Here is a 57,671-nt window from a genome sequence, read left to right as displayed (position 1 = left end):
CCCGGATTTGCCGAGGCTGTGCCGTATCTGTTGGAGGAGATTCCTGCCGGCCATACCGTCCGGATTGATGACCTGAAACTAAAACTGTCGACCAACTTTTTTATCCAACTCACCGAACGGATAGCGGGGAATATCTCGTTGACAATTACAGTGGAAGACGAGATGGCCTTTAAAGAGGACTATCCTGTCGACGTCCTGGCTTTTGACCAGTGGGGCGGGGTTTCCATCCTCCCGGAGATGTTGTCTGCTTTTGTTACGCCCAACCATCCGGCTATTATTCCCATACAGCGGCGGGCGGCCGATATCTTGGAAAAGATGACGGGCAATCCGGCACTTGACGAATACCAGAGTAGAAATCCCAACCGGGTGAAGAATCAGATGGCGGCTGTCTATACTGCCATCGTGGCGCAGGAAATCATATACAGCTCCGTTCCGGCAAGCTTTGAAAAATATGGGCAGCGCATTAGAATGGCCGATAGTGTGACATCGCAGAAACTGGGTACATGCCTGGATATGGCCTTGTTGTATGCTTCTTGCCTGGAAGCGGTCGGTATCCACCCCTTGATTGTGGTTACCCAAGGACATGCCTTCGCGGGTGCTTGGCTTGTGCCGGACACTTTCCCCGACAGCGTGATCGATGACAACTCGTTTCTGACTAAACGGACTGCCGAAGGGGTTAATGAGATTATCCTGGTGGAAACTAGCTGTATGAATAAGGGGAATGATACCCCGTTCGACCAGGCGGTAAGGCGGGCGCACGATGCCGTTGCACGGGCCGGAGAATTTGTCCTGGCGTTGGACGTGAAACGTTCCCGCTATTCGGGGGTGCGGCCCCTGCCGCAACGTGTGTTGAATGGTGAGCATTGGCAGATAGAGGAGAGCGGGGAGCCATTCATCGAAAAGGAGATCGTGAATCCGGAAGCGATCAACCCCTATGACCTGTCCAACCTGTCTACCGATATCCAGGTTACCAGGCAGCTGATGTGGGAACGCAAACTGTTGGATCTGAGTTTGCGGAACAACCTGCTGAACACCCGGATAACGAGGAATACCCTTCAATTGATTTCAGCCGATCTGGATAAGTTTGAAGATGCCTTGACCGATGGAAGCGAGTTCAGGATTCTGCCGAAACCTACCGACTGGGACAATCCGCTGTATGATTTCGGAATATACCACTCGCCGGCCTCTTCCGATCCTGTCATCGATCTGGTTAAATCGGAAATGGAGCAAAAGCGGTTAAGGAGTTACCTGGCCGATATGGAGTTGGATAAATCGTTGAAACATTTGTACCGTTCTTCCAGGTTGTCGATCGAGGAAAATGGCGCCAATACGCTTTATATGGCTCTCGGCCTGCTCCGCTGGTACGAAACCCCCACCAGCGAACGCCCGCGTTATGCCCCGATCCTGTTATTCCCCGTGGAGATGATCCGCAAATCGGCTGCCAAAGGATATGTCATTCGTTCCCGGGAAGAAGATATCATGTTGAACATCACTTTGCTTGAGATGCTCCGGCAGAATTTCGGGATCAATGTACCCGGCCTGGAGTCACTTCCGCGGGATGAAAGCGGTGTGAGTGTGAGGTTTATCTATTCCATCATCAGGAACAGCATCAAAAATCTGCCCAAATGGGATGTGGAAGAGCAGGCCATACTGGGTATATTCTCGTTCAATAAATTTATCATGTGGAATGATATCCATAACAACTCCGATACGTTGATACAGAATAAACTGGTGCGGAGCCTCGTGAACGGGAAAATTGAATTTGAGGTGGATGACACGGTGACGGATGCTGCTGACTTGGACAAGATAGTAAGCCCTGCCGATATCGTACTCCCTATCAGTGCCGATTCATCCCAACTGGAAGCGGTGTATGAAGCGGTCAATGACAAGACCTACATCTTGCACGGCCCTCCCGGCACAGGGAAGTCGCAAACCATTACCAATATCATAGCGAATGCTTTATACCGGAAGAAAAGGGTGTTGTTTGTCGCCGAGAAAATGGCCGCGTTGTCAGTCGTGCAAAGCCGGCTGGAAGCAATCGGGTTAGCGCCTTTCTGTTTAGAGCTTCATTCCAACAAAGCGAAGAAAACAGATGTCCTGTCGCAGTTGGGAAGGACTACTGAAATTGTGAAGGAGCGTTCGCCCGAGCATTTCGACCGGGATGCCAAACGCTTATTCGAACTGCGTAAAGATCTGAATGTGTACGTGGAAGCGTTGCACAAAGTGTATCCGTTCGGGTTTTCGTTATACCGGGCTATCACACACTATTTACATATAGAGACGGACTACGAGGTGAAATTCCCGTCGCAACTGCTATCCGGTCTTACGGAAGAAAAACTGCTGGAATGGCAGGATATGGTCGATCGGCTGGTAAGCGTGGGCAATGCCTGCGGACATCCCCATGGGCATCCTCTCACCGGCATCCATGTTACCATGTATTCTCCTGAGGTAAAGGAGAAGGCGGTTGCCGTGACGCTTGAAGCCATCCAGACATTGTCGGAATTGAAAAAACAAACGCCAGCCCTGCATGCCATCACCGGCGATCTGCCGGAGACCCAATATACACGCGCGCAATTTGACCAGGCGGATGCGATTTTTTCCCTCCTCCTCCAAATCCCCGAATTGTCCCCTGCCTTGCTTCACGAACAGATACCGGCGCAGGTGGTGAAAAAATACAGGGAGGTGGTGCAACGGGGAAAAGAGCGTGACCGCTGCAAAAAAGAAATCGAGCTGCATTTCAGTGAGGATGTGTTAGAGCTTGAATGCCGCTCCCTCTTGTACGACTGGAATAGGGCCGGTGGCAAGTGGTTGCTTCCCCGCTACCTCGGACAGAAAAAAGTGCGTCGCCAATTGGAACCCTATTATCTGGGGAGTTCTTTCAAAGACGTTGATGTAAAGGGCACCTTGACAACCATTATACAATATCAACAGGAAAAGCAATACATAAGCGACCATTCTTATGAGTTGAAGTTGTTTTTCAGGAAGTTGGCCAAATCCGGAGAAGAGCAGTGGGACGCGATCCTTCAAACCCTCGACGGGTTTTCCGTATTGGGAGACAGGTTGCTTGCCTTCGCGGGCGACGCTTCAAAAGCCGGTCAATTCAACCGCCATCTCGCCAAGTTGATGGTGAGGGGCATCGACCCGGTCAGGGAAGTGCATGGCCCAGCTTTCCACGCATATCATGCGCTGTTATCGAAATGGAAAGACGCGCAGTCTGGGTTATCCGGCGTGCTGGATGTGGATCCTGCTCTCTTTCCCGACAACGACGCGTTATGGCTGGACAAGGCGCTGTCCCGGTTACATGGTTGGATTTCTCATATCGACAAGTTGAAAGACTGGTGTCAATGGCTTATCTCGAAAGAGAGGGCGGACAGGCTTCAGATTGGATTTGTCGCCGATGAATATGCCACACGGAATATTCCTACAAACCAATTGAAAAATAGTTTTTTAAAGGGATTTTACCGTACCACTATTGATTATATCATCGCACAGGAATCAGGGTTGGGACTATTTAAAGGGGAGTTGTTCAATGACGTGATTGTAAAGTACAAGGAGTTGAATGACCATTTTGGGGAAATAACCAAAAAGGAGTTGTACGCCCGGTTAGCTGCCAATATCCCCTCCTTTACCATCGAGGCTACCCACAATTCGGAGGTAGGGATCTTGCAGCGCAGTATCAGGAATAATGCCCGTGGCATGTCCATCCGCAACCTGTTCGACCAAATTCCTACCTTGTTGTCGCGCATGTGCCCCTGCATGCTGATGAGCCCGATTTCTGTCGCCCAATATATCCATCCCGATGCCGACAAGTTCGACCTGATCATCTTTGACGAAGCTTCGCAGATGCCGACGTATGAGGCGGTGGGCGCCATTGCCCGGGGAAAGAACATGATCATCGTGGGGGATCCCAAGCAAATGCCCCCGACAAACTTTTTCTCTGTCAATAACGTGGATGAAGATAACTTAGATAAAGAAGACCTGGAGAGTATCCTGGACGACAGCCTGGCGCTGTCCATCCCTTCCCGTTATTTGCTGTGGCACTACCGCAGTAAACACGAGAGCCTGATCGCGTTCAGCAATTCGGAGTATTATGATAATAAGCTGCTTACTTTCCCTTCCCCGGATAATATCGAGTCGAAAGTCCGGATGGTGCCTATAAAGGGGTTTTATGACAAAGGGAAGAGCCGGCAGAATAGATATGAAGCCAAAGCCGTTGTCAAAGAGATAGAACGCCGCCTGTCGGATGGGGAGTTGAGGAAAAAGAGCATTGGCGTAGTTACCTTTAGCGCGGTGCAGCAGAATCTTATCGAGGACCTGTTGTCGGATTTATTTGTCTTTAGGCCCGATTTGGAGACGATTGCCCTGGAATGTGAAGAACCCCTGTTTATTAAGAATCTGGAAAATGTGCAGGGAGATGAGCGTGATGTGATCCTCTTCTCCGTGGGATATGGTCCCGACTCGGCAGGCCGGGTGAGTATGAACTTCGGGCCATTGAACCGTAATGGAGGGGAGAGGCGGCTGAATGTAGCTGTCTCCCGTGCAAGGTATGAAATGATCATTTTCTCCTCATTGCGTTCCGACCAGATCGATTTGAACCGCACTTCTGCCACAGGGGTCAAAAGCCTGAAGCGTTTTCTCGATTTTGCGGAGAAGGGAGAGCGACTGAACAGGCAGAAACAGCTGTCTATGGCCAAAGAGGCTTCCATTGAACATCTTGTCGCGGAAAGATTGAGGGAGATGGGATATGAGGTGCACACCCATATCGGCACGTCCGGGTATAAGATTGATGTGGGCGTTGTAGATGAGAAAAATCCCGCCAATTATATATTAGGCATCATTTGTGACGGTGAAAATTATAAACGGACAAAAACCATAAGAGACAGGGAAATAGTGCAGAGCAGTGTGTTGCGTATGTTGGGATGGAATATATGCCGCGTATGGACGCTTGATTGGTGGGAGAATCCCGAGAAAGTACTGATTGCGATAGAAGCTGCCATTGAAAATGCTAAAAGGGGAATCCCCGCGCCGGCCGTAGCCAAAAGGGTTGAAGAAAAAGAATGGGGTGTGCCGGCTGGAGACGGGCTGATCAAACATCGCTTTGGAGATAGTGGGGTAATATCGGGAAAACCAGCCATGGTTGATAAAAAGCCCATTATAATGCCGGAAGAATCTGTGAAGACAGCAGAGTCGGGTGGTATGAAGGATACCTATGTGTATGCGAATCTCCCGAAAGCGCCGTTTCCTCCGGAGTCTTTCCTTTTTCCTGAGCATGAAGCCTATATTATAAGGCAGATACAAATGGTACTTGAAGCAGAAGCGCCCATAAGCCGTTCGCTGTTGTGTAAGCGTGTATTGGGTGCCTGGGGGATTTCCCGTTTAGGGTCTCGTTTGGATGCTTATTTTGATGAGTTAATCAAAAGAATCGAACACTATCAGAAAACAAATGACCAATCTATCTTCTTTTGGAAAAGTGAAGGACAGATGGCTTCATACGACAGTTTCAGGCCGGTATCTGAACGTGGCGCGCTTGATTTGGCACCGGATGAAGTGGCGAATGCGATAAGATATTTATTGGGGTCGCAGATCAGTCTTCCGACCAAGGATCTGTCGCGTCTCACCGCCCAACTCTTCGGTTTTGCCAGGACGGGCAGTAACGTTGATTATGCCATGTATCAGGGGATACACGAAGCGGCAAGGCGGGGGTATGTAAAAGTGGACAACGGACGGGCTGTTATTTTGTGAAATAGCTGTATCCCGAACAGGCATTGTGTTTTGCGGTATGGATGATGTTTTATCTATCTATTCGTTTGAAATTGTTATCTTTCTTCTATAAATTTGTTTGTCAATTTTTATGGGTCTGTGTATATGTTGAAACTTTTATGTACGTTTGTTGAACGTTTGACAACTATAACGCTTAACGAAATACGATGGCAAAGACAAGCATAATAACCGTTCAGGATGTTCAAATATCCGTAACAACGGAAAACGAAGCCGACTATATCAGCCTGACCGATATGGTAAAAGGGAAAGAAGGAGAGGATCATATCCGCAATTGGATGCGTAACCGTAATACGCTCGAATTTCTGGGAGTATGGGAACTGATGCATAACACAGCATTTAAAGGTGTCGAATTCGACACCTTTTTGCACGAAGCTGGCGCCAACCGCTTTAATATGACGCCACGTAAGTGGATAGAAGCGACCAATGCCATTGGAATTGTTTCAAAAGCGGGACGAAAAGGCGGCACCTATGCCCATCGCGATATTGCTTTCGAGTTCGGTTCGTGGATAAGTCAGGTTTTTAAACTCTATCTAATTACAGAATACCAACGTCTGAAAGCAGCGGAATCCGACCCCATGCTTGGCGAATGGAATGTGAAGCGTGTACTTAGCAAAGTCAATTATACTATTCATACCGATGCTGTGCGTGATTTCGTGATACCTGTCCTGGATGTGGAACGGGAGAAACTCTATGCGTATGCAGACGAAGCCGACTTGTTGAATCTGGCTTTGTGGCCCTCATCGTAAATAATCTGGCCTTAATCGTAAATAATGGCTGTCGGATTCTATACCTCCATTATAATTACAAAATACAAAGTTATAGGATTTGACACTGTTTGTCAATCCTCATTTTTGATGATTTTTTTCAAGAAAATCATTATAAATAGGGATGGTGGTTGGAAAATGGAACCTGTTACCGAGTGAGATGACGGGGGTGTTTTGGGGAGATATCGCATCCTGTGCAGCCGCCACAGATGGAGTGGTCTCTTCCGGTGAAAAAGAAGCGATAAATGGCCCGCGCGAGGATGATCCCCACAACGATACCGATAATAATCACAATGAAAAGCTGTATATTCATATCATTAAAACAGATTAGCGATAGGAAAAGTTTTTAAATCAATAAGTTTCCGACCTGATAAACCAGAAATGCCACCACCCAGGCGAGACCGGTAGAATAGAACACGCTGAATAGGGCCCACTTCCAGGAGTGGGATTCCTCCTTGATGGCTACCACTGTGGCCACACAAGGAAAATAAATCAGCACGAACAGTAAAAATCCTGCCACCACGAGAGGGGTGAAGACAGGTGATCCGTCGGGATAAGACTCCGCTTTCAGCCGGTATTGCAATGATTGCTGGTCTTCACTGTCGCCGGTATAAAGCACCCCCATGGTGCTGATGACGATCTCTTTGGCGGCCATTCCCGAGAGGAGGCTTACCGATATCTTCCAGTCGAATCCCAAGGGGCGCATTACCGGCTCAATGAACTTGCCGATATTCCCGATATAGGAGTTCTCCTGATGGGTTGTATTGCGGAGATGCTCTATTTCGGTCACCATCTCCTCCCGCTCTTCGCTGCTTATCTCGTCTTGACTGTGCTGCGTATCGATCAGGGCGATTTCATTGTCGAATGCGGCATCCCGCTCCGCATTCCGGGGGAAATACCCCAGGAACCATATCACGATAGAGGCAATCAGGATGGGGCCTCCCATCTTCCGTAAGTACTGGCTCGAACGGTCCCACATGTGGATAATGATAGACTTGCCGGTGGGCATGCGGTAAGGAGGCAGTTCCATGACAAATGGGGTTTCCTCTTCCTTGAAGGCGGTCTTACGGAGTATCCTGGCCGTAACAGCCGCAATCACAATGCCGAAAGCATATAAGCCCAACATTACCAGGCTTCCGTATTTGGGTATAAATGCGCTGACGAAAAGGAGATAGACCGGCAAACGGGCGCTGCACGACATGAACGGCACGATGAACATGGTGATCATTCGGCTGCTCCTGCTCTCGATGGTGCGTGTAGCCATGATGGCCGGCACGTTACAGCCGAATCCCATGATAAGGGGGATGAATGATTTTCCGTGCAATCCGATCCGGTGCATCAGCTTGTCCATGATAAAGGCGGCGCGCGCCATGTAGCCCGAATCTTCCATAAAGGCGATGAAAAGATACAATATCACAATGTTGGGAAGGAAGACGATGACGCCTCCCACACCTCCGATGATACCGTCAACGATCAGCGCTTTCAGGGGGCCCTCCTGCATGTTGTTCCTTACCAGATTTCCCAACTGCTCTACCATCCACTCTATCCATTCCATCGGGTAGCCGCCCAGGCGGAAAGTGGCCTCGAACATAACCCATAAAAACAGGAAAAAGAGGGGGAATCCGATGTACTTATTGGTTACTATGGCATCCAGCAATTTTGTTTTTTCGGAGAACTGGGTCTTTTCTGTAAGTGTTTCTTTCAATCCACCGGCGATAAAACCATACCGGGCATTGGTGAAAACCGATTCAGGGTCTTCCCGGAGCAATTTCTCAATGTACACCCGCTCCTTGTCCCTGCGGGATAATATCTGTTCACGTTGGGGCAATGTGCGAATCCGGGTTTCAATGTCTTTGTCCCCTTCAAGCAATTTGACGCAGATGTACCGCAGTGGCATATTCCATGCGGCATACAGGGCGGGTTCCACGTTTTTGAATTCCCTTTCCATGATACTGATCGATTTCTCAAGTACACGGCCATAGGGAATCTGCACGTAATCATACGCTGGCTGTTGGTAGACTTCAATCACTTTCCCAAGCAATTGGGGGATACCTTCACCCCTCTTGCCTATGGTGGGGACAATAGGAGTATTGATCAATGTACCGAATGTTTCGTAATCGAACGTGCGGCCGCTCTCTTCCAGTTCGTCGTACATATTCAACGCGATCACCATCGGCACCTGTAAGTTGATCAGCTCTGTGGTGAGATAGAGGTTTCGCTCCGCTGCCGAGGCCGATACTACATTCACAATCACATCCGGTTCTTCTTCCAGGATATGCTTCCGCACGTATAATTCTTCAGGGGTGTATGCCGACAGCGAGTAGGTGCCGGGCAGGTCGACCAGCGTGAATTCATATCCGTTGTGCCGCAAGGTTCCTTCTTTCGAATTGACCGTCACACCACCGTAGTTGCCCACATGTTCGTGTGCTCCCGATGCCAGGTTAAAGAGAGTGGTCTTTCCGGAATTGGGATTGCCCAGGAGTGCCACTTTTATTTTTTTATCGGTATGATGCCCTCCATTTTTGTGGTGCAGCATTTTAGGTTCTGTACCGTTGTCCTGCGCGGTTTCCTCGTCTTGCTGAATACCTGTTTCAGCCACCTGTCCTTTCCTGTATAGGGCACCGTTCCGGGTATCTCCTTCCAGCATCGAAATTTCAATCATCACCGCTTCACTCCGGCGTAACGATACCTCGTACTCCATGATCTCATATTTAATGGGATCCTTCAAAGGGGCGTTCAGGATTGACTTCACTTCCTCTCCGCGCACGAATCCCATTTCGAGGATGCGTTTCCTGAAAGCTCCGCTACCATTTACTTTTACGATGTATGCTTTTTGTCCCGTTTGTAGTTCTGAAAGGCGCATTAATGATTGAATTTTTTTATTTGGGATTGCAAAGATAGTCCTTTTCGGTGGTTTATTTATAATGTTTCTAAATAATAAATTATGGTTGATGACTTGGGTGCATATTTCCGGGAACGGAGGCATATGTCTTTTTAGAAAGGTCTCAACCAACAAGAATTATATACAAGAAGGGAATGAACAGTCCGATAAGCAGGTACCATTTTCCTCTTTTCGCGATACCATGTTTTCCCTTTACCATAAACAGCCCCGATACGGCCAGGAAGATCAGCGAGCCGGCGAATATATCGGCCATGGGCAACCATCCTTTGACACGGTTGTAATGAAGCCGGTTCACCCAGTAGGCAACCGGTTTTTTTCTGCTTGTCTGGTATTGGACCATACCTGTCTGCGGATCATACTCCCCAATGCCGCCCTGCAGCATCAGGCGGTATTTCCCCGCCGCTTCGCCGATATTGTTCAGTTTGGGCCTGGCGGGTTCGGATTGCCATGTTTGCGTAAACTCTCCGGGGGTCAATCCTTGCGCAAAAGTAAGGTATATATTTTCTACTTTATAGGAAGGATCTTTGCCGTTCATGTGATTGAGCAGGATACCCGAAATCCCGTACACAAGGGATAGGCCCACCATTACGAATCCGATGTCGCGATGGAGGACCCGGATCCACTTCCTTACCCTGGGGCTAATTGTGAACTTTTTCATAGTTCAACCCGTCGATATAATATATCGAATAATAGTCTTTGCCCTGGGCTTTCATCCACTCCCTCATTTCGTTGATGTTGGCCAATTCAGTCTCACAGGTTTCTGTGGAAGCCTCTTCTTTTGCCAGTTTTTCATTGACACTCCCTTCCATCTCTGCTATTTCGACTTCGGTAAGGCGGCTTTCCCGTAATATGCCGTTCACTTCCAACTGTGAGCCTACCAGTTCCTTGTCGAACGACCCTATTTCTCCCTTGGCTTCCACACGGATGGAATGTTGCTGTCCTTCACCGGTAAGGAAACAGCGTTTGCCTGAATGTTTACAGGTATGGGTCACATACCCCCTGATTACGACCGGTGCATCGACCAGCGATTCGGCGACGGAGAAGAGGGAATCGACATCGACGACAACTGCTCCGGCTTCCGACACAGCTTGCTCGTGACCACTGTTGTTCTGTTTTTGTCCCGCATTGTTGCAAGAGACAGCAAAAAGGGCAAATGCCACTAAAATAAAAGTTAACCGTTTCATACAATTATCTGATAATTAATTAAATTCCAAAATTACTATTTTTTTATTGATTCCCAATGAGATATTGTGAGATAATTGAAACTTCAAAATAACAAAACTTTTCATTGCAAAACTATCCCCTAAAATAGGTATATTTTTATGACGGTATAGCATAAAATGGGAGTATTCCTTTTATGTTTTTCAATGCCGTTTTTTCTTTGTATTTTTGCACTGTGCAGAATGATGAAGAACCATACAACAAAATAATATAAACAATAAATTCAAGGATCTATGAGTTTCAGAATTGAGAAGGATACGTTGGGCGAGGTACAGGTGCCTGCCGACAAGCTGTGGGGAGCGCAGACCGAGCGGTCGCGCAACAATTTCAAGATTGGGAATCCCGCTTCCATGCCGAAAGAAATCATTTACGGGTTTGCTTACCTGAAGAAAGGAGCGGCTTATGCCAATCATGAGCTGGGTGTGTTGTCGCAGGAAAAACGCGATTATATTGCACAGGTATGTGATGAAATCCTGGAAGGCAAACTCGACGACCAATTTCCTTTGGTGATCTGGCAGACCGGATCGGGTACGCAGAGCAATATGAACGTGAACGAGGTGATTGCCCATCGCGCGCACCAGCTGGCCGGAAAAACAATCGGGGAAGGAGAGAAAACATTGCAACCCAACGACGATGTGAATAAGTCACAGTCGTCGAACGACACCTTTCCTACCGGAATGCATATCGCTTGCTACAAGAAAGTAGTAGAAGTCACTCTGCCCGGATTGCGCCAACTGCAGAAAGTATTGGCTGCCAAATCGAAAGAGATGGAGGATGTGGTGAAGATAGGCCGTACACACCTTATGGATGCTACTCCCCTCACGTTGGGACAGGAATTCAGCGGGTATGCCGCGCAAGTGGAATATGGCATCAAGGCCATTGAACATACCTTGCCGCACCTGGCAGAACTTGCCCTTGGAGGAACAGCCGTGGGAACGGGATTGAATACTCCCAAGAACTACGATGTAACAGTGGCACGTTATATCGCCGAATTTACGGGTCTTCCGTTTGTGACGGCGCCGAATAAATTTGAAGCGCTTGCCTCTCATGACGCGGTGGTTGAAACCCACGGAGCATTGAAACAGGTGGCCGTATCACTCAACAAGATCGCCAACGATATCCGCCTGCTGGCTTCAGGCCCGAGGAGCGGTATCGGTGAGATCATTATTCCCGCCAACGAACCCGGCTCTTCCATTATGCCCGGAAAAGTGAATCCTACCCAGTGTGAGGCGCTCACCATGGTCTGCGCCCAGGTGATAGGCAACGACATGGCAATCGCCGTAGGAGGCATGCAAGGCCATTTCGAGCTGAACGTCTTCAAGCCGGTAATGGCTGCCAACTTCCTGGAAAGTGCACAATTACTGGGCGATGCCGCCGTATCGTTCGATATCCATTGTGTATCTGGCATCGAACCGAACAAACCGCGCATTAAGGAATTGCTCAACAACTCGTTGATGCTGGTGACCGCTTTGAATACCAGGATCGGTTACTATAAAGCTGCCGAAATTGCCAATGCGGCCCATAAGAACGGCACTACACTCAAAGAAGAAGCCGTGCGTTTGGGATATGTCTCCGCGGAAGATTTCGACAAGTGGGTACGTCCAGAAGATATGATCAAATCGCTGGATTGATGTAACGATCATCCTTGATCAGACAAAAAAGAGAGCGTGTTGTGAGCTTATTGCTTATGACACGCTCTCTTGCTATCAGGCTATCCCATCCGGGATTCCGGTTTGACGCGGCTGTATTATTCCTGTGTGCACCCTGTGCTTTGTCTGATCCCGGTTTAACTGAGTACCTTTCCGGTTTCGTCTACTTTTACTTTGCTTTCAGAATTGCCTTTTTCAAGTTCCAGGAGGTAGTAGTTGCCGTTGGGAGTTTCTACAAAGTCGGCATCATCGATGTGGTATCCTGCATAGTCGGGATCATTGAGGATAGCGCTTACAGCCTGCGGCAGTTCGGAAATCCTCACATCCCATGAAGTGTAGAGCCATTTGCTGCTCAGGTCGAAAGCCACTTCCTTGTTTAGATTATCATGGATAATATCCGCTTCAATGATTTTGTTGTCTTCCCTCTCAATCTTCACGACCTGGGCCCCCGGATATTTGGTTTCAATGAAAGTTTGGATATCCTTAGTCGTCGTGTCGGATACATTGTCATCATCACAGCTCAGAAATGGCAGCGTTATAACAGCCAGAGCCAACATTATCAAGTTCGTTTGCAGTTTCATTTTTTTGTTTGTTTAATTGTTAAATCATTAAATTATTGAATTATTGAATTATTGAATATCAAATTTTAAGTCTTGGTTCCTGGTTCTAATAGTCTTGGTTCCGAAAATCTTTGCTCTTTATTCTTTACTCTTTACTCTATTTAATCATCAATATCGATCACATTGAATTTGGCGTCGAATTTCAGTTCCAGTCCATTGATCAACTCAATCTCATGCCGGTTTCTACTCTTTTTTTCTATTTTGGTGATTCTTACATCACGATAATTTGTTCTCACATAATTCGTTATTTGCGGTGGCACCAGTTCCGAAGGAAGTTCCGTGTATTTGCAATCGATCTCTTTCCAGATACCTTTCTTGTCGAATTCCGCTTTATTGCCATTGGTGAAAATGACTTCATAGCTTTTTCCCACAAATTCACGTTCCATTTTAACCAAGGCCACGGATTGGCCAGGAAAATATTTTTTGATCATCTGTTGAGACTGGGCCGGCAATTGATCAAAATTGATCGGCCTGTCGTTCCCGGCTTTGGCTGTTATCAGAACAGTTGCTGCGCATAAAAATAAAAGAATGATTCTTTTCATCTGTAACCTTTTTCAATGAATATACTGCAAAGCTAACGCGTGATTCTGAAAAGAATATGAAATTTTACCGCGATATCTCAAAACGATGAAAATTATTTTCAAAAGCATATTTTATATGCAATTTCTCCTGCTCACAAATCGACTTGATCAGCGCCAGCCCGAGACCTGAGGACTCCGGTTTTTTGTTCCCCTGGTAAAACCGCTTGAAAATCAGTTGGGGATCGAGTGGATAATCCTGGCCACTGTTTTTGAAAACAAGTTTAGAGGGAGAGATCTCAATCACGATCTTCCCGTTTTTGGCGTTATGGACAAAAGCGTTTTTAATGAGGTTATTGACCAGTATGTCGGCAAGGGTTTCATTCATCACTACCTTGAATATGCCGGTTTCCCTGATCCCTACATCTATATTCTTATGGGAGTATACCTCTTCGTAATCCCGGATATTCTTTTTTAGGATGGAATTCAGTTCAATCTCATCCGTGGCGGAGAACTGCCTGTTATCTATCTTTGAGAGTAGCAGCAATGTTTTATTCAGCCGGGTAATTTGTTCGAGAGTCTGAAGTGTTTTTGATAACTCTTCCAGTTGTGTTTCGGTAAGGGACTCATCTTCCATAAGGTTTTCCAGTCGGTTACGGCATACTGCCAGCGGGGTCTGTATTTCGTGCGAGGCATTCCCTATAAATTGTTTCTGATCTTCGAAAACCTCTTCGCTGCGCTGCATGCTCATGACGGCAGCTTCGTTCAGTTTCTGGAATTCAGTGATGGAGGTATCATTTTTTAAGGGGACGTTTTCGCTGCCAATCTTATATTTATTGAGCCATGCAAGCAATTTATGCAGGGGGCGGTTACTTTGGTAGTACACCCATACATTGATGAGCAGGATGCAAAATAGAAGTCCGAAATAGAGGAAGACCACCCAGTAGAGGATGGCCTCCTTGAGGTCTCTCTTCTCGATGGTGGGAATGGCGACCACCAATTCGTAATAGTTCCCGTCCCCGTCCCTGTAGATGGTGGTAAGTATGCGTGCCGGTTCTTCTTCCCTTTTCATCGGTATATATACCATAGAATCCATGTAGTGGATATGGGGTTTACTCTGTGCCTCTTCGTAGGTTATTTCCCTCAGGTAATATTGATTGTTGGAGTTGCTGTTCTCTGAAGGTAACTCTTCTCCGGCAAGTTGACGGATAATAATCTGTTCCGAGTAGTCTTCCAGTGAGTCGTCGGTCTCGTCGTTTATTTCATCGATCATCCTCATGTAAAAGAAAACGGCCCATATAGCCAATATAGCAGTAAGTACAATGCTCAACCGGATGATGATATGGTAGATCAGTTTCATATGCGGTTTATTCGATGATCAATTTGTACCCGATGCCGTACACCGCTTTTATTTCGATACTTGCGAGGGATTTTTTCAGTTTCTTTCGCAGGTTTTTGATTTGTGCATAGATGAAATCGAAGCTGTCGACCTGGTCTATATGGTCGCCCCATACCGCCTCTGCCAGCGTGTGCTTGTTGATCAACCGGTTGCTGCGGTTGGCGAAATAGAAGAGTATGTCGTACTCTTTCCGGGTAAGGTCTATATCCTTGTCGTTTACCGTAACTTTAAATACTTCGGGATAGATTTTCACATTGCCTATTTCTATGGCCATGTTACCGTCTTGTTGTTTTCGCCGTATTACGCTTCTGATCCGGGCGACCAGTTCGGCCAGATGGAAGGGTTTCGCCAGATAGTCATCGGCCCCCAGTTCCAGCCCTGCAATCTTGTCTTCCAGTGCATCCTTGGCAGAAATAATGATCACGCTGTCCTGTTTCTGCATTTTCTTGAGCGCTTCCAACAGTGACAACCCGTTTCCATCGGGGAGCATGATATCCAGGAGGATACAATCGTATTCATAATCTTCTATCTTCCGGAGAGCCGATTGATAGGTGGAAGCACATTCTGCCACATACCGTTCCCTCTCCAGAGTCCGTTTGATCAACTCCTGTAAGGAGGGCTCGTCTTCTATGATGAGTATTTTCATTTTTTTTATTTAGAGCCAAGACTGTAGTTATTCGCTTCGCTGTTATTCGCTTCGCTGTTATTTCCCGCTTTACGGGATAACTCAATTGCAATCGAATACCTACCAAACTACCACCAAACTACCACTGAATAACAATCGAATAACAATCGAATAACAATCGAATAACAATCGAATAACAATCGAACCACTTTCCAAGGAACAAATAACGGAATTATTTCTGAATTAAAACTGAAAAATCTTTTTGAGTCGTATCGGTAAATTTTCAATATTATGGTAATAGATAGTATATCAATCTTTTAATATAACAAGACAAGCGAACAGTCCGATCAGTATGATTACCAAAAGGAAACAAATAATGATCTCGAACCCCTTGTCACTGGTTTGATTCTTCTTTTTCATGCGATTGGTTTACCTTTTTCATCCTCACTTTATTGCCCCCAAACATCCTTAATCCCATATTCAGCGAAGATAGATTCTATTAATTCCTTTTCGTGTGCTTTCAGAGCATATACCCCCCGGATACGATAACCGAGTCCCTGTGATGTTCGGATACCAAGAGCCTGCATTAATTTAGCTTTCACTTCAGCCAAATCTTTTACCTGTACTTGTCCTAAGCCCTTCTTAAACGAATTTCTTTCCATTTTTTGTGTATTAGTTAAGGAAATAGCGTTTTCTTGCTATTTCAAAAGTGAAATAAAAACGTTTACTTTGTAGTAATTTATTTCGTTTTGCAAATATCAATAATATTATTGGCATAAGCAAATAAAATGATTGCTTTTTTCTATGAAAAATGAAACTATTTTTGACAGGATTGCTCAAATTATTGAAATTGAGTGTAATGGGATACCGGCGCAATTTGCAAGAAAAATCGGATCAAAAGATCAAACTGTCAGAAATATTGTTGTAAATAGGAGAAGTTATCCCGGTTATGAGATGATATTGAAAATTATTCAATCAATTGATTGGTTAAATCCGGATTGGTTGATCACCGGCAGGGGAGAAATGAGAAAGGGAAATGCGGAAAACGATCAAATAATCACGGAGCCGGAGTCTCATTATGAAACAGATATCAACAGGCAACTCATCAATATTATCGATTCACAGCAACGTACCATTGAAAATTTAACCACATATAAAAAGGCTGACAAATAATTTTCCTATTGTCAATAAAAAGCTAACTTTACAAAAAAAAGCATTATGAAGAAATCTGTTGTTTTCTTATTCGCTTTCGTTCTGGCTTTTATCTCATGCGAACATGAAGGTCCGGCAGAAACGGAGTCGGAGTCCGGAAAATCCGGATTAGATACGGTGCGCACTATTACCTACGACTGGGAATTCAAATTAACTCCTTTGAGTGACGATGAATTTTTATTGAGTACAAAAGAGGATCTGTTCGATCCAATAGCGGAGTTGTTGTTATTGAATTCATGGCAACCTAAGGACACGATTGTGTTTAAGGCGGAACCCGAAAAGAATTACTGGGGTGGAAACGACTTCAAAGTACATCATCTTTTTCATGAAAAAGACCACTATTCCCTGATAATCAGGCATACAGAAGTAGACGGAGACAAAGTCCATTTTCGGGATTATTTCATGCCGGATGGTTATAGGCATAGTTATGCCAATAAGTTCATTTCTGAAAAGATAGCTTCAGCCGGGCATATGCTTGCTTTTGACATAACGCCATCCCGTGATTTCATCTACTTCATCGATTATGTGAACAATGTACCGATCCTGCACCGGTTATCATTGGCAGACGGGAAGACTGAAGAAATTGAACGCGGGTTCCACATTGATTTAAGAGCTGCTTCCGATAATGACTTGATCGTCTTCAGCAGAACGGGACCCGATGGCCGTTTTCTTGGCCTGGATAGCTGTGCTATCTTAAGTTATAATCTACAATCAAAAGAAAAAACATTTCTTTCCTGGGGATCGGATGATTATGGTCGCTTCTCCCGTGTGATTGATAATTCAATATTAGTCACAAATCCAATGGCTGATGATGGTAAATCAACGCTGATCAATCTTTCGGATGGGACGTCAAAGTCCTATTCCATAAATTTTAGATCTATTGCAGAAAATAGTTTTGATCATATTTATTATGGCAGGAGTATAATGAACAATGAGACCAGGGAGTTTGAGACGCCGCTCCCGTTTCTAAACGGACAGTCAGGTATTGTCTATTTCGATGAGAAATCGGGTTATTACATTGTTCAGGAGGTTTTTATGGATAACGCGGGAACGCCGGATTATGCTTCCTACTCAAGGTTATTAATCTATAAAGACCAGAAAGTGGTTTTTGAATTGCCTTTTGTAAAGAACAGGCAGGTCAATGTCCCTAAACTCATCAACCTGGCAGATGGAAAGCTGGTCATACATCAACAATTTGATTTCTCGAATAAAATAAATTACGACGGATATTATCTTGTCGATATAGAGAAAGGGGATATCTCATTGATAAAGAATGATTCCTATTCCTATAATCACGATGATTTCTTCCTCAGTGATGACAAAAAGACATTTTATTCAGTCAGGCCAAAATATTCCGATGGGGGAATTTATAAGATGACCCTCGTAGAGTAATTCTGAATTATCACATTCATTCATGACAAGAAAAAGGAAACAACTTCCCTTGCTGGAAAATATACTGGTCACCGGTGTGGCGGCCGAGGGTAAGGCGATTGCCAAAGTGGACGGCAGGGCCATTTTTATCCCTTTGGCAGTGCCCGGGGATGTGGTGGATGTCCAACTGACCCGGAAAAAGAACAGTTTTGCCGAAGGGAGGGTAGTACGCTTCGAGAAATATTCCGAAACCAGGACCGAGCCGTTTTGTGTTCATTTCGGGGTGTGCGGCGGATGCAAGTGGCAGATGCTTCCTTACGTGGAGCAGTTGAAACATAAACAACAGCAGGTTGCCGATAACCTGGAGAGGATAGGAAAAGTCGATCTGCCCGCTATCACTCCTATTATGGGAGCACCCCAAACAACTTTTTACCGGAATAAGCTGGAATTCACCTTTTCCAATAAGAAGTGGCTGACCGAAGCACAGATCGCCAGCAATGAAACCTTCTATAATATGAATGCATTGGGTTTTCATATCCCCGGTATGTTCGACAAGGTGTTGGATATCAACAAATGCTGGCTGCAGGACGACCTCTCCAACCAGATCAGGAACGCAGTCCGGGAGTTTTGTCTGGAAAACAGTTATCCTTTTTTCGACCTGCGTAACCAGGAGGGACTGATGCGTACGCTTATTATCCGTAACAGTTCCATTGGCGAATGGATGGTGATCGTGGTCTTTTATGAAGACGATCCGGAAAGAAGGGAGAAGCTGATGGAGTTTATCGCCGGGAAATTTCCGCAAATCACGTCACTGCTTTATATCGTCAACCAAAAAGCCAATGATACAATTACCGATCAGGAAGTGATTACCTGGCGTGGCCGTGATCATATCTATGAAGAGATGGAAGGGCTGAGATTCAAGATCGGGCCTAAATCGTTCTTCCAGACCAACAGCGAACAGGCATATAATCTTTATAAGGTGGCACGTGATTTTGCACAATTGTCGGGAGAGGAGACGGTCTACGACCTTTATACCGGTACCGGCAGCATCGCCAACTTCGTGGCTCGTAACGCTAAAAAAGTGGTGGGGATTGAATATGTGCCTGAAGCCATTCAGGACGCACAGGAGAATTCCCGCCTGAACGGTATCGACAACACGGTTTTCTTCGCCGGTGATATGAAAGATATACTTACCGCCGGTTTTATAACCGAACACGGTCGTCCCGATGTAATCATCACCGATCCGCCCCGTGCCGGCATGCACAACGGTGTGATTGACACGATCCTCCTGGCGGAACCAGAGCGCATCGTATATGTCAGTTGTAATCCCGCTACACAGGCGCGCGACCTCAGCCTGCTCGACAGCAACTACAGGGTCACCCGTGTGCAACCCGTCGATATGTTTCCCCACACCCATCATGTGGAAAATGTGGTGTTGCTGGAGAAAAGATGATATGTTTCGAATGATAATTGGCTTCGCCGATATGAACTACTATACAGGTTTTGGCTTCGCATTCTTAAAAAGAAATTTTGTATAAATTGACCATATAAGGCAATAATTTGTAGAATTTTATTAATTTTACAGCCGTTATTGTGCTAATCAACATCTTTTATGATTGACTTTCAGTTGAATGATTGTCTTTTCTAAATAGAAGAGTTGTGGCAAATTATGTGTTCGTGCACGGAAAAACTGTGGCCTTGATAAAGTGTTTTAATTTTACGGCCTAAAATCACATAATTTTTTAATGAGGGATGAAAAAATACATATACGGGGATTAGTGGATGATTCATACAAAGATTTCACTGTTTTGTATGAATACTGGACACCCCATTTGTACCAATTTGTTTTTTCACTCGTGAAATCACAGCTGATAACAAAAGATATTGTACAGGAGACATTTGTCAAGATATGGATAAAACGTAAACAAATCAATCCGGATCAATCATTTAAATCTTATCTTTTTACCATAGCATACCGCATTGTCCTGAAAGAATTCCGACGGCAAATCAATCATCCGCTGATGGGAGATTATCTGGCATATAATAATGAGGTAGCCTTGTCGGAAAACACTACCGAACAGAAGCTTGATCTGGATGAGTTCCTTATTCAATATGAGAAAGCAAAGACTAAATTAACCCCTCGTCAACGCGAAGTTTTTGAAATGAATAAGGAAATGCAAGTCTCTGTTTCTGAAATAGCAGACAAACTATCCTTGACAAAACAGTCCGTTCGAAATCAACTCTCCGCTTCACTCAAATCCCTTCGAAAAGAATTGGTAAAGTTTACCGGTTTCTTGTTTTATGTTTTATAACATATAATCTGATATGTTATATTTCCCGTGCTTGAGGATATAATATAAACAAGCACGAAAAAGGATCTTTATGGATGATCATATAATAGATTTATTACAGAGATATATTTCTGGTGAAATTCGTTCGGATGAATTTTCCGAACTACAGGGATATATCAATCATACTCCGGACAAAGATCTGATTTTTCTATTGCAGCAACAATGGGAAAATCAAAATCCTCATGCATCTCTTTACAATAAGAATATCAAGAAGATAATCAGATATATCAAGCAGGAAACGGCACCTCGTAAAACCTCTGTAATACTTCGATTCAAATGGTTCCAGGCAGGTGTGGCAGCTTTGTTTCTTCTCCTGATCGGCTTGTCGATTCATTTATATGTGGGGAAACAAGCGTATGTACGTTTAGGGGAACGGGACTTTGTGATGCGTACCGGCAAAGGGGAGCGGGTGAGTATGGTGTTGCCCGATGGTACCCAGGTGCGTTTAAACTCGGAATCGGTTTTATCCTATCAACAAAATTTTGGACATTCTGACAGATGCATCTCCTTTACCGGTGAAGGTTATTTTGAAGTGGCAAAAGATGCTGAAAAGCAATTCCAAATCCAGACTCAATATCTTCATGTGAAAGTATTGGGTACCACATTTAATTTATCTGTTTATGAAGAGGATAAAATATTGGAGTTGGCATTGATTTCAGGAACGGTAGAAGTATCCACCAACCATGAGCCTGTTCAGACAGCTCAATTGTATCCCAACGAAAAGGCCCTGTTCGATACGCAGACAAAACAATTGACAATCGCAAAATCCGTTAACCAGAATGAAACGGCATGGTTAGAAAACAAATTGGTATTCCGTTCTGAGCCATTGAAAGAAGTCCTTCGGCAGATAGGCCGCCAATATGGTGTGGCTGTTGAAATGGAAATGGCAGAATTGGAAGAAGACCGGTATACAGGTGTGTTCGATGAGGATCTTTATGGGGTACTCAATATTTTAAAAGCGCACTATGATTTTGAATATAAGGTAGATAAAGATACGCTATATGTTACAAAACAAAAATGATTAAATTATTAATACCCTAAATTTTTCAGCCTATGAGAATATAACCGAATATGATACAAAAAACCGGAGAATTTGGGACATTCTCCGGCTTGACCGTCGACATCAGTTCATGATAAGTACAAAGTAAGTAAATTTAACTAATATCAACTAATCTATTGATTTATATGAATGTAAAAATAAATACCAAGAGTTATGTGGGTAAAGTTAAGGAAAAAAATTATCGAAGCATATTTTTTCTGGTTTTTTTTCTTATGCTACCCGCCATATTATCTGCACAGACTACAATCAGCTTGTCTTTGCAGGATGTGACTCTGAAAGAGTTCTTCGATGTAATCGAAAAAAAGAGTACCTATCGCTTTTCCTATCGGGATGTGGATATACAGGAAAAGGAGAAGGTCACTATATCTGCGCAGGACCAGTCTTTAGAAACTATCTTACAACAAATATTTGTTCCCCGTAATTTGCAATACCAAATCCGCGGGAATAGAATTTTAGTCACTACTGCTGTGGCACAAAAAGTAGGGCAGGAGAATAGGAGAATAACAGGGAGAGTCATCGATGAACAGGGGGAAGCATTGATCGGTGTGAATATACTGGAAGTGGGAACAACCAACGGAACGATCACCGATGTGGATGGCAACTTTTCCTTGATGACAGCCGGGGATGCTACTATAAAAGTTACCTATATCGGCTTCCTGGAACAGGAGATCAAAACAGCAGGAGTGAGTTCTTTTGCCATTACATTGGTGGAAGATACCCAGACGTTGGAAGAGGTAGTTGTGATCGGCTATGGAACCCAACGGAAGGTCAATTTGACCGGTTCGGTAGCAGCGGTCTCCGTGGACGAGAAGATTACCGGGCGCTCCTTGTCGAACGTATCTACCGGATTGCAGGGGCTGATTCCCGGTCTACAGGTCACCCAGACCACCAGTATGGCGGGAAAGGATGGCGCTTCCCTGATGATCAGAGGGTTGGGTACTGTGAATAATGCTGCTCCATTGGTCGTGGTGGACGGGATGCCTGACGTGGACATTAACCGTATCAATTTTGCGGACGTGGAAAATATCTCCGTACTGAAAGATGCCTCTTCAGCCGCCGTTTACGGTTCCCGTGCAGCAAATGGAGTTATATTAATTACGACCAGGACAGGGAAAAGAGCCTCCAAAGCACAGATTAATTTCAACATTTCGATGGCTTTGGAAAAACCTACCCGTGCTTATGAATTCATGGCCGATTATCCCCGCGCCTTGACGCTCCATCAATACAGGGCGGCATCCGGTACTTTGCGGGATCAATATATCTTTAAGGACGGAACCATCGACCAGTGGATGGCAATGGGAATGATCGACCCGTTACGATACCCCAGCACAGACTGGTATGATGCTGTTTTCAGGGATGGCACTTTGAAAAATTATACGGTATCCGCCTCGGGTGGAGGTGAAAAATCGAATTACTATATTTCGATCGGGATGCTCGATAAGGAAGGGATACAGATCCATAACGATTATTCACGTTACAATGCCCGGTTCAACTATGACTCGGACCTGTCGGATAAATTTACGGTAGGGGCACGTTTCGACGGGAACTGGAGCGATTTCACATTTAGTGGCTGGGCGGATGGATTGACCAATAATGACTCTTCAGACTCCAGCGGGGGTGATTTCCAGTACGCCATATCGGGTATGCTTCCCTATGACCCCGTTTCGGGGCGTTATGGAGGGGCCATGGCATACGGAGAAGATATCCAGGCTTTCAATCCTTATTCCTATTATAACCCGAGAAGGCCAAAACAAACCGAACAACAGGCGAATGGTAGCATGTATATCGACTGGAAGCCATTTAAAGGTTTCACTGCGCACCTTGATTACGCTTTGAGCTATAATAATTATTTCCAGAAAAGGGCGGATACACCTACCGGCCCGGCCTATAATTTCCAGACGGGAGAAAATCTGGGTCGGAATTATGTAGCTGACAATGCCAATGTGAGTGATAATACCAGGACCAACTATAAAACGCAATTGAATGGACGGTTGAATTATCATACAAAAATTGCCCGCGATCATGATATATCGGCATTGTTTGTGTACAGTGAAGAATACTGGCATACACGTTCCACCAACGCATCCAGGAACGACCGGCTACACCCGACCATCACTGAAATCGATGGAGCCTTGACCAATGTGATCAGTAATGCGGGTAATTCCGCTTCCGAAGGGCTTCGCTCCTATATCGGCCGTCTTAATTATGTGGGATATGACAAATACCTGTTCGAGTTTAACTTCCGTGTCGACGGTTCTTCCAAGTTTGCCAAGGGCAGCCAGTACGGGTTCTTCCCTTCGGCATCCTTAGGCTGGATATTTACACAGGAAGAATTCCTCACACCCTACTTGTCCTCGTGGCTCTTTAACGGGAAAATCAGGGCTTCTTATGGAAGTACGGGAAATAACTCCGGTGTAGGCCGTTTTGAGCAGATGGAAACATTGACAGCCATGAACTATATGGCCGGTGATGTTGTCAAGGGTTTTGTAAACAGGAAAATGATCAACCGGGACCTGTCATGGGAAGAGTCCAAAGTACTAAACCTGGGGCTGGACCTTAGTTTTATCAATGGGCAATTGACTACCGAAATCGATTACTATAATCGTGTGACCAGTGGAATGAACCGACCTTCCGAGATGTCGATGTTGTTGACAGGTGCGTATTCCGCTCCGAGAAAAAATATCGGGGAGATGCGTAATAGAGGGGTGGAACTCAACCTCACCTGGCGCGACAAGATTGGTAAGGTTAACTATTCCGTGAATTTTAACGGGGCGTATAACCGTACCATATTGGAAGAATGGAATGAATTCCTGGGACGTGGTTGGGTATTTATCGACATGCCGTACCATTTTCTTTATACCTATAAAGATGCGGGCATAGCCCAAACCTGGGAGGATGTGTATAGCTACACCCCCCAGAGTATATCACCGGGTGATGTGATCCGCCTGGACCTGAACGGGGATGGTATCATCGACGGTAAAGACAGGAAGGCATATCAGAATATACAAAGAGACCGTCCCACGATGACCGGAGGGGTTACCCTCACCGCCGGCTGGAATGGCTTCGACTTGGTTGCACTCTTTAATGGTGCTGCCGGAAGGAAAGATTACTGGGTCACCAATTATAATAATACCGCTTTCAGTGACAGGCGTTATGCATCCACGTGGGATCATTGGAACAAACCCTGGTCACTGGAGAACCGGGATACCGACTGGCCCCGGCTTGGCTCGAGCACGAATCGCTCCGACAACTCCTTCTATTTATATGATATGTCATATATAAGACTGAAAAACCTGCAGGTAGGATATAATATACCCAGCAAACTGCTAAACTGGTTAGGTATCTCAAGTGTAAGAGTATATCTCTCGGGTGAAAATCTTTTTACGTTGACCAACTATCCCGGGCTTGATCCTGAGAAATCCAGCAATGCGAGAGACCTGTTCCCGATAAACCGGTCTTATTCCGCCGGGATAAATGTTAAATTATAATGAAAAAATTATAGATGGATATGAAAAAAATCAACATAAATTATATAGGGCTTATAGCTTGTATTATTGGTTGTATGTTCTTTTTCTCTTCGTGCAGGGACAATCTTCTGGAGCAGGTGCCGGCAGGAGAGTTGTCCGCCCCCCTCTTCTGGAAAACGGAAGCGGATGCGGAATATGCCTTGAATGGCGCTTATAGTGCAACGCGGAGGTGCTTTTCTCGTGATTATATGTTCGACGGACTGGGTGAGTATCTCCGGTTCCGGAGCCGTGCTACTAAAAGCCAGTCGACAGGGGACCGTGCCATTGCTTATCGTGATGGTTATTATGACAACCCTTCAAGAGCCTATGGAGATGCCTTCGATAACTATTTCAAGTATGCCTATGCAGCCATCAATCATGCCAACTATGTGATACAGAATGTGGAAGCTATGCTTCCCAATGCGACGACGGAAGCATCCAAGGCAACACTGGAAGCTTATATCGGTGAAGCGCGCATGTTGCGTGGTATGGTCTACTTCCGTCTGATCTCCCTCTGGGGGGATGTGCCCTATTTTGACAGGATCATTAACAGTAACGACGAAGTGGCTTCCATTACCCGGACCTCGATGACAGAAATTAAGGACGCTATCCTGGCCGATTTCACCTATGCGTGGGAGAAATTGCCGGATAAGCCGGTCGCATTGGGACGTTTTACCAAATGGGGTGCCCTGGCTTTCAGGGGAAAGATGCATCTGTACTGGGCAAGCTGGAACCGTACCTCATGGCCGTGGAATACCCCCGTGGCACCGAATGGAGGATGGCCCGAATTGACGACCTTCACGCCCAATCAGGCTGAATCAGTAGCTTCTTATAAGGCGGCGGCAGACGACCTGAAGAAGGTGGTTCAAGAATCGGGAATAAACCTGTTCCGTAACGGTGAACCGGGAGAATGGGGAGAAATGGGCGACTGTGAGGTTTTGCCGAATTATTATTACCTGTTTATCCCGACGGCCAATGCGGATCCCGAGCTGATGGTCGGATTTACCCATGGTGGAACAGGTACCGGGCAAGGTGAGGAGTTGATGCGCGATTTCGGCACACGGGCTACTGAAGGTTCGCAAGGATGGGGACAACCCCGTTACGAGTTGGCTGACCGCTACCAGTCCACCATCACGGGTGATTTCTGTGAACCGCTCATACCGGTGAATCCCTCAGTGGCGGATGCCCGTACACGTGAGAATTCCGCTTTGAACCCGGAGTCATACAGGGGCAGAGATTACAGGATGAAATCTACTTTGCTTTGGGATGGGGAGACCATGGTTACGATGTTAAATCTCTCTTTTGACCAGGTCCGCAAATTCAAATATAAAACGTTGACCGGTACGGTGGACGGCTATGGTGCGATTAATGCAGATGCCGATCAGACGGGATATATTATGCGTAAATTTGTACGCAACTATGCAGGACAAGGACGTGCCGACGGAAATTACCATTGGCCGGTGATGCGCCTGGCAGATGTTTTCCTGTTGTATGCCGAGGCGGCCAATGAGGTATATGGTCCTACCGGTGATGGTGGACTTGCCCTGGAGGTAGTGAACAAAGTACGTCATCGGGGAAATCTTCCCGCACTGGCACCTGAAAAATATGCCGATAAAGAGACTTTCTTTTATACAATAGAGCAAGAACGGATTGTGGAATTATTTGCTGAAGGACACCGCATGTTCGATCTCCGTCGCTGGAGGTCGATTGAACGTGCCTTCCTGCCGCCACAAACCTCACCCGGTTTCAGGATGTATGATACGCACGGGGCACTCCGGAATACCTATTTCAATAACACTTCGTTATTGACTTACCAACGGATTTATATTTTCAAGATACCGCAATCTGAACGGAACCGCAATCCGAATTTGACACAGAATACGCCTTGGCTATAAATTTGGTTCATCATAAATTTGAAAAAAATAAAATAATCGTATGAAAGAGTATAGTATAAAAATTATATGCCTGTCCCTGCTCCTGTTTTTTGCAGGTGCTTGTAGCAATGATTTTCCGATAGATGAAGATGGTTTGCTGATAACCGACCGGGAAGAATGTTATGTAAGCAATTTTGATTTACAGCATACCGATGGACAGACGATCCGGGTTGGAAACGCTTATGTGGATACGCTGGCGCAGGTGGCTATTGCATACGTTCGTTTTGGTGCGCCGCTAACCACCCTTTGGCCACGCATATCATTGTGTGAAGATGCCAAGTTAACCCCCAAGATCCCGTCTTACAATGGATGGACTGATTTCTCCGGTTCAAAAATGGCCATCGATTTTGTGGAGGGTGATTGGTCCTCAGGGAGCGCTACGAATCAGTTGAGTGAGAGGATTGTAGCCAATCCCTCTTCATTCCCGTCATCGGCAAAAAAGTATACGGTGATTTCCGGGAACCGCAAGATAAAGAAAGAGTATACTTTTCTTATCGTAGAACGTCCTCTTCAATAGCACTGATATGGATGTAATGTATATTTATCATCAAATAAAAGAATAAGATATGCGTATGAACTTAAAAATTAGATATTTTGTCGTACTCACTTTGGCCTATTTGAGTATGGTGGGTTGTGACCAGGACATTGTATTGATAGGTGATCCGGTGACGAAACTGACCAATGATTGTATCAAAAGGAGCCTGCCCATTGCGCCAAATCTGGTCGGACAGGAGATTGAGTTTGCTTATGCCATGGCATTGCCCAAAGAGCTGGGTAAGCTGGCCTCTGCACAGGTGGTTGCGTCGATCCCCGGGGCATCAGGCACTTACTTCGACCCCAATTCATACCACACCAATGCCAGTGGCCAGGATATCCCCGTATTAGTGGCGACGGAGAGCCAGACAAGTGGGGCGACTACTTCAACCCAGTTTACTGCGGATACTTGTGCCGCGACCTTGCGGTATTACTATATTATTCCGGAGGAAGCCCGTGGGAAAGAGGTCTCATTTACCTTCTCTGCGAAAGCGAGCAACGGGCAGTCTGTGGATTACAAGATGGGTCCCTATAAAATTTCAACGATGGACATGACCCGTAACCTTTCGCTTACCCCTGATGAACAGTGTTATATCTCATTCGGAGATAATGCGGAGGCAGCGGTCATCTATTCGAAAAGCCAATTGGCTGCCGATCCTTCCCTTGCATCGCAGATTGATATCGTGTATGGTTACCATGCCAACGCCGACCTTTCGCATGCATTCTATGCGGCCGGCTCACCGGAAGCATACCGCCCGAATGTGGTTTTCCCGTCGGGGTTCTCGAACGCGACGAAGATGATTCAGGATTATGGGTTGAGAGATAGGCAGTTGTCAGGCCTTCAGTATAGCCATTTTATCGATGATCTGGATTTTCAGGCGGTGAATATGGACCGTTCCATCCATCATGCACTCCTTTTGAAAGAAGAGGCAGGCGTATGGGTTGAAACGGCCGATGGTGTTTACCGCGCTTTTGTGTATGTGAATAAAGCGACTGCCACGGAAATGACTGTCAGTGTGAAACGCTATAAGATGTAGAAAATGAAAAAAGATTATTTATTCTTATTTTTGATCCTGTTCGTGGGGTGCACTTCACCGTCACCCCACGGAAAGATAAAGGATGACCTGGTACGTGATAATCTTGCATTTGCCGTCCAACAGCTTCAGTTTGCCTTTGAAGCCATTGATGAAGCCCACAAGATAAACGGTACCACTCCTGAAGAACGTCCCTCACCAAGGAATATTGAACCGGATGGTTCGCTTCGGTTGGTAAGGGCCCGGGATTGGACCTCCGGGTTCTTTCCGGGGAACCTTTGGTATATGTATGAACTCACCGGGGATGATTATTGGAAGACAGCGGCAATGAAGCATACGGGCTACCTTGAATCGCTGAAAGGCTATAAGGGGACGCATGACCTGGGATTCATGATGTATTGCAGTTATGGGAACGGTTTGCGGTTATCCGGTGTAGAGGGATATCAGGATATCCTGCTGGAAACGGCCGAATCGTTGATCTCCCGTTTTAATCCTGTTGTCGGATGTATCCGTTCATGGGACCATAATAGTGATAAGTGGCAATTTCCGGTTATCATCGATAATATGATGAACCTTGAGCTGCTTTTCTGGGCATCGAAGGTGAGCGGGGACCCCAGGTACCGCGATATAGCGGTTACCCATGCCAATACGACCATGCAGAACCATTTCAGGCCTGATTACAGCAGTTTCCATGTGGTGGATTATGATACGGCCGGTGATGGAAAGGCGATCCAGTTTCATACTCACCAGGGATATTCGCATGAATCGGCATGGTCAAGAGGCCAGGCTTGGGGATTGTATGGATATACCCTGTGTTATAGGGAAACAGGGGATAAGAAGTACCTGGACCAGGCAGAGGGAATCGCCAATTTTATATTGAGCCATCCGAACCTGCCGGAAGACAAGGTGCCCTATTGGGATTTCGATGCCCCGGATATTCCTAATGCACCGCGTGATGTCTCTGCCGGAACCATTACCGCTTCCGCTTTATATGAACTTTCCACAATGAGTGCGGAAAAAGGTGGCTATTATCGGGAAATGGCAGACCGGATCATTGAAAGTGTCTCGAAGAAGTACCGTGCCGGCTTGCATGAGCAGCACGGATTCCTGACCATATCGAGCACTGGTCATTTGCCGGCCGGTTCTGAGATTAATGTGCCCATCATATATGGTGACTACTATTTTATCGAGTCCCTGGTTCGCAGGGAACGCCTGGCCAGCGGGGCACCCGTTGTGCCGGAAGTCCGGTAAAATGCTGAATCCCGGTTGAGGTTCGGATGAAAGCAGAATTAGGAAAATAAATGGAATAAATAGGACAGATATGAAGACAAAGCATCATTATGTGATCTCTCTTTTATGGTTGATATTGCTTTCATCCACCTCCCCGTCAGGTATACTGAAAGCATCGGTTACGGATGATATACCAAAGCTTGTCAATCCCATGACGGAGCAATACCTGAAAAAAAACCTGAGGAAGTCCCAACCCCGTCTTGTCTTGAATAGTTTCACGGAAAAGACGCTCAGGCAAAAGTTGAAAACAGATCCGGTTACCCGGAATATGTATGAGGCTATCCGTTTGAATGCCGGAAAAGTCATGGAGGAACCTTTACTGGAAAGGATCCAGACCGGACGGCGGTTATTGTCGGTCTCCCGCGAGATGCTTTACCGGATGAACATGCTGGGAATGGTGTACCGCATCGATAAAGACCCGGAGGTGTTGGACCGGATCAATGAGGAACTGGTAGCGGTTTGTAATTTCCGGGATTGGAATCCCTCCCACTTCCTTGATGTGGCGGAAATGGCGATGGCTGTGGCTATCGGACTCGACTGGACAGCGGGTGATCTTCCGCAATCAACTATTGACCTGGCACAAAATGCACTTATTGAAAAGGGTATTCGTCCCAGTTGGCCGGAAAATGGAAAAAATCCGAGTTGGGCCTACGGTACGAACAACTGGAACCAGGTATGTAACGGCGGGATGATCGCTGCCTCTATTGCTATTGCCGGGAAGGATCCCGAACTGGCTGCGAAAACTATTCAAAGAGCGTTGGACGGCCTTCCCCATTCACTGGTTGAATACATGCCCGATGGGGTATATCCCGAGGGTTCTACCTATTGGGAATATGGCACCAGCTTTTCAGTAACGACTGTAGCCATGCTTGAAAGCGCTTTTGGCAAAGACTTCGGGCATTCCGGTTATCCCGGATTCAAGGAAAGTGCGGTTTTCAGGGTGCTGATGAATGCGCCATCCGGATGGTATTATAATTTTGCTGATTGCGGCGACAGGCGTAGTGTGCAGGGAGATGAAACCCTCGCATGGTTTGCGGCAAAAACCGGGAATGCTTCTTTTTTCGAAAAAGAACGGTTTCTAATGCCTCCCGACAAGATGGGGAAATTATCACGACTCGCCGGGGCTGCATTGGTGTGGATTGCCCAATATGAAGAAAAAGGGAAAGGGGAAATACCCACAGCCTGGAAAGGGGGAGGCGCTAATCCTGTTGTCATTTTTACAGGCGAAAAGGGGGATACCCACGATTACTACTTTGGTGGAAAAGGAGGGCGGGGTACGGTCAACCATGGAAATATGGATGGCGGTTCGTTTGTCTTTGAGTTAAATGGTGTGCGCTGGGTGGTGGATCCGGGAAACCAGGCTTATCATGAACTGGAACAGACCGGCTTCGACTTATGGAACCGTTGTCAGGAATGTGAGCGATGGACCTTGCTCACCAAAAATAATTTTGGTCACAGCACCCTGACAGTGAACGACCAGTTACATGCAGTGGATGGATTGGCCACTATTGTAGATTTTAAAGACGGAGCAATGCCGGAAGCCACCATAGACCTGACACCTGCCTTCCGGGGACAGTTGAAGGAGGCTAAGCGGAGATTCATCAAAGATTCTGCTACTTCACTTGTGATTGAAGATCATATTGAGACACTCGATGCCACAGAACTTGTCACATGGCAGTTAATGACTACATCTGATGTAGAACTGGTGGATAATGGAGTTATCCTCAGACAATCAGGGAAGCGTTTAAAAGTGGAGAATATTTCCCATCCCGGCCTGGCTATGTCGGTGGTATCCCTCTATCCTGCACCCTTACAACTGGACCGCCAGATGAAGGGTTTGAAACGTGTTGAACTAAGGATGCCTGCATGGAAGATCGACAATGGAAAAACTTCTATAAAGATCAGGCTTTCGGAATTGTAGAGTTTGGTTCGTTTATTTGAATCAGTTTAGTTTGGAAATAATTTATCGTAGAGGTTTATAGATTGTGAACAGAGTAGTTGTATTTCTCTTTATCCTGAGTGTGTCTGTTTTTTATAGTATAGGTCAGGATCAATATCAGTATGGACATCCCCGTTTATTAGTGAAAGATGCCGAGAAGAAAGATATTCTTGATAAAATAGAGCAGCACGAATGGGCCAGATCCATATTCAACGAGCATTATGATAAGGTAACCCCCTATGTGAAGCGACATGAGAGCGCCCCGGAGTGGATACTGGACAGGTACCTTATGAACCGGGTAGAAGGAAAACGCTATACCCATGCTTATGATGACGGGGAAGGCCATTGCATCGTAAGATACTCGGGAAACGCGCCGGTCCCCACGGTGAGGGTCTCCACCCATAAAAGGAATCCGGTTACCGAGAGTGGTGCTCCCTATGTTATGCCATCCATTGAAGAGTTGGTTCCTAATGATACTTCCATGTATATGTGGTTGTTGAATACCGAAACCGGCAAGAAAGATTTTATTGATCCTCAGCAATTTGTATCGGTAATCAACGGGGAGATCAATGACCTTGCCCTGAGTGCTGCCGTTATTTACTGGCTAAAAGGCGATGAAAGTTATGCAAGGTTTGCCGCCGATATATTGGATCAATGGGCACAAGGTGTCTATTATCAGGAACCCATTGTGGGCGCATGCCGGACCGGACTTTTAGATATCCAGACGCTTGGTGATAACCGGTACCAAAGTTTGATACTTGCATACGATTTTTTATACCCTTTCCTGAAAAAAGAAGGATATGAGTTGAGCCGGTATCAGAATGTCTTTGAAAAGTTTGCCTCCACCCTTACCTTCAGGGGATTCTGGAATAATAACTGGTATGCGGCGGTGAGCGCGACTTTAGTGTATGCCACTTTGAGCCTTGATGATAAAGAGAAACAGGATTATTACCTTCAGTTCGTGCTGGAAAGGGATACCATTGACGGGGCCTGCGGGCGTTTGAGTCTTGCCACTACTGTAAAAGAGTGGCTTACCCCGGATGGACACTGGAAAGAACCGGGAGGATACCATAACTTCCCTGTCTCCAATCTTATCAAAGCTGCCTTTACGCTGGAGAAGAATGGATACCCGGTATTTCAACAATATCCTGCATTGTTTGGCGCCACCTATGCCATGTTAAAATACTCATTCCCCAATCTGTATGTCTCTGCCTTCGGTGATACCGGGAGAGCTTTCCAAAGCCCTGAGACGTTGGAAACAGGGTTGGTGGTTGCCGCGGGATATAACCGTCCGGAGGTGCCGGGGATGATGGCAGCCATGAATACGATTACCGGCCATGGAATATATGATCGCAGTAAATCCGGGCTGATGGGTTTGCTTACTTATCTGCCCGATTTCCCGGATGTGGAGACGCAGCCTTATGCATGGCCACGCAGTGGAGAGTTGGATTTTGCCCGGTTCTATTTCCAAAGGAACGGTACGGATGAAAAGCGGGGACTTATGTATGGTGTGCAGGGGGCAAGTTATAACCATAATCATTGCAATGGCATGGCCATGGAGTTATATGGTTGTGGTGAAGTGATGGGGATTGATGCCGGCACCGGCCCGAATTATGAACACCCCTTGCACCAGGGCTATTTCAGCCAATGGGCGGCCCATAATACAGTGGTGGCAGCGGGTAGATCAAGCTCTGTACCTTTCAGCGGCGCTGCCGGGAAGAAAAATATCGGCCAGGTAGAGTTGGCTGCCATGGAACCTTTGGCAGGAAAGAATGGCGTTTCACCTTATCACTCATTTACTGATACCCGCTATCTGGATATATCCACGCAAACCAATCAACTCCGTACGATGGGTATCATCCGCACATCCGACTCAACCGGTTATTATATCGATATCTTCCGTTCCGATAACCCGGTGTCGAATGATTATATCTATCATAATATCGGTGATTCTTTCGTTTTTTCAGATCAGTCGGGTAACCCTTTACAGATGGAGCCTGCCAAATATCCCGTGGTAGAAAAAGATCATCCCGGTTTTAGATTTTTCACTGAGGTGGAGAAAAAGGAGGATGTAAGGGAAAATGTAAGAGGCTTGTTTTCCGCTAAAGGCGGGCAGGGAGAGGAGATATTCATGCATGTTTTTTTACCCGCTTCAGACAAGACTTACTACCGGGCAAAATCACCGGCAGTCAGGACTGGTGGCCGGCAATATTTCAATCGGCCATTGCCGCTGTTTACCGTCCGTACTGAGAAGGAGGCATGGACAGACCCATTTATCGCTGTTTTTGAACCTTCCGGGTCTAAGGACAAAAACACGATATCGTCGGTTGAAAGGATTGCTGAATTGTGTGACGGTGAAAATACGGCAATTCGTGTCCGGCATGCCGATGGTTCTTCCCAGATAATTCTTCAGGGCAATGGCGCGGAAAGAAGTATTCAAAGCGATCATTTTAGTTTCTCAGGCTCTTTTGGCGTAATTTCATTAGATGTGAACGGGAATTTGGAGTCCTTATATTTGGGTGAAGGATACCATATCGCTTATGACGGTGTAAAAGTGAATGCAGCCGGTAGTTCCGCTTTTGGTACTCCTACTTCCGCTTTTGTACGGATCAATGGAAAAGATGAGTACTCGGTTTCTGGCAATCAACCCGTAAAAATTGATGTATACGGCACAATCATTCATTATTCGCTCACCGATTAAGGATTACTACAGTAGTCAGAAAAGATTTTATACAATTGAATAATACAAATAATGACAAGAAGAGTAATAGTCGCACTGGGTTTATTGTTTCTGTTCAGCGGGGCGATGACTGGCGGGATCAGTAACCCTGCCGGCCCTGCCGATATAAAAGTGATTAAAGAGCGGGTACTGAAATCACTTATGGTTCCTTATGACAACAGTAGTGAGGTGGAAAGGCTGATCGCTACCATCAGTGATGATGGGATGTGGCCTGATATTGACTATGAAGATGTGTCGAATGAAGGTTTCCAGCATACCCGCCATTTGGAAAACATGGTGCTACTTGCCCGGGCATACCGGGTGAAACCATCCCACTTTTATAAAAGCAGGAAATTAAAAAACACCATTGAGCTGGCACTCAGACATTGGGTCGATAATGATTATATCTGCGGCAACTGGTGGAATAATGAAATCGGTACCCCTACCCAGCTCGTCAACTTAATGCTGATTACAGGGGATGATCTGTCAAAAGATCTGGTAGAAAAAGCGCAACCGATCATAGGCAGGGCGCATATCGATGCCCCGGGAGCACGGCCGGGCGGAGACCGGATAAAGATCGCCGGCATCCAGGCCAAAAACATGTTATTTACCGGGGACGGAGACACTTTTGAGAAAGTGATCGAAGTAATTGAAAATGAAATTAAATATGTAGAGTGGATCGGCCGTGAGTATGGGTATACCTATCGTCTGCACGAGGGCGGTTTTTCCAATCGTTCTGCGGGTGGACGAGGCATTCAGTACGGGAATAGCTTCCATCACAGGACAGATGGGGTGAACAATACCCTTTCCTATGGGTTGAGTTATGCCGATTCTTTTATCGAGTGGGCTGTGTATACGGCAGATACCGGATATGCTTTTTCTGAAGACAAGATAGCACGTTTGGTGGATTATTACCTGGATGGTATTTGTAAAATGGCAGCCTTTGGCAAGTACCCCGACCCGGGGGCAAAAAACCGGGAGGTGAGCCGTCGCGGTAGTTTGCGACCGCTTAGCGCCCGAAATACGGAGGACCTTTTAAAGACTACCCGTTACCGGGCCGAAGAGTTGCAGGAGATCGCCAATATCCGCGCTCATGAAGGAATCAAACCCACCCTGTCGCATGCCACTTTCTTCTGGAATACGGAACATTTCGCCTATCAACGGCCGGAGTGGTATGCGTCGGTAAGGATGTATTCTACCCGTACATATAATATGGAGGTGGGTTACAACAGCGAGGGCCTTTTGAATCATCACCGGGGCGACGGGACTAACCATATTTCACGTACCGGAAAAGAATATGATGACATCTTTCCGGTATTCGACTATCAAAAGGTTCCGGGAACCACTATCATGCAGAAAGAGTCGCTCCCTCCCCCGGGGGAGATACAGAAGCTTGGGCTGACCGATTTTGTGGGCGCGGTAACCGATGGTACGTATGGTGCTGTTGCCTTTGATTTCAAGAGCCCGCATGATCCGCTGGTAGCCCGTAAATCATGGTTTTTCTTTGACGATGAATACGTTTGCCTGGGAGCCGGAATTTCCTGCAGGCAGCCATTGCCGGTAGCCACTACCCTGAATCAATGTTTACTAAAGGGTGATGTAACCCTTTCGTCGGGAAACCGACAGTCGGTAATTGCCAAAGGGGAGAAAGAATATGAAAATGTGGATTGGATCTTTCATGACGGGATAGGATACGTCTTTCCCGGAATATCGAAGGTCTCTTTGAAGAATAACAGCGCGATCGGCTCATGGTGGGATATCAACAAGCAGACCAGCACGCCGAAATCGCAAGTCAGCATGGAGGTGTTCAAACTGTGGCTCGACCATGGCCGAAGACCGTCTGATGCTACCTATGCATATATTGTGGTTCCCGCCACCTCTTTAGAGGAAATGCGGCAAAATAATTCGTCCCGAAATATTGATGTTTTAGTGAATACCCCTTATATACAGGCGGTCAGGCATACAGGGAACAATATTTGTCAGGCAGTATTTTACAAGGGAGGAGAAATAAATATAGGAGACAACCTGACTCTCTCTTCCGATAATCCCGGGATTGTAATGGTGAAAATGAAAAATGGAGCGATTACCCATATTTCCGTCTCCGATCCCAACCGTGAACTGACGAGGTTCAACCTGTTCGTTTCTGCCAGGATCGAGGGGAGCGGAAATAATTGGCAGGCAATCTGGAATGCTGCTGATGGAGGCAGTCATATCTCCATTGAGCTGCCTCAAGGCAATTGTGCAGGTGAAAGTATGACAGTCAGCTTTTAACAGGTTCACCATTAAAACAGACCGAAAAATCTTGGATCAAAAAGCCTTGATTCTAAAAATCTATTTCACCGCTTCCACTTGGTATCCCTGCTTACGTAATCCTTCGAGCACCCCGTCATCGCCCGGGAGGTGGAGGCAGCCGACGGCAATAAAAGAGGAGTTCTCTTTCATGATGGCGGGGAGTTGTGCAAGCCATTTTTTGTTGCGGTCGCCATTCAGCAGGTTCATCTCCTCTTGCGTGGAGGGGCAGGGATCATCCGGCGTTTCCTCTTCATATAATTTACGGAGAGCCTGGATGTCCTGTGCATGGTAGGCTGCCTGCAGTTTATCCATCTGCTCTCTTAGCATTTCGGGATGTTTCACCATGCAAGCCAGCAACTCGGCCTGTCGCTCCAGTGATTGCGCGTTGAGCAATACGTAAATCTGGTTCTCTACCGTTTCCAGTCCCACCACGGGACGTGCACGTTTCTGCGCCTCTTCCTGGAAGTACTGGTCGATATTCTGTGCCGAAGCGATGGAAGGATAATATTTTTGATAAAGCGAAACCGAGATCAGGTTGGAGAGCATGGCCGGCTTCAACTGCCCCATCTGAGTGAGTCCTATACCCATTATGTCCCGGAGCATACTGTCCACCAGTGCTACATCCTCCTGCGGAAGGAGGGTCTCATAGGTCACCTCCGGTGGCATCATGGCTTCGCCCATAATCTTCATTTGCATCTCCGGCATATCACCCATATCGAGTTCGCCCACGGTTTGTTCTGTCTCGTCGAAAGCGGCCTCAATACCGGGGATACTGTCCAGAAAGGAGACAGGTACAAGGTGGTGTGTCCCGAAAATATAGGAAGGTTTTTGCAATCCGTTTCCCGATATTTTCCATAGCAGGGCGTTTCCCTTTTCTGTGGATGCACCGGTGGAACAAGAGAGGAATAAGCATATCGCCGTGACAGCGAAAAAGATTTTTTTGTAGTTCATATAATTATTTTTTGTGTTTCTTTCCCTATTCCCAGGAAATCGAATAAGAACCAGAAAATCGTAAAGGAGGGGATCACGTCGGTAGCAGGCAATAACTCTTCAATAAACGTAATCAGCGAGGTATATTTACCTTTTCTCTCTCCGAACATCTTGTAGCTGATGGACGCGGCTATGGGCGCCCACACCACATCGAGGAACGGCCCGACGACCGGAATGGTTAATGACGCCATACCCACGGCATCCAGCAATAAGCACTTCACCAGCTTTTTGTATTTATTGTCCATATCTACTCGTTTTATGCTTCAGGGAATAAAAGTAGATAAAATTTTGGTGTTAGTGCCTGTTTAGGTACCACTTTTTAATTAAACTTTTTCATTCTTCAGTCCAAAAAAATTAGAAATAGGTCTTTACGGCAAACTCAAACTGATCGATAAATATTCGTTTGAAAGCAGCGATGTTGTTTTGTTCATAGAACATCAGCATTGCTTTCTTATAATCCACCGAGTCGACCGTGCGGAATGAAATCGGGCAATAGCCATTGGCTATCAGGATAGCATTACTGGTGATACGTGCCGTACGTTTGTTGCCATCACTAAAAGGTTGGATATAGGAGAGTAGTACCAGGGAGAGTAGCGCTTTTTCGAAGATATTTGATTTGGTGTTGATGAGCGCGCAACTATCTTCGAGCGCTTCCCGAATCTGAGACTCGTTGTCGAGGGGGCGGTAATTGGTTCCCGTAATACCTACACGTCGACGACGGATATTCCGGTCAACACCCAGTTCCTTGGTCAAAAGCGAATGGATTTCTTCTATCCGGCGTATGGTGATTTCTCTCAAATAATCGGGATTTGCAAGTACAAAATCGAGGGCATCTTTGTGATTAAGCAACATGATCGCCTCTTCTTTTGTCTTGCCTTGCGCAGTTTGCTTTTCTTTCAATAGCCGTTCTGTTTCAAGTAATGAATAAGTATTGCCTTCTATCTGCGAAGATTTCCATGATAAATCTACTCCGAGGCGTTCCATTTCTTTGAAATATTCCAATTCGGTCATGCTGGCAATATGCTCTCGAAATGTTTGCTGTGCCGCATTCAACACAATCATTTCATCATCGGTAAACAAGGATACTTTGGGAAGGAGGCTTTTGAGTAGCGTGAAATTGAACGCATCTTGTATCTTTCGTTCGTCCACATCTTTTTCGAAATAGCTGTTCATGTCGAGCGGCATGGAGACATGCGCTTGCGGTGAAAGGGTGTATCTGGTGGCGGGACCACGGCCATGCATCTCAATCAATCCCTGTGAAATTGCATTGGTTATCAGCCTTTTCATCGTACTATCGCTCGGAGCGTTGGACAATAACGATGAAACCTCTGCCCTGCTGCTAAAGGGATGACCACTTTTTGCGTCCGCTACAAACAACGGAATAAAACATCTACAATTGACGGAATAAAACATCTACAATTGACGGAATAAAACATCTACAATTGACGGAATAAAATATCTACAATTGACGGAATAAAATATCTACAATTGACGAGATAAAATTGCTATAAATGGCGGAATTATAAATTATTCTTGTAACTTTGCTGATGATAATCCATTCACTCAAATAGGATATGGCTGCATATAAAAAACGGATAGTGGACAATATATTGTCTCAAAAACTCGAATCAAGTGGTGCTGTACTCATAGAAGGTGCCAAATGGTGTGGTAAGACTACCACTGCCGAACAACATGCAAAGAGCATTATATATATGGATGATCCGGCAGAAATGGGTCAAAATATTAAATTGGCAGAAATCAATCCAAAGCGATTGCTGGCAGGAGATACCCCTCGTTTGATTGATGAATGGCAGATTGCCCCTCAATTATGGGATAGTATTCGATTTACGGTAGATCATCGTGATAGCTTGGGCCAGTTTATTCTTACAGGGTCTGCGGTGCCGGCCGACCGTTCAAAAGTGCATCATACAGGCACAGGTCGTTTTTCCTGGTTAACCATGCGGCCAATGAGCTTATGGGAGTCCGGTGAATCGAATGGCGAAGTAAGTTTGCGGAGTTTGTTTGAAGCACCTGTATTTATTGATGGGCAGAATGGGTTGAATATCGATGATTTAGCTTTCCTTATTTGCCGGGGAGGCTGGCCCCGGACACTTGGTATGCGCAGGGAGGCAGCCCTGCGACAGGCGGAGAACTATTATGATGCTGTTGTGAACAATGATATTTCAAGAGTAGACGGAGTAGACCGGAATAGTCACCGGGCACATCGCATCATGCGCTCTCTGGCCCGTTTCCAGGGCTCTCAAACCTCTTTGGCAACTATCCGGGAAGATATTGTGACCAATGATGTGGAGACAATCCATGCGGAAACCGTCAGTTCGTACATTGATGCCTTAAAGAAAATTTTCGTCATAGAAGATTCTCCTGCCTGGAACCCCAACCTCCGTTCTAAAGCGGCTATCAGGACATCGGACACACGGTATTTCATTGATCCTTCCATTGCCACGGCTTCTCTGGGTGCCGGCCCCGATGACTTGATCAATGACCTTAACACCATGGGGTTATTGTTTGAAACCTTATGCGTGCGTGATCTAAGGGTATATGCCCAGTCGCTTGATGGGAACCTCTATCACTATAGGGATAGTAATGGCCTTGAGTGCGATGCTGTTGTCCACCTTCGTAACGGGCAGTATGGCCTCGTTGAGATAAAGCTTGGGGGAGACAGCTTGATTGCCGATGGGAAGAAAACGTTGAAGGCGCTATCGGATGTCATTGACACCACAAAGATGAAAGCTCCGTCCTTTCGAATGGTATTGACGGGTACCGGAAATTATGCTTATAGAGACGAAGATGGGAGCTATATTGTTCCTATTGGGTGCTTGAAAGATTGATGCAACAAATAGGTAGCTAAAACGCAATACTGGTGTTAGCCGGGCATTGTGCCCGGCTACTTGAAATATAGGTGAGCCGTTTGGGAAGCCCCCTGCATACGATGCCCGGTTATCGGATGGTGATACTTCTGAATGGCCCGTAGCCCCGCCATTTTATGTCATCGGCATTCACCTGTGAACGTTCTACCTCACCTACGGTAAGGTTGACGGCGTAATTCCCGTTATCATCATAGAGCAAGAATTGGTCACCTGCCTCCCATGCCTGCTTTACCCCGTCAGCGCCTTCGTCGGTGAAGGCGATCCTTGTGCCGGCGGCGTTGCCGGTGGATGCCACGATTGTGGTGGTGCCTTTGGCGGCGGCCACCGTTTCCATGATCTCTTCCTGCTGGCTGCAGGCCCACAGCAGTGATATCATCACGAATGCTGTAAAAAGAAGTGCGTTGTGCTTCATCTTTTTTCTTTTGAAAGTTGTTGGGTTTATACTGTCGTTTACCAGGCCGATCCGCCGTCGCCAAGACCGGGAAGACTTGAGGGATCTCCGTCTCCACTGGCGCACTGGATACCCTCCATTTCCATTTCTATCACTTCGATGGCCGGCTTTTCATCTAACGCCATCCCCGCTTCCCGCGGGTTGTTTCTTACAGGATTGCTTTGTTTCCATTCTTCTTTTTTTTAGTTAAATACTGGTTGGATTCATTATTGTTATTTCTGTTGAGGCCTGTTTTATTTTCCACTTTTCCTTTCCGCTTCTAAAATTCCCGTATCCAACGGATATTACTATCAATGGATTTTGGGTCACTACTGTATTTGCCTTCTTCGAGGTTCAAACTATAAAACTGATCCTCGGAGATCTCAGATGAAGACAGATACCATTGGCTGACTTCATTACCGCTGCCGTTAATAGCCATTCCACTTTTTGCGGTGAGCTTTGTGTTGAATTCAGTTCGGGCTGCTATGCAGTCTACCGAATTATAGTCCGGCATGTTATTGGTAGTCCAATCCGTGATGCTTTCATAGACTTTGCCGCTATATCCGGCGAAAAGCATTTTTAATTCATCCCTGGCAGGTAGATACCAAACGCCATTCTCGTTACCTCCATTCACCGTATTATAAATATGGTAGAATGCAGGATAATCAGCAGCAAACGTTCCGATACTCTTATATTCGGCAATCATACTCCTGGTTGCCGTGGCCCCGTCTGTCAAGCTTTGGATGCCTGTTACCCCGGCGGCGGCTTCATCCTTATCAGGACCCCATTTCGAAATATAGGTTTCATTCAACCCCACTACTTTGCCTTGAGTACCAAATCTGCCCGGTTTCACCCAAAATACGATACCTTCGGGGGCGGTTGCGTCCGGCCAGTAATCGCCCACAGCATAAGATGTACCGCTCAGAGGGTTAAGAAGATCGTCAGCATCAACTTTTAATCGGAAGTAATAGCTTTTGCCCTGCTCAATACCATTGGAAAGAAAACCGAGGTCAGTTCCTATATGGTAAGTTTTAGTGACAAGGTAATTATTCGTTCCATCAGTGAGGGATAGCTCAATGATTACATTATCGGAATTTATGAAAGCGTCCGCGTCTGTAGGCAACACAGCCATGTAGCCTTCACACTGGCTTTTACCGTCTTTAGTGGAAAAATTGCGGGCATCGCCCGTTAATTGCAAAGTCAACCCCAGAACTTTCGAAGAATTAGTAACGGTGAGTGAAACAGCATCGGCATCATCTAATTTAGCATTAGTAGCAAAAACTGCTTTGCCAGAACTTAACTTTACATTAATATTTGTCAACTTCAAATTATTGTCTCCGGAATTATTCCATACAGCGAAACGTAATACCGACGCCAGATGCTTGTAACTGAGATTAATGGAGTTTTCACCATCGATGGTTACATCGTTTTGCGCTTTCATCAACATGTATTGCCCCAGATGTGTGGAGTTTGGCTGGTTTTGCGTTTGGAGAGCAGGTGTGTTTGCTGTTAAATAATCTAAAAAATAAGGGGCGAGTTTCCAAGCCGATGTCGGGAAGAAGCCATAGGCTGTGTATTGCCCATTGTCAATATTTTCAGACTGGATAACATCAAATGTACAGTTCTTGCTTTGTACACCTTGCGCAACGTTTGCTTCATAGTCCGTTCTTTTGTATTCTATGGCATTCGTCATGCTTGAGTTTCTAAAAAATACGGTGGTTGCATCCTTGTTGCTCCAGTAGAACTGTTCGCCTTTGGTATAATCCGCGTCTTCCACTACGCCTGCCCGGGTGTCCGGGATTTGTTCCACGGTGGCAACCACTTGCGGGGCGGAACCCTTTTCTTCCGGTTGTCCGGTTAGTATATCGTCGTTATTGCATGCGCCAAGGAGCAGGGCTGTTGCTGTGATCAGCAATAAATGATTTTTCTTCATCTTCAATAAATTGTTTAGGTTTCTTGATACATGTTTGTGTTTCACGTTATTCCCAGGAATCTCCACCACCTCCTCCGGGGTTAAAGTTGTCTCCACTGGCACAGAGGATGCCCTCCATCTCCATCTCTATCACTTCGATAGCCGGCTTCTCGTAAGCTTCCATTACCTCTTCCTGCAGGTTATTTCGCATTTGATTGGTTTGTTTTGTTTCCATTGTTCTTTTTTTAGTTAAATACTGGTTGGATTCATTATTGTTATTTCTGTTGGCGTCTGTTTTATTTTCCACTTTTCCTTCTCGCGTACATTTGTTGTTTTTATTGGTACAAATATATTCCGGAGAGCCTGAATTTTATGCGACAATTCGTCCGAAAAACACGACAATTTAGTTTTCGCTGATTACCAGTATTGTATGAGAATCTATTTTTATAAAAATAACACTTTTCCGGACAAAAAATAACAGGATACTGTACAAACTGAATTCACTTTTTGCGTCCGGTACACTTTTTAAGTACACTATAGTAATCCGCCATAGATATGTGGACATAACCGGCTTGTTTCACTCCTATTTCACTCGTACTTTACTCGTACCTCGCTCGTACCTTGTTCGTACCTTGTTCGAATAAATTAGACCAAAGTAGGTCTTAAGTAAGTCTTACATAGAATGTAAAAGGGATGTAGGATATGGGGAATTTATGCGATGGCCGCCTTTCGATAGTCTTTCGGTGACATGTTGTATTTGACCTGAAACTGCCGTTGCAGGGTTCTTACCGACCCGAAACCCACCTTTTCGGAGATTTCCTCGATGGAGAGCTTCGACTCTTCGAGCAGGGCAATGGCTTCCTTTAGGCGGAGGAAATTGACATACTCGGTGAACGACATGCCGAAACATTGCTGGAAAGCTTCGATAAAGAGATCCTTATGGGTGCCTAAGTCCGCGATTAGCCGGTCGCGGGTGATACCCGGGTCGCGGTATGCCTTCTCTTTAAGAAGCGTGTCTCGGATGTCCATACATAGTTGCTCTTTTCGTTTTTCAGGGCGAAGGTTATTGTTCCCGTTTTTCGTGCCAAAACCGGTTTTATTGAGCAGTGCTGTTTCTGCCTTCTCATATTGTGCCTGGATCTCTTTTATCTGTTTTGCCAGCGTCTTGTTTTTCCTGGTGACCTCTCGGCTATAATAGATCCGGATGCCGAGGGTGACGAGCAACAAGAGGCATCCGGCAAGGGCGAAATACATCAACTGGCGTGTTTTCTCTTTTTCCGCGATATGCTTGTCTACCTCATATTGGGTATGAAGCTCGTCGAGTTGCCTGTTGAAAGAAGCATCACGCAGCGAGTCGATGTAGGTCACTGTCTTTTCGGTCTCCGCCCAGGTCAGGGGTGCGTTCTCCTTGCGCGACAAGATCCTCACCTTGGTGAACCGGGCATAGCTGTAGGTGGGATCAATCTCAATGGCCCGGTTGATATATGTCAGCGCCTTGTCATAATCGCCCCTCGCCTCCCATATCTGGGCGCGCAGGTAGGTGGTGTTTCCCAACGACACGGTATCGGCCTCGCGCAGGTTGTCGATTCGGTCGCAATAGGACTCTGCGTTATCGAAATCGCCCATGAAGCTATAGGCAAAAGCATACAATGTCCATAAATTGACTCTGTTGGTATGTTGCGGGTTGTCAGGTTTTTCCCCGGTCATTTCATCCAGAAGCTTTTCAGTTTCTCCCGCCATTTCGAAAAACGCATCTAAGCGGCCGGTGGCCTGCAGCATATTGCACAATTCGAAATATACCCCGATAAGCCCGAATGGTCTTTTATTCATCCCCGCTGCTTCTTCAATACTCTGCCGGTAATGCTTTTCGGCTTCCGAAAGCCGGTTCTGGTGCATATAGGTCACGCCCATGAGGTATTGCATGTAAAAACGGCCTTCATGATCGTTTTGGCGGTGTGCCTGCCGGGATACCTCCTCTATCTCCGCCAGTGCCTTTTCGTACATCCCCCCTCCTGCAATAGCTGAGTATCTGTTGCTTGTAAGCCATGTACATGGCGTCGGTGAGCGCATGTTCCTTTAGGAATGCCAACGTCTTGCCCGCATGTTTGTCCACTTTGTCGAAACGATTCATGCGCAGGTTGTCCATCAGGCTGTTGAGCAGGCTGTCACCCCGGCGTTGGGTGGCATTGGGCGGTACATCTTCTGGAGCTTGCGTCTCGTCCTGCGGGAAGGCGGGGTAAGTGCACAGTGCCGAAATGAAAAATAGAAAAATAAAATTCCTGTAATAGCACCTCATCGTTATAGTGGACTTACATTAAGATGTGTCTGTACTGTAGCAAATATATGCAGTTTGCCCGTAACTGTGATTTTTTGTTGGTTATTTTTTTAAATACACGCAAAAAAATAACAAAAAAGTAATCAATTTGCAAGGTTCCGGCAAGCCAAGAGTTTACGGTTGTTTTAAGTATTGTTCTCTGTATTCCGTGGGGGTTAGCCCCGTGATTTTTTGAAACTGCTGGTGGAAGTTCGCCCGATGATTGAAACCGACCAGCTCGCGTACATTCTCGAGTGAGATGCCGGGATTGTCCCTGAGGATGGATTGTGCCTCCTCAATGCGCAGCCCTGAGCGCCATATACGGAAATCGGTCTGCATGTAGGTCCTGAAGTAATATTGTAGGAAACTGCGGCTTACGCCGAGCGATTGGGCTATTTCTTCGACACTGATATCCGTTTTGGTGAATTTCCTGTCGGCCACCCATCGCGCCAGCACACGCCTGAACTGTTCGCTTTGTGCTGCAAGGCGGGCAGATTCCTCATCGTCAACTGTCTCCTGAGGCTTCTCCTCATCTTCCCTTTGCGTGATGACAGGGATCGCGAATTGAAAATCTATCTGGTAATTATATAACCTGGCGGCCATATAGGCATAATAAATTGTATAGATAACGGAAAACAGGGCATAAAAATAATAATCCATAAACAGTGACACCAGCGCGAGGATGCCGACCGCCAATGCGCTGTAAAATCCGAAACGGGTCCAACGAAGACGGATCTTTTCATCCTCTTCGTAATAGTTCTCCAAAGAATTGAGACACACTTTATATTGTGACCTGAAGGTATGGGTATAAAAGGTAATCTGGAAGAAATAGGCTGTCACCGCCACGGCAAAAACTATAAGGAAAGAAGAGTGCGGAAGCAGCAACAAGGCAGCCAGTAAAAGAGCACTCGCGGCAGTAATAATTGCCAACTGCCACACGATCATTCTCCGTTTGACATAAAGCGGTTGTATCAATGCCAATATGGTGTAGGTGAAGAGCAATGCCTGGTAAGAGGCGATGACCAGGGTAGAGGAGGCCAGCAGCATTTTGTCTTCCGTCTCGCGTTGTATGAAAAAACTGAAAAATCCGGATATGCCCAGTACCAGGTAGGAGAGCGACAGGTAAAACCTTGCCGACCGGAGATTGGAAAGCTTTTCATCCGGCGGGATATGCATGCCTGCCAACATCGCGGCCAGCACCATGATGACGGAAGAAGTCGCGAAAGTTAGTACATAGTAGAATGGAACCGGTTCGAACAGATTCATATTATGCAGAGATTTTTCTCCTGCAAAAATATTCAATTCTGCGGATAGAAAGTACTATTTCACTGACGAATCATTCAAAAAGTTTATGAAAACTTAGTTTCAGGTCTATTCTCCATATTTCAAAATTAACCCTACTTCGGAAATTAAATTAATTGCTATCTTTGCAAATTGATTGCGTTCATGCATGAAAAGATGCTTCCGGTACTTTTTAAGTGGGGGCTTATTCTTTAAATTTTTTTTAGATGAATCTTTTAAGGGAGAAAATGATGAAATATGATGCTCCACAGCGTGCAAAGGCTGCGGGTATCTACCCCTATTTCCGGGCTATTGAGAGTGACCAGGATACCGAGGTCGTCATCAACGGGAAAAAAGTGTTGATGTTCGGTTCAAATGCCTACCTGGGGTTGACCAATCATCCGAAAGTAAAGGAGGCGGCCATTGCCGCCACAAAAAAATATGGTACCGGGATGGCCGGTTCCCGCTTCCTGAACGGTACACTCGATATCCACATCGAGTTGGAACGGAAATTGGCTAACTTTATGAATAAGGATGAAGCCATTGTCTTCTCTACCGGTTTCTCCGTCAATGAGGGCGTATTGGGATGTATGACCGGGAGGGATGATTTTATTATCTGGGATGAAAGGGACCATGCATCTATTATAGAGGGGTTGCGTACTTCCTATTCTACAAAATTTAAATTTCGCCATAACGATATGGCGCATTTGGAGAAGCAGCTAAAACGTTGCCATCAGGGAAAGGTGAAGTTAATTGTGGTAGACGGGGTTTTCAGCATGGAAGGCGACCTGGCTAATCTTCCCGAGATTGTGAAACTGGCGAAGAAATACAATGCCAATATCATGGTGGATGAAGCCCATAGCCTGGGCGTCCTGGGTCGGAAATATTGTGGGCGTGGCGTGTGTGACCACTTCGGGCTACTGGGTGATGTGGACCTGGTGATGGGTACTTTCAGCAAATCACTCGCCTCCATCGGCGGATTTGTGGCCGGCGATTATCCTGTGATCAATTATTTACGCCATAATGCACGGACTAATATATTCAGCGCAAGTATCACTCCGGCTGCGACTGCCGCCGCATCAGCCGCGTTGGATATATTGAAATCGGAGCCCGAACGGGTGAAGAATTTGTGGGAGCTCACCCATTACGCGATCAATCAATTCAAAGAGAGAGGGTTTGAACTGGGGCCGACGGCAACACCTATTATGCCACTCTATGTGCGTGACAACGATAAGACATTCCTTGTCACCAAACTCCTGTTTGAAGAGGGCATCTTTGTCAATCCGGTCGTATCTCCGGCGGTTTCCCCGGGCGACACGCTTATCCGCTATTCGTTGATGGCAACCCATACCAAGGAGCAGATAGATTATTCCCTTGAACATATTACCCAAATATTCAAAAAACTGGATATCTTGCCATAGTATCATCAAAATTAACATCACAGATCGGATTAGTTCGCGAAAAAATACTTACTTTTGTATGCAATAAAAATTTAAAGTGAAAACTTATGTCATTTATTGCAAATAAAATTATCATGGAAGGGTTGACGTTCGACGACCTTCTGTTAGTGCCCGCCTACTCGGAGGTACTCCCCAAGAATGTAGATCTCTCTACGCAGTTTTCCAGAAATATATCGCTTAATATTCCCATGGTGTCGGCTGCCATGGATACGGTGACCGAAACCACGATGGCTATTGCCATTGCCCGTGAGGGTGGGATCGGTGTGATCCATAAGAATATGAGCATTGCACAACAGGCCAAGCAGGTGCGGGCAGTGAAACGTGCGGAAAATGGCATGATCCTGAATCCTATCAGTATTACGCCCGACAGAAAAGTGTCCGACGCATTGGCCATGATGGCGGAGTTCAAAATTGGAGGAATTCCTGTGGTGGACGGTGACAATAGGTTGGTAGGTATCGTCACCAACCGTGATCTCCGCTTTGAGAAGTCGATGGAGAAACAAATCAGCGAGGTGATGACCAAAGAAAATTTGGTCACCACACGCCAGACAGCCAATCTGGAAGATGCCGCTGAAATCCTTCAACAGCATAAGATCGAAAAACTGCCCGTGGTCGATTCCAACAATAAGTTGATCGGCCTGATCACCTATAAAGATATCACCAAGGCAAAGGATAAGCCGTTTGCCTGTAAAGACGCACAGGGACGGCTGCGTGTGGCGGCGGGAATTGGTGTTACACATGATTCCATTGAGCGTGCCACCGCCCTTATTGAAGCGGGTGTGGATGCGATCGTGATAGATACCGCGCACGGACATTCCAAAGGGGTAGGAGAGATGCTGAAATTAGTAAAGAAGACGTTCCCCGAAATTGACGTGGTGGTGGGTAATATCGCCACTGCCGATGCAGCCAGGTTTTTGGTCGATGCCGGTGCCGATGCCGTGAAAGTGGGGATAGGCCCGGGGTCGATATGTACTACCCGTGTAATCGCGGGGGTTGGAGTACCCCAGTTATCGGCTATTTACGAAGTGGGCACTGCCCTGAAAGGCACGGGGGTTCCGGTGATTGCCGATGGCGGGTTACGCTATTCGGGAGATATAGTGAAAGCGTTGGCAGCAGGTGGTTCTTCGGTGATGATGGGCTCTTTGCTGGCCGGTACGGAAGAGTCGCCGGGCGAGACTATTATCTTCAATGGCCGTAAATTCAAATCCTACCGGGGAATGGGTTCGCTCTCAGCCATGCAACAGGGCTCCAAGGACCGCTACTTCCAGGATGTGGAAGATGATATCAAGAAACTTGTTCCGGAAGGCATCGAAGCCCGTGTGCCATTCAAAGGAACACTGCAGGAGGTGATCTATCAGATGGTAGGGGGGCTACGTTCCGGTATGGGTTACTGCGGAGCAGCAAATATCGGAAGGCTGCATGAGGCCAAATTCACCCGTATCTCCTCTGCAGGTTATGCGGAGAGTCATCCCCACGGAGTGATGATCACGCGCGAAGCGCCGAATTACAGCAAGGAAACCGAATAAACCCCTCACGGTAGAGCCAGGATTTTTAGAGTCAGGAATCAAGACAATATTTATGAGTTGTTCAGATTCTTGACTCTAATTTTTTTAATATTTTGATTTTTCAAATATCAATTTCGATCAATTTCTTTCAATCTCCATCAAAATCAGATCACCTGAAAATTTTTTATCTCTACTGCAACGTTTTGCATTCAGCAAACGTCATTATAATAAACAGGGAAATTTTATGTCGGAACAACGATTAATACTTGCTTGCAAGCAGGGAAAATTGTGGGCGAGAAAAGAGGTGTACGATCAGTACGCCCCGTCCATGATGGCGCTTTGCAGGCGGTATGTCTCCGATGTGGAAGATGCCAAGGATGTGTTGCAGGAAGGGTTCCTGAAAATTTTTGTAGAGATAGGGCAATATTCGGGAAAAGGTTCTTTTGGGGGATGGATAAGAAAAATTTTTGTGAATACTTCACTCGATTATATGCGAAAAAAGAACCGGCTGAAGCAAAAGGAACTGTTAACGGACGTTCAGATGGAATGTTCTGAAAATACCCCCGATATGGCAGATATCACAGCTGACGATTTAATGCTTTGCATCAGCGAACTTCCGGATATTCATCGAACGGTTTTTAATTTATTTGCTGTAGAAGGGTTTAGTCATAAGGAAATTGGGGCATTGTTGCATATACCCGAAAGTACGTCACGGTCATTCTTTTTCAGGGCAAGGCAATTGTTGCAAAAGAGAGTTACACAGTTACTGGAGTATAATAGATAACAGGGAGAGAAGATGCGGTCAGATGATCAATACATAGATAAGCCGGATGACTTTTCGAAGAAAGTCGGAGAGAAGCTGCGCGCGCATCAGATACCTGTCGGTCCCGACGTGTGGGATTCGCTGGCGGAAAAGCTCCCGCCACGCAAAAAAACTGTTTCTGGCTCCTGGTATTGGACGGCAGCCGGTGTGGCAGTAGTGGTGCTGGCGATATTGTTTTTGTGGAATCCTGTGGATGACGGGCCTTTGCTTACGGAGAACTCACAATCTACGGAGAATACACAATCCACGGAGCACACGCCATCTCCCAAACAAAAAGCACAAGGGGAGGTTGTACCGGATATTATCCATGATGATATAAAAAACAGTACAGGTAAGAAATTGGATCCGGATCAGATTGTTGGTAATAGCAGGGGAATGTTGAAAAAAACCGGGGAAACTGGGAAAATTCCCAAACAGGAAAAAACTTCAGAACAGGAAGAACTTCTAAGACCGGAAGAATTTCCCAAATTGGAAGAAGTTATACAATTGGACGAAATGTCAAAGTCGGCAAAAATATCAAAGTCGGAAAAAACATCAGAGCCGGAAAAGACTTCAAAACCGGAAAAAAACCAAAAGCCGGAGGAAATCCCAAAACTTGAAAAAAGTGTTCAAACAACAGCCTTTGCGGAGCAGATCGGATCTTCAGAACCCGACCAAACTGAAAAACCACACTCATTGATGGCCGCGCTGGGTAGTGGAGGCGTTCCTCTGGATTTCTCATTGGGGGGGCATGGTGCCGATAATGTGTACGACAATTTTCCGGGTGGAGATTATAATGACGGGAGCGGTGTAGGTTCCGGCGGCGATTACAATCTGCTTACACCGGGCGATTATACCGATGTAGTCCATCGTCTGCCTGTATCTTTCAGTCTGACGGCCGATTTTCCGATAGCTAAAGACATGACCCTGGAGACCGGATTGTCATACACTTATCTATTCTCACGTTACAGGCGAAATGATCAATTCATTTACCGGGGCACATTGCAACAGCATTATATAGGTATACCCTTGAACTTGAGGTATACCGTATGGCAGAATGACGCATGGGATGTATATCTGTTGGGTGGGGCCAGCATTGAAAAAGGGCTCCGTTCCATTTACAAGCAGGAGATTGAACATAATGGCGGCATCGTGTACCATACCAAAATAGGTAGCAGCATCAACGGTTTCCAGTTTTCCGCACAAGCGGGTGCCGGGTTCAGTTATCGGTTGCAGGGCAATCTGAGCCTGTTTGGTGAGCCCCGGATTGTCTACTATTTCAACAATAACCAACCGATGAGCGCCCGTACCGAAAATCCGTTGATATTCGGACTGAATATGGGGATAAGATTCCGGTTTAAGTGAAAAGTGAAGAATGAAAAATGAGTGCCTAAGTGGTTAGGTGTTTCGGAAATTTAATTCTTAATTATTAACTTTTAATTATAGAAAATTGTGTAATCATGAAAAAGCTGACTTTCTTGTTATTGATTACCGGTGTATTTGTTTTACCGGGATGTAAGGATTATGTGGATGAATACGTGACCTACACAGTGAATGAGCCTGTTTTTATGTCGACCGCCGAGTTCAGGAGCGCGGTGGATGTGGAACAGCCCAGGCCCATTGAAAAACAGGGGAAAATTGTTTTTTATAACGATTTCCTCTATGTCTCCCAGCCGGAGGAAGGGATACATGTGATTGATAACCGTGATCCCTCGAATCCGAAAAACATCGCTTTTGTCGAATTGTTGGGAAATGCGGATATGCATGTTCGTAATGGTGTGTTGTATGCCGATTCTTATGTTGATCTGGTCTGGTTCGATATCGACGATCCCGCCAAGCCGGAGTTCAAAGGACGGAAAGAAGAGGTGTTCCCGCAAGCATTTCCTCCGACGGAAAATGGGTATGGCATCGATTACGCTACATCGATGGACAGGTCGAACGGTATTGTTATCGGATGGAAAACGGTGGAGAAAAAAGAACTGGTCCGTACTTATAAACCCCGTTGGTGGAGCTGGGGCGGTGTAAGCGAAGACATGGCATACAGCAGTGCTCCTTCCGGCGGAGGAGGTGTGGGAGCTGTGGGTTCCATGTCGCGGTTTGCCATTTATCAGGATAACTTGTATACCGTGATGAGTAATTACCTCGGTATTTTCGACCTGTCGGATGAAACACCCAGGAAGATAGGGCAGGATATGTATGTAGGATTTGATGTGGAGACCATCTTCAGCTACAAAAACTGCATGTTTATGGGGACGCCTACGGGGATGATCATCTATTCTCTGGAAGATCCGCTGAAACCGGAATATCAATCCAGGATTACTCATGTATTCGGTTGTGACCCTGTGGTGGTGGAAAACGATATCGCCTATGTCACCATCCGTTCAGGCACTTTCTGTGGGCAGACTGCCAATGAACTGATTATTGTGGATGTGAGCAATGTCAGGCAGCCCAAACATATCGTGACCTATAATATGGAAAGCCCGCGGGGACTGGGAATAGACAACGGAACGCTTTTTGTCTGTGACGGCGGCCTGAGGGTCTATAACGCGGAGGATCCGAGGACCATTATGCATAAGGACAATGTCCTTGCACATTTCAAGAATATAGTGGGATTTGACGTGATTCCCTTTAATAACGTATTGATGATGATCGCGGAAGATGGTATTTACCAGTACGATTATTCCGATCCGGAAAATATAAGGCAGTTGAGCCGTTTACCGGTCGGTAAATAAAACTTCCCTGTTGCTCAATTTCCTGCTGCCGTCGGAGAAATCCCGCGGCAGCTTTTTATAGTCTTCCTTACGTCCTTTTTTTCAACCCCTTTTATCTTGCACTCCTTCTCAGGGATTATTGCTTTATTGTCCCCTCCTGCATCGGCACAAAAATGAAATCACCGTGCTCCGATTCCTTGAATTCACGCTCGCTTACCCGTTTTATAACGGTCATCTTTTGTCCTTCCCTCCCACCTACAGGAGCGACCATCCATCCACCCACACGCAGTTGTTGCAACAGTTTTTCCGGGACCTTCTCGGGTGCGGCCGTGATTAGTATCTTGTCGAAGGGAGCATGTTCGGGTAGCCCTTCGTAGCCGTCACCAAAGAAGAGATTCGGATAATAGCCCAATCCGTTCAGGGTTTCTTTGGCGCTTTCATACAAATTATAGTACCTTTCTATGCTGTATACTTCCGCCTCCATTTCACATAGTACTGCCGCTTGGTATCCACTTCCGGTACCTATCTCCAATACTTTTTCTCCCGGTTTCAATTGCAGTAGTTGTGTCTGCCAAGCTACCGTGAACGGTTGGGAAATGGTCTGCCCGCTCTCGATCGGCAAAGGACGGTCCTGGTATGCATAAGCGGATAGTTTTTTATCGATAAAGGAATGTCTCGGGACATTGGCGATAGCCGACAGTACCCGTTCGTCGGAAATACCTTTTTTCTTTAATTCCCGGGCCAGTTTTTTTGCTTCGTTGTTTTTTTGCTGATTTTCTATCATGTTGCTGTTGGATTTCTGTGGGTGTTTTTTTGAGCTGTTTGATGCGCAGGTGACCAGCCCCGTACAGAAAAGGGCAATCATGATCACCACCGGAATGGAATGCTGCTTTCCTCGTTTCATAATATGTGATTTTCAATGTGATAAACACAAAGATAATGATATTCTGTATTTTATAGGTTTTTTTCAGGATATAATTTGTAGTTCGATAAAAAGTCGTATATTTCGCACAAATTCAATCACCGCCAATTAAAATGAGAAAAACGGTTTTTTTATTGGGTCTGGTCTTTTCAACGCTGTCAGTTATGTCGCAAAATAGTGAGATTTCATCTGTTATAAAAAGAGTAAAGGAGAAATATGTACCTGATAGCCGGGTAGAGATATGGGATATAGTGGCGACACAAAGGGAAGATACAGTGATACTGAAAGGCGAGACAACTAATCGCGATGCTTATGATGAACTGATCGTGCAGGCCGGAAGCCTGTATGGCCAACTGAAAGACAGTATCCGCCTCTTGCCCGCTTCGGAACTGGGTGATGCAACATGGGGTGTGATCTATAATTCGGTAGGCACACTGCGCGCCCAGCCCCGTTACGGTTCGGAACTGGTATCACAGGGATTGCTGGGGATGCCGGTGAGGATTTTGGAGAAAAGGGCCGGCTGGAGGAGAATCCAGACCCCCGACCAGTATATCGGTTGGATAAATGGGTCGGTGAAGGTGATGACAAAGCCGGAATTAGAGGAATATCTGCAAAAGCCGAAAGTGATCATCACAGCCTTTTCTTCCCAGTCGGTAAGTAAACCGAAGAATGATGCCTTCCCGGTTTCCGATTTGGTGGCGGGTAATATGCTGGTCGTAAAAGGGTCGAAAGGTAAACTTTATCAGGTGGAATATCCCGACGGGCGGGAAGGCTATGTCCGGAAATCAGACGCTTTGGAAACGGGAAAATGGTTGAAAGGTGTCGAGTTGACCGGCGAGAGTATCGTCAATACTGCCTATCGGTTGACGGGAATACCCTACCTTTGGGGTGGCACTTCTCCCAAGGGGATGGATTGCAGCGGATTCACCAAAACAGTCTATTTCATGCACGGGATTATTCTGGCGCGTGATGCATCCCAACAGGTTCACAGTGGAAAACTGATTGACGATCAGGGCGATTTCAGTGGGGCCTTGCCGGGCGATCTGCTCTTTTTCGGCACAAAGGCGAATGATGGAAAGTCCAAAGAACGGGTAATCCATGTAGGTATTTATATCGGCCACAACCGGTTTATCCATGCTTCCGACTATATCCATATCGGCAGCCTCGATCCTGATGACCCACTATACGATGAGTTCAACGCAAACCGTTACCTTCGCACCAAACGGATTATTGGAGAGGTGGGAACCCCGGGCATTGAGAGAATTTTTGACAATGAATTTTACAAACAATGAGCGTATGAAGCAAAATCGTCGTCATTTCCTGAAATTATCAGCCATGGCTGCGGCAACTTTGGCGGCTCCATCATTATTTTCCGACTGTAGACCGGCAAGAAGAAATCAATCAAACGCAAATATGAAATTATCCTGGACACCCTACGACCTGCAATTGAACCATACCTTCACCATCTCCGGGTTCTCGCGTAACACCACACCTGTGGTGCTGGTGAAAATAGATTACGATGGTCTGGAAGGATATGGTGAGGCATCCCTGCCTCCCTATCTGGGTGAAACGCAGGCTTCGGTCATCGAATTCCTGAAGAAGGTGGATCTTTCGGCTTTCACCCCTTCCCGTGATATGGAAGAGGTAATCGCTTATCTGGATGGTATCGCCGAAGGAAATACCGCGGCGAAGGCGGCCGTGGATATTGCCTTGCATGATCTGGCGGGAAAAATAGAAGGCACACCGTGGTATAAGATATATGGATTGGACAAATACAATGTGCCGGATACTACCTTTACCATCGGTATCGATACGGATGAGGTGGTACGTGAAAAGACCCGTGAAGCGCTGGGACGGTTCAATATCCTGAAGGTGAAGGTGGGTGGTTCCGATGACAAGCGGATGATCGAAGCCATTCGCTCGGAGACCGACCTGCCGCTGGCAGTGGATGCCAACCAGGGATGGAAAGACCGGCAGCAGGCGCTCGACATGATTTTCTGGCTGAAGGAAAAAGGGATTGTGATGGTGGAGCAACCGATGCCGAAACATGACCTGGACAATATCGCCCGCCTCACCGAAGAGAGTCCCCTGCCTGTTTTTGCCGATGAATCGATACAGCGACTCTCCGATGTGGAGCGAATGAAGGGCGTATTTTCCGGGATCAACATCAAACTGATGAAGTGCACCGGCATGCATGAAGCATGGAAGATGCGCCAACTGGCTCAATCATTGGGGATGAAGGTGATGATCGGGTGTATGACCGAGACATCCTGCGCCATATCGGCGGCGTCGCAACTCTATGCCGGGATGGATTTTGCCGACCTCGACGGCGCGCTTCTGATAGGGAATGATTGTTTCGACGGGTCTACGTTGGAGAACGGGAAGATCATCGCTTCCGACCTGCCCGGTATCGGCGTAAAACCGACAAAAGAACTATTTTCGGTAAATTAAAACAACGGAACAGGCCACACTTCTTGTCTTTGAGAGGTTTGGTTTGTGAAAAACAGCTATCTTTGTAGAAATGTGTGATTTAATATCGTTTTCAAAATGACACGAGAAGCGATTATACAAAAAGCGGTATCATCTTTATCTAAACTTCCACAAAGCAAGGTGGAGGAAGTAATCGATTTTGCTGAATTCCTCTTACAGAAACAAGAAAATACAGAAATTCAAGAAATTATTTACAGTACGGTAAGTGATCAGGATGTGTTTGATTTTCTGAGAGAAGAGGAAGATATTTATCATCTATCTGACGCAAAAGAGTTATACTGATGAGAAAAGGGGATATAGTACTGGTATCATTCCCGTTTACCGATTTTTCAGGTAATAAGGTTCGACCGGCATTGGTTTTGTCGGTAAGTACCCTTGATGTAATCGTAGCCTTTATTTCTACTCAACTACATCGAAAAGAACAGGTTGATATAGAGTTGGATCCGTCATCTGATAATGGATTGAAAAGAGTGTCAATTATCAAGGTGGCAAAACTCGTGACAATCGAAAAAAAGTTAGTTTTAGGGCTTCTTGGAAAATTGGATGATAAAAAGTTGAGTGAATTAGATAAAGGACTGAAGAAAATATTTCAGTTGTCGTATTAGCCTTTGGAAGATAAGAAACTTGTGCGTACATTTGCGCAATTTTTTTACTTCGAATTAATTCAGTCGTTTTCTCGCCATGGCATAGCTCAAGCAAGCTTGGCTCTGTTCATTTGGCTTAACGAAAACGTTCTTTTTAGGTTATTACGATGAACTATCTGGTTACTATCGGGCTTTTGATCTGTTCGAATGTTTTTATGACCTTCGCTTGGTACGGTCATTTGAAGTTGGCTGAAAATGCATGGTTCAGTAAACTGCCGCTTATCGGCGTGATTGTCTTCAGTTGGTTGATTGCCTTTTTCGAATACTGTTTTCAGGTGCCGGCAAACCGTATCGGATTTGAAGGGAACGGGGGGAGTTTCTCTCTCTTGCAACTGAAAGTGATACAGGAGGTAATTACATTAGTCGTGTTTGTCGTTTTCTCTTTCCTCGCCTTCGGTACCCAATTAAAATGGAATCACCTTCTTGGATTCGTCTTTCTTGTATTAGCGGTTTATTTTATTTTATGATTATCCGCAATCAGTCCTAAACATTTATTAGGATAATTGCTGGAAAATCGGTTGATAATTAACGATATATATTTTCTCATATGATAGAAAAGTTGTATATTTATAGTCTAAATATCAATAGATTATGAACCTAC

47 protein-coding genes (1 of these 47 running past the window's edge) are annotated in these 57,671 nt (G+C 46.0%); 28 read left to right on the top strand and 19 right to left on the bottom strand.

From position 1 onward, the window contains the following. The 3 genes from proA to ABV001_RS00430 all read left to right on the top strand — a co-directional run. Nucleotides 1-5,742: the 3' portion of an anti-phage protein ProA gene (gene proA, locus ABV001_RS00440; RefSeq protein ID WP_352420982.1), read on the top strand. Its footprint begins 159 nt before the window's first position; only the last 5,742 of its 5,901 coding nucleotides appear in the window; its start codon lies beyond the left edge, outside the window; its stop codon occupies nucleotides 5,740-5,742. A 185-nt stretch (nucleotides 5,743-5,927) separates the two neighbouring features. After that, on the top strand, nucleotides 5,928-6,527 hold the full coding sequence (locus tag ABV001_RS00435) for a KilA-N domain-containing protein (RefSeq protein ID WP_352420981.1): 600 nt from the start codon (nucleotides 5,928-5,930) through the stop codon (nucleotides 6,525-6,527). A 142-nt stretch (nucleotides 6,528-6,669) separates the two neighbouring features. Continuing rightward, on the top strand, nucleotides 6,670-6,876 hold the full coding sequence (locus tag ABV001_RS00430; RefSeq protein ID WP_352420980.1) for a hypothetical protein: 207 nt from the start codon (nucleotides 6,670-6,672) through the stop codon (nucleotides 6,874-6,876). 15 nt (nucleotides 6,877-6,891) lie between these two features. On the opposite strand, the gene feoB is transcribed toward ABV001_RS00430, so the two are convergent. From feoB to ABV001_RS00415, 3 genes are all read right to left on the bottom strand, one after another. Beyond that, entirely contained in the window at nucleotides 6,892-9,408 is a 2,517-nt protein-coding gene (gene feoB / locus ABV001_RS00425; protein WP_352420979.1) for a ferrous iron transport protein B, read from the bottom strand. A gap of 142 nt (nucleotides 9,409-9,550) precedes the next feature. Continuing rightward, the gene (locus ABV001_RS00420; protein ID WP_352420978.1) at nucleotides 9,551-10,105 is read right to left on the bottom strand and encodes a PepSY-associated TM helix domain-containing protein; all 555 of its coding nucleotides are present in this window, start codon (nucleotides 10,103-10,105) and stop codon (nucleotides 9,551-9,553) included. Then, nucleotides 10,086-10,631: a hypothetical protein gene (locus tag ABV001_RS00415; RefSeq protein WP_352420977.1), complete on the bottom strand. Its 546-nt coding sequence runs from the start codon at nucleotides 10,629-10,631 to the stop codon at nucleotides 10,086-10,088. Before ABV001_RS00415 ends, ABV001_RS00420 begins: the two co-directional genes overlap by 20 nt. 270 nt (nucleotides 10,632-10,901) lie before the next feature. Here ABV001_RS00415 and fumC point away from each other — a divergent pair, with 270 nt between their 5' ends. Next, nucleotides 10,902-12,299: a class II fumarate hydratase gene (gene fumC / locus ABV001_RS00410; protein ID WP_352420976.1), complete on the top strand. Its 1,398-nt coding sequence runs from the start codon at nucleotides 10,902-10,904 to the stop codon at nucleotides 12,297-12,299. A gap of 155 nt (nucleotides 12,300-12,454) precedes the next feature. On the opposite strand, the gene ABV001_RS00405 is transcribed toward fumC, so the two are convergent. From ABV001_RS00405 to ABV001_RS00385, 5 genes are all read right to left on the bottom strand, one after another. Then, a complete protein-coding gene (locus ABV001_RS00405) occupies nucleotides 12,455-12,898 on the bottom strand; it encodes a PepSY-like domain-containing protein (protein WP_352420975.1) in 444 nt (147 codons plus the stop codon). A gap of 140 nt (nucleotides 12,899-13,038) precedes the next feature. Continuing rightward, nucleotides 13,039-13,479, bottom strand: coding sequence for a PepSY-like domain-containing protein (locus ABV001_RS00400; protein ID WP_352420974.1), 441 nt, complete (start codon nucleotides 13,477-13,479; stop codon nucleotides 13,039-13,041). Nucleotides 13,480-13,543: 64 nt separating this feature from the next. Continuing rightward, nucleotides 13,544-14,815 (bottom strand): sensor histidine kinase, encoded by a 1,272-nt coding sequence (locus ABV001_RS00395; protein ID WP_352420973.1) that lies wholly within the window; start codon nucleotides 14,813-14,815, stop codon nucleotides 13,544-13,546. A 7-nt stretch (nucleotides 14,816-14,822) separates the two neighbouring features. After that, nucleotides 14,823-15,500, bottom strand: a complete 678-nt coding sequence (locus tag ABV001_RS00390) for a response regulator transcription factor (protein ID WP_352420972.1) — start codon at nucleotides 15,498-15,500, stop codon at nucleotides 14,823-14,825. Between the two features lie 428 nt (nucleotides 15,501-15,928). Continuing rightward, nucleotides 15,929-16,141 (bottom strand): hypothetical protein, encoded by a 213-nt coding sequence (locus tag ABV001_RS00385; RefSeq protein ID WP_352420971.1) that lies wholly within the window; start codon nucleotides 16,139-16,141, stop codon nucleotides 15,929-15,931. Between the two features lie 142 nt (nucleotides 16,142-16,283). Here ABV001_RS00385 and ABV001_RS00380 point away from each other — a divergent pair, with 142 nt between their 5' ends. The 13 genes from ABV001_RS00380 to ABV001_RS00320 all read left to right on the top strand — a co-directional run bounded on the left by ABV001_RS00380 (nucleotide 16,284) and on the right by ABV001_RS00320 (nucleotide 36,700). Further along, on the top strand, nucleotides 16,284-16,652 hold the full coding sequence (locus ABV001_RS00380) for a hypothetical protein (RefSeq protein WP_352420970.1): 369 nt from the start codon (nucleotides 16,284-16,286) through the stop codon (nucleotides 16,650-16,652). Nucleotides 16,653-16,697: 45 nt separating this feature from the next. After that, the gene (locus ABV001_RS00375) at nucleotides 16,698-18,083 is read left to right on the top strand and encodes a hypothetical protein (RefSeq protein WP_352420969.1); all 1,386 of its coding nucleotides are present in this window, start codon (nucleotides 16,698-16,700) and stop codon (nucleotides 18,081-18,083) included. 22 nt (nucleotides 18,084-18,105) lie between these two features. Next, nucleotides 18,106-19,515: a 23S rRNA (uracil(1939)-C(5))-methyltransferase RlmD gene (gene rlmD / locus ABV001_RS00370; RefSeq protein WP_352420968.1), complete on the top strand. Its 1,410-nt coding sequence runs from the start codon at nucleotides 18,106-18,108 to the stop codon at nucleotides 19,513-19,515. Between the two features lie 292 nt (nucleotides 19,516-19,807). Then, nucleotides 19,808-20,374 carry an RNA polymerase sigma factor gene (locus ABV001_RS00365; protein ID WP_352420967.1) on the top strand — a complete coding sequence of 189 codons (567 nt, stop codon included), beginning with the start codon at nucleotides 19,808-19,810 and terminating at the stop codon, nucleotides 20,372-20,374. 70 nt (nucleotides 20,375-20,444) lie between these two features. Next, nucleotides 20,445-21,434, top strand: a complete 990-nt coding sequence (locus tag ABV001_RS00360) for a FecR family protein (RefSeq protein ID WP_352420966.1) — start codon at nucleotides 20,445-20,447, stop codon at nucleotides 21,432-21,434. A 164-nt stretch (nucleotides 21,435-21,598) separates the two neighbouring features. After that, nucleotides 21,599-24,961 carry a TonB-dependent receptor gene (locus ABV001_RS00355; protein ID WP_352420965.1) on the top strand — a complete coding sequence of 1,121 codons (3,363 nt, stop codon included), beginning with the start codon at nucleotides 21,599-21,601 and terminating at the stop codon, nucleotides 24,959-24,961. A gap of 20 nt (nucleotides 24,962-24,981) precedes the next feature. Next, the gene (locus ABV001_RS00350) at nucleotides 24,982-26,874 is read left to right on the top strand and encodes a RagB/SusD family nutrient uptake outer membrane protein (protein ID WP_352420964.1); all 1,893 of its coding nucleotides are present in this window, start codon (nucleotides 24,982-24,984) and stop codon (nucleotides 26,872-26,874) included. A gap of 40 nt (nucleotides 26,875-26,914) precedes the next feature. Beyond that, a complete protein-coding gene (locus tag ABV001_RS00345) occupies nucleotides 26,915-27,430 on the top strand; it encodes a hypothetical protein (RefSeq protein WP_352420963.1) in 516 nt (171 codons plus the stop codon). Between the two features lie 55 nt (nucleotides 27,431-27,485). Continuing rightward, nucleotides 27,486-28,484, top strand: a complete 999-nt coding sequence (locus ABV001_RS00340; protein WP_352420962.1) for a DUF4466 family protein — start codon at nucleotides 27,486-27,488, stop codon at nucleotides 28,482-28,484. 3 nt (nucleotides 28,485-28,487) lie between these two features. Beyond that, on the top strand, nucleotides 28,488-29,732 hold the full coding sequence (locus ABV001_RS00335; RefSeq protein ID WP_352420961.1) for a glucuronyl hydrolase: 1,245 nt from the start codon (nucleotides 28,488-28,490) through the stop codon (nucleotides 29,730-29,732). 70 nt (nucleotides 29,733-29,802) lie between these two features. Next, complete coding sequence (locus tag ABV001_RS00330) at nucleotides 29,803-31,692, top strand: heparinase II/III domain-containing protein (RefSeq protein ID WP_352420960.1); 1,890 nt, start codon at nucleotides 29,803-29,805, stop codon at nucleotides 31,690-31,692. Between the two features lie 64 nt (nucleotides 31,693-31,756). Beyond that, nucleotides 31,757-34,411, top strand: a complete 2,655-nt coding sequence (locus tag ABV001_RS00325; protein ID WP_352420959.1) for an endo-acting ulvan lysase-like protein — start codon at nucleotides 31,757-31,759, stop codon at nucleotides 34,409-34,411. Nucleotides 34,412-34,462: 51 nt separating this feature from the next. Beyond that, nucleotides 34,463-36,700, top strand: a complete 2,238-nt coding sequence (locus ABV001_RS00320) for a polysaccharide lyase family 8 super-sandwich domain-containing protein (protein WP_352420958.1) — start codon at nucleotides 34,463-34,465, stop codon at nucleotides 36,698-36,700. Nucleotides 36,701-36,760: 60 nt separating this feature from the next. Here ABV001_RS00320 and ABV001_RS00315 read toward each other — a convergent pair whose 3' ends face one another. The 3 genes from ABV001_RS00315 to ABV001_RS00305 form a co-directional block, all read right to left on the bottom strand. Continuing rightward, the gene (locus ABV001_RS00315; RefSeq protein ID WP_352420957.1) at nucleotides 36,761-37,672 is read right to left on the bottom strand and encodes a TraB/GumN family protein; all 912 of its coding nucleotides are present in this window, start codon (nucleotides 37,670-37,672) and stop codon (nucleotides 36,761-36,763) included. After that, nucleotides 37,669-37,956, bottom strand: a complete 288-nt coding sequence (locus tag ABV001_RS00310) for a hypothetical protein (protein WP_352420956.1) — start codon at nucleotides 37,954-37,956, stop codon at nucleotides 37,669-37,671. The genes ABV001_RS00315 and ABV001_RS00310 overlap by 4 nt, the downstream gene beginning before the upstream one ends. Nucleotides 37,957-38,065: 109 nt before the next feature. Further along, nucleotides 38,066-38,998 (bottom strand): Fic family protein, encoded by a 933-nt coding sequence (locus ABV001_RS00305; protein WP_352420955.1) that lies wholly within the window; start codon nucleotides 38,996-38,998, stop codon nucleotides 38,066-38,068. 287 nt (nucleotides 38,999-39,285) lie between these two features. On the opposite strand from ABV001_RS00305, the gene ABV001_RS00300 reads away from it, so the two are divergent. Then, nucleotides 39,286-40,560, top strand: coding sequence for an ATP-binding protein (locus ABV001_RS00300; protein WP_352420954.1), 1,275 nt, complete (start codon nucleotides 39,286-39,288; stop codon nucleotides 40,558-40,560). 109 nt (nucleotides 40,561-40,669) lie between these two features. Here ABV001_RS00300 and ABV001_RS00295 read toward each other — a convergent pair whose 3' ends face one another. The 7 genes from ABV001_RS00295 to ABV001_RS00265 all read right to left on the bottom strand — a co-directional run bounded on the left by ABV001_RS00295 (nucleotide 40,670) and on the right by ABV001_RS00265 (nucleotide 46,521). Then, nucleotides 40,670-41,011 (bottom strand): hypothetical protein, encoded by a 342-nt coding sequence (locus ABV001_RS00295; RefSeq protein ID WP_352420953.1) that lies wholly within the window; start codon nucleotides 41,009-41,011, stop codon nucleotides 40,670-40,672. A 38-nt stretch (nucleotides 41,012-41,049) separates the two neighbouring features. After that, nucleotides 41,050-41,175, bottom strand: a complete 126-nt coding sequence (locus ABV001_RS00290) for a hypothetical protein (protein WP_352420952.1) — start codon at nucleotides 41,173-41,175, stop codon at nucleotides 41,050-41,052. 134 nt (nucleotides 41,176-41,309) lie between these two features. After that, on the bottom strand, nucleotides 41,310-42,962 hold the full coding sequence (locus tag ABV001_RS00285) for a hypothetical protein (protein ID WP_352420951.1): 1,653 nt from the start codon (nucleotides 42,960-42,962) through the stop codon (nucleotides 41,310-41,312). 46 nt (nucleotides 42,963-43,008) lie between these two features. Beyond that, nucleotides 43,009-43,176 carry a hypothetical protein gene (locus ABV001_RS00280; protein WP_352420950.1) on the bottom strand — a complete coding sequence of 56 codons (168 nt, stop codon included), beginning with the start codon at nucleotides 43,174-43,176 and terminating at the stop codon, nucleotides 43,009-43,011. Nucleotides 43,177-43,652: 476 nt separating this feature from the next. Then, nucleotides 43,653-44,945: a helix-turn-helix domain-containing protein gene (locus ABV001_RS00275; protein ID WP_352420949.1), complete on the bottom strand. Its 1,293-nt coding sequence runs from the start codon at nucleotides 44,943-44,945 to the stop codon at nucleotides 43,653-43,655. After that, on the bottom strand, nucleotides 44,878-45,237 hold the full coding sequence (locus ABV001_RS00270; protein WP_352420948.1) for a hypothetical protein: 360 nt from the start codon (nucleotides 45,235-45,237) through the stop codon (nucleotides 44,878-44,880). The genes ABV001_RS00275 and ABV001_RS00270 overlap by 68 nt, the downstream gene beginning before the upstream one ends. Nucleotides 45,238-45,390: 153 nt before the next feature. Further along, nucleotides 45,391-46,521: a helix-turn-helix domain-containing protein gene (locus ABV001_RS00265; protein ID WP_352420947.1), complete on the bottom strand. Its 1,131-nt coding sequence runs from the start codon at nucleotides 46,519-46,521 to the stop codon at nucleotides 45,391-45,393. Between the two features lie 242 nt (nucleotides 46,522-46,763). On the opposite strand from ABV001_RS00265, the gene spt reads away from it, so the two are divergent. The 5 genes from spt (at nucleotide 46,764) to ABV001_RS00240 (ending at nucleotide 53,035) form a co-directional block, all read left to right on the top strand. Beyond that, entirely contained in the window at nucleotides 46,764-47,957 is a 1,194-nt protein-coding gene (gene spt, locus ABV001_RS00260) for a serine palmitoyltransferase (protein ID WP_352420946.1), read from the top strand. 86 nt (nucleotides 47,958-48,043) lie between these two features. Continuing rightward, a complete protein-coding gene (gene guaB / locus ABV001_RS00255) occupies nucleotides 48,044-49,522 on the top strand; it encodes an IMP dehydrogenase (protein WP_352420945.1) in 1,479 nt (492 codons plus the stop codon). 223 nt (nucleotides 49,523-49,745) lie between these two features. After that, a complete protein-coding gene (locus ABV001_RS00250) occupies nucleotides 49,746-50,285 on the top strand; it encodes an RNA polymerase sigma factor (RefSeq protein ID WP_352420944.1) in 540 nt (179 codons plus the stop codon). A gap of 12 nt (nucleotides 50,286-50,297) precedes the next feature. Beyond that, nucleotides 50,298-51,668: an outer membrane beta-barrel protein gene (locus ABV001_RS00245; protein WP_352420943.1), complete on the top strand. Its 1,371-nt coding sequence runs from the start codon at nucleotides 50,298-50,300 to the stop codon at nucleotides 51,666-51,668. Nucleotides 51,669-51,763: 95 nt separating this feature from the next. Then, on the top strand, nucleotides 51,764-53,035 hold the full coding sequence (locus ABV001_RS00240; protein WP_352420942.1) for an LVIVD repeat-containing protein: 1,272 nt from the start codon (nucleotides 51,764-51,766) through the stop codon (nucleotides 53,033-53,035). A gap of 115 nt (nucleotides 53,036-53,150) precedes the next feature. Here ABV001_RS00240 and ABV001_RS00235 read toward each other — a convergent pair whose 3' ends face one another. Continuing rightward, on the bottom strand, nucleotides 53,151-53,918 hold the full coding sequence (locus ABV001_RS00235) for a protein-L-isoaspartate(D-aspartate) O-methyltransferase (protein WP_294082179.1): 768 nt from the start codon (nucleotides 53,916-53,918) through the stop codon (nucleotides 53,151-53,153). Between the two features lie 131 nt (nucleotides 53,919-54,049). On the opposite strand from ABV001_RS00235, the gene ABV001_RS00230 reads away from it, so the two are divergent. The 5 genes from ABV001_RS00230 (at nucleotide 54,050) to ABV001_RS00210 (ending at nucleotide 57,537) form a co-directional block, all read left to right on the top strand. After that, the gene (locus ABV001_RS00230) at nucleotides 54,050-55,228 is read left to right on the top strand and encodes an NlpC/P60 family protein (protein ID WP_352420941.1); all 1,179 of its coding nucleotides are present in this window, start codon (nucleotides 54,050-54,052) and stop codon (nucleotides 55,226-55,228) included. 4 nt (nucleotides 55,229-55,232) lie between these two features. Next, nucleotides 55,233-56,387, top strand: coding sequence for a dipeptide epimerase (locus ABV001_RS00225; protein ID WP_352420940.1), 1,155 nt, complete (start codon nucleotides 55,233-55,235; stop codon nucleotides 56,385-56,387). A gap of 96 nt (nucleotides 56,388-56,483) precedes the next feature. Beyond that, nucleotides 56,484-56,708 carry a DUF2281 domain-containing protein gene (locus tag ABV001_RS00220; protein WP_352420939.1) on the top strand — a complete coding sequence of 75 codons (225 nt, stop codon included), beginning with the start codon at nucleotides 56,484-56,486 and terminating at the stop codon, nucleotides 56,706-56,708. Then, entirely contained in the window at nucleotides 56,708-57,031 is a 324-nt protein-coding gene (locus tag ABV001_RS00215) for a type II toxin-antitoxin system PemK/MazF family toxin (protein ID WP_352420938.1), read from the top strand. The genes ABV001_RS00220 and ABV001_RS00215 overlap by 1 nt, the downstream gene beginning before the upstream one ends. Before the next feature lie 146 nt (nucleotides 57,032-57,177). Then, nucleotides 57,178-57,537: a DMT family protein gene (locus ABV001_RS00210; RefSeq protein WP_352420937.1), complete on the top strand. Its 360-nt coding sequence runs from the start codon at nucleotides 57,178-57,180 to the stop codon at nucleotides 57,535-57,537. Nucleotides 57,538-57,671 lie beyond the last annotated feature (134 nt).

The organism is Proteiniphilum sp., assembly GCF_040307845.1.
In the GTDB taxonomy this organism is placed as follows: domain Bacteria; phylum Bacteroidota; class Bacteroidia; order Bacteroidales; family Dysgonomonadaceae; genus Proteiniphilum.
Note: the sequence above shows the minus strand (reverse complement) of the source record. Positions and strands in the feature narration are given on the sequence as shown.

Bases quoted from the DNA above. Each gene is read 5' to 3' on its own strand.
- fumC (WP_352420976.1), top strand. From the start codon at position 10,902: ATGAGTTTCAGAATTGAGAAGGATACGTTGGGCGAGGTACAGGTGCCT.
- ABV001_RS00250 (WP_352420944.1), top strand. From the start codon at position 49,746: ATGTCGGAACAACGATTAATACTTGCTTGCAAGCAGGGAAAATTGTGG.
- ABV001_RS00240 (WP_352420942.1), top strand. From the start codon at position 51,764: ATGAAAAAGCTGACTTTCTTGTTATTGATTACCGGTGTATTTGTTTTA.
- ABV001_RS00285 (WP_352420951.1), bottom strand. From the start codon at position 42,962: ATGAAGAAAAATCATTTATTGCTGATCACAGCAACAGCCCTGCTCCTT.
- ABV001_RS00295 (WP_352420953.1), bottom strand. From the start codon at position 41,011: ATGAAGCACAACGCACTTCTTTTTACAGCATTCGTGATGATATCACTG.
- ABV001_RS00220 (WP_352420939.1), top strand. From the start codon at position 56,484: ATGACACGAGAAGCGATTATACAAAAAGCGGTATCATCTTTATCTAAA.
- ABV001_RS00430 (WP_352420980.1), top strand. From the start codon at position 6,670: ATGGTGGTTGGAAAATGGAACCTGTTACCGAGTGAGATGACGGGGGTG.
- ABV001_RS00375 (WP_352420969.1), top strand. From the start codon at position 16,698: ATGAAGAAATCTGTTGTTTTCTTATTCGCTTTCGTTCTGGCTTTTATC.
- ABV001_RS00310 (WP_352420956.1), bottom strand. From the start codon at position 37,956: ATGGACAATAAATACAAAAAGCTGGTGAAGTGCTTATTGCTGGATGCC.
- ABV001_RS00280 (WP_352420950.1), bottom strand. From the start codon at position 43,176: ATGGAAACAAAACAAACCAATCAAATGCGAAATAACCTGCAGGAAGAG.
- spt (WP_352420946.1), top strand. From the start codon at position 46,764: ATGAATCTTTTAAGGGAGAAAATGATGAAATATGATGCTCCACAGCGT.
- ABV001_RS00320 (WP_352420958.1), top strand. From the start codon at position 34,463: ATGACAAGAAGAGTAATAGTCGCACTGGGTTTATTGTTTCTGTTCAGC.
- ABV001_RS00245 (WP_352420943.1), top strand. From the start codon at position 50,298: ATGCGGTCAGATGATCAATACATAGATAAGCCGGATGACTTTTCGAAG.
- ABV001_RS00360 (WP_352420966.1), top strand. From the start codon at position 20,445: ATGGATGATCATATAATAGATTTATTACAGAGATATATTTCTGGTGAA.
- ABV001_RS00385 (WP_352420971.1), bottom strand. From the start codon at position 16,141: ATGGAAAGAAATTCGTTTAAGAAGGGCTTAGGACAAGTACAGGTAAAA.
- ABV001_RS00265 (WP_352420947.1), bottom strand. From the start codon at position 46,521: ATGAATCTGTTCGAACCGGTTCCATTCTACTATGTACTAACTTTCGCG.
- ABV001_RS00330 (WP_352420960.1), top strand. From the start codon at position 29,803: ATGAAGACAAAGCATCATTATGTGATCTCTCTTTTATGGTTGATATTG.
- ABV001_RS00270 (WP_352420948.1), bottom strand. From the start codon at position 45,237: ATGAGGTGCTATTACAGGAATTTTATTTTTCTATTTTTCATTTCGGCA.
- ABV001_RS00390 (WP_352420972.1), bottom strand. From the start codon at position 15,500: ATGAAAATACTCATCATAGAAGACGAGCCCTCCTTACAGGAGTTGATC.
- ABV001_RS00305 (WP_352420955.1), bottom strand. From the start codon at position 38,998: ATGAAAAGGCTGATAACCAATGCAATTTCACAGGGATTGATTGAGATG.
- ABV001_RS00225 (WP_352420940.1), top strand. From the start codon at position 55,233: ATGAAGCAAAATCGTCGTCATTTCCTGAAATTATCAGCCATGGCTGCG.
- ABV001_RS00420 (WP_352420978.1), bottom strand. From the start codon at position 10,105: ATGAAAAAGTTCACAATTAGCCCCAGGGTAAGGAAGTGGATCCGGGTC.
- ABV001_RS00405 (WP_352420975.1), bottom strand. From the start codon at position 12,898: ATGAAACTGCAAACGAACTTGATAATGTTGGCTCTGGCTGTTATAACG.
- ABV001_RS00210 (WP_352420937.1), top strand. From the start codon at position 57,178: ATGAACTATCTGGTTACTATCGGGCTTTTGATCTGTTCGAATGTTTTT.
- ABV001_RS00395 (WP_352420973.1), bottom strand. From the start codon at position 14,815: ATGAAACTGATCTACCATATCATCATCCGGTTGAGCATTGTACTTACT.
- ABV001_RS00335 (WP_352420961.1), top strand. From the start codon at position 28,488: ATGAAAAAAGATTATTTATTCTTATTTTTGATCCTGTTCGTGGGGTGC.
- ABV001_RS00435 (WP_352420981.1), top strand. From the start codon at position 5,928: ATGGCAAAGACAAGCATAATAACCGTTCAGGATGTTCAAATATCCGTA.
- ABV001_RS00345 (WP_352420963.1), top strand. From the start codon at position 26,915: ATGAAAGAGTATAGTATAAAAATTATATGCCTGTCCCTGCTCCTGTTT.
- ABV001_RS00340 (WP_352420962.1), top strand. From the start codon at position 27,486: ATGAACTTAAAAATTAGATATTTTGTCGTACTCACTTTGGCCTATTTG.
- ABV001_RS00215 (WP_352420938.1), top strand. From the start codon at position 56,708: ATGAGAAAAGGGGATATAGTACTGGTATCATTCCCGTTTACCGATTTT.
- ABV001_RS00380 (WP_352420970.1), top strand. From the start codon at position 16,284: ATGAAAAATGAAACTATTTTTGACAGGATTGCTCAAATTATTGAAATT.
- ABV001_RS00230 (WP_352420941.1), top strand. From the start codon at position 54,050: ATGAGAAAAACGGTTTTTTTATTGGGTCTGGTCTTTTCAACGCTGTCA.
- ABV001_RS00350 (WP_352420964.1), top strand. From the start codon at position 24,982: ATGAAAAAAATCAACATAAATTATATAGGGCTTATAGCTTGTATTATT.
- ABV001_RS00235 (WP_294082179.1), bottom strand. From the start codon at position 53,918: ATGAAACGAGGAAAGCAGCATTCCATTCCGGTGGTGATCATGATTGCC.
- guaB (WP_352420945.1), top strand. From the start codon at position 48,044: ATGTCATTTATTGCAAATAAAATTATCATGGAAGGGTTGACGTTCGAC.
- ABV001_RS00365 (WP_352420967.1), top strand. From the start codon at position 19,808: ATGAGGGATGAAAAAATACATATACGGGGATTAGTGGATGATTCATAC.
- ABV001_RS00355 (WP_352420965.1), top strand. From the start codon at position 21,599: ATGAATGTAAAAATAAATACCAAGAGTTATGTGGGTAAAGTTAAGGAA.
- ABV001_RS00315 (WP_352420957.1), bottom strand. From the start codon at position 37,672: ATGAACTACAAAAAAATCTTTTTCGCTGTCACGGCGATATGCTTATTC.
- ABV001_RS00290 (WP_352420952.1), bottom strand. From the start codon at position 41,175: ATGGCGTTAGATGAAAAGCCGGCCATCGAAGTGATAGAAATGGAAATG.
- ABV001_RS00415 (WP_352420977.1), bottom strand. From the start codon at position 10,631: ATGAAACGGTTAACTTTTATTTTAGTGGCATTTGCCCTTTTTGCTGTC.
- rlmD (WP_352420968.1), top strand. From the start codon at position 18,106: ATGACAAGAAAAAGGAAACAACTTCCCTTGCTGGAAAATATACTGGTC.
- ABV001_RS00400 (WP_352420974.1), bottom strand. From the start codon at position 13,479: ATGAAAAGAATCATTCTTTTATTTTTATGCGCAGCAACTGTTCTGATA.
- ABV001_RS00300 (WP_352420954.1), top strand. From the start codon at position 39,286: ATGGCTGCATATAAAAAACGGATAGTGGACAATATATTGTCTCAAAAA.
- ABV001_RS00275 (WP_352420949.1), bottom strand. From the start codon at position 44,945: ATGTACGAAAAGGCACTGGCGGAGATAGAGGAGGTATCCCGGCAGGCA.
- feoB (WP_352420979.1), bottom strand. From the start codon at position 9,408: ATGCGCCTTTCAGAACTACAAACGGGACAAAAAGCATACATCGTAAAA.